Consider the following 47711-nt stretch of genomic DNA (forward strand, 5'->3'; position numbering starts at 1 on the left):
TCGATTGTGGCCTTGATCGGCTCGAAATCCACCAACCAGGCTTTAAAAATGGCCTGGGCGATTTGCTCCAAAGTCTGGTTGATCTGGCGGTTGAGTTCGATTTTGTCATCAATGGAACACAATATATCGACTATCGTGTCTTGTTCTTTTCTATTGGGAAGCAAGACCTTTACATTGGAAAAATGTCCTTTATTTAATATTGGCGTCGCTGATCCACTGGCTATACCTTTTAACTCATCCTGTCGTGTTGAAAGATTGTAATAAACAAATTCTGCATTAAATTTTTCTTCATCAACAATTATGGTATTTATTTGCTGATTGGTAACACTCGGCTTTGCAACCATGACGACCTTACCCATATCTGATCCTATACACGAAACCGCAACACCGCGAGGGGGAACAAGACTATTTTTAACAGCACCTAATCCGCTTTCCGACAAATATCTCTCCGTAGTATCACTCCATTTCCTGCCATCCATATCTCTTGGCGTAATAAATGGGGTATCCCCACCATAAGCGTCTTTTATTTTTCCTGGCGGGGTCTTGCCGGTCTTTATCTCGCCTAAAGCACTTAAACAGTACTCCATCCAATCAGATGCCATACCCTAACCCCGCCAAGTTCTGCTTGATCTGTTCTTCCAGCTTGTCACTATCGGCAAACTGTTCCTTGAGCTGGGCTGTCAATCGGGCCATCTTTTCGGCAAAAGGTTCGCCGTCGTCCTCTTCCTCCGGTGCTCCCACATATCGACCAGGAGTGAGCACATAATCGTGTTGTTTTATTTCGTCTATATTTACAGACTTCCATAGCCCGGCCAGATCAGCATATCCTTCGCCTCTTTGCCAGTTATGATAAGTAATGGCGAATTCCTTGATCTCATCAGCGGTAAAGTCACGCAAAACCCGGTCTTTCATATATCCCATGCTGCGGACATCCATGAAAAGGACTTCACTGGTCCGGTCGCGGAGACCATTTCTCTTTTTTTTGTTTCTGGTTAGAAACCAGATGCAGGCTGGAATCTGGGTATTGGTGAAAAGCTGACCGGGCAGGGCCACCATGCACTCCACCAGGTCATTTTCAATCAGGGCCTTTCGTATCTGTCCTTCATTGTTGGTATTGGAACTCATGGAACCATTGGCCAGCAGCAGGGCCATGGAACCGTTGGGTGCCAGGTGGTAGAGCATGTGCTGCAGCCAGGCAAAGTTGGCATTGTTGGTCGGCGGTTTGCCATATTGCCAGCGCGGGTCGTCGTCGCTGACCCCGGTATCCCATTCCTTCATATTAAAGGGAGGATTGGCCATGATGAAGTTGGCCCTGAGATCCGGGTGCTGGTCATTGGTAAAAGTGTTGGCCGGTTCCTTGCCGAAGTTGAACTCGATACCGCGAATCACCATGTTCATGGCAGCGAGCTGCCAGGTGGTGTGGTTGTATTCCTGGCCGTAGATGGAGACATCGCCCAGCCTGCCGCCATGGCCCTTGATGAATTTTTCGCTCTGCACAAAAAAGCCGCCCGAGCCCATGGCCGGATCGTATACCCTGCCCTTGAAAGGCTGGAGCATCTCGACAATCAAGGTGACGATCGACTTGGGCGTATAGAACTGGCCGCCTTTCTTGCCTTCAGCCAGGGCGAACTGGCCAAGAAAATATTCATACACATGGCCGAGGATGTCCTTGGCATGCAGTGATTTATGTTCAAAGGGGATAGTGGCGATCTGATCGATCAACTCGCCGAGCTTGGCCTGGTCGATCTGCAAACGGCCATACTGTTTGTTGAGGATCCCTTTGAGTTTGGGATTGTCCTTTTCAATGGCATCCAAGGCGTCGTCGATCAACCGACCCACACTGCGAAAAATGTATGTGCGTTTTTTGCCGTTGGTAATCTCGATCTCAGTTCCCGGCGCCAACTTCGAATTATCCTGCAGGGTCTGCCAGCGGGCCAGTTCAGGCACCCAGAAGACATTCTTCTCGGTGTAGTAGTCGCGAATTTCCAGTTCATCGTTGATCTCGTCCTGGTATTCCTCCGGCGAGTCGTAGTCGTCCGGATCGAGAAAATATTCATGGCCCGGGTCCTCGAACTGCTCGAACAACTCCTGCCGGCGCATCTCAAAGGCATCTGACACATACTTGATAAACAACAGGCCCAACACCGCATGCTTGTATTGGGCCGCATCCAGGGTGGAGCGCAGTTTGTCCGCCGCGGTCCACAACTTCTTTTCAAGATCGTTTAGAAATTTCTGCTCTTCTTGCTGTGTCATTAATTTCAACCTTACTAAATGAAAACCGGATTTCCGCGTCATCCGGATATAGAACTCTCGTTCCTGCGGGTCTTTGCAGCGCTGAAGGATGGTTAGGTTGTGGGTCCAGCCGATTTGCGCAACCAGTGGTTGCACTTTTGGCAGGTCGCAATACGCGAGGTATAATTCCCGCATGTAGAAGACATTCCTGCGGGAATAACCGCTCACGCCGGGAAATTCGCGGCGAAGGTCCGCTGCCAATTGCCTTATCTTTCTTGACCGTCACGCCGCCTTTACGAAAAAAAGCCTCTATTCGAGTTTTGTTTTGTATGGATCAGCACCTGCTTTCGGCATTCCATTCCCTTGTTTTCTTTTCTTCCTCACCGTTCCATCAAATCCCGGGCAACCGGTGTTTTCCGCGTGTTCCCTTGACAGGGGATAATTCCTGCAATGTTCGGGTTTCATGTCCTGGATGCGGCAGATATATTTATTTTTTCCAGGCAACTTACGCAGCCAGGGACACCTGGCAACATCATCACCGGTCGTTGGACTGACCCAGATGTCATATACTTGATGGCCTTCACCGATAGATATGACGTCAACCCATGCCAGAATATCAGCGCGATCATTCTCTTCCCAGCGCCGAATATCCTCTTCGGTGGCGCATACATCAATCGCTCCCGAGAGATTCAGGCAACAATGGCCGCATTGTTTGCAGTTAAAGTCTGCCAAGGGCATATTGTTTTACCATGTTTAACGAGATATTCTAACCCGGCGGAGTTGGATAAGACCCTTTACGGCCCAGAGATCATCAGAGGGTTGGTTGCCCTTGTCGCAAGATACACGCTTTTTCGTAGATCTTTAGGACAAAGGGTCTAATGAATTGTCCCCTCACTCATATCCCATACCAATCCCTGCCAGCCGTCGATAAGGCCCTCGTCCCCGCATTCAGGGCAGAACCAGTGAATCCGGTCGTCCATCTCAAGCTGGATTTTCAATCTGCCCTTGCACGGTTTTCTTTTCGGCCGCCGCCAGCATTTCGGCGCCTCTCCCACCGACAGACCGCGGTCGCGTGACGTTATCCAGGTTATGATCTCCGCCAGCTTTTTCACCTTCAACCTCAGCTGCGGGAGAGCCGGGCCGTCCTGCTGTTCGTTCAACCAGTGTCTTATGTCAATCACCCACATACGCAATCCCCAACCCAAAACCAGTACCTGTTTCGCTCAGCCGATATCTCTGCTGGAGTAAATTATCCAACTACCTTCCAAGATAGCGCTCTGGTAGCGCTCTGGGGTCTGGCTTGACTTGTTGACATTTGATGCTTCGGACCCCGGCACGGAACGTATTTTGGCGCCGTGCATATTCTTTACGGTTCCTTCAAGTATTTCGTGATATGATTATCATGTTAGTACCACGTTTATTGCCATATTAATGTGGTCATTACCTTAATTCCCCGGCAATTCGACGCCAGCGGGCGTCCCGGCCACGTCCCAAAATCTCCAGCTTGCCTTGCTTGCGCCAACTGTTCATCACCCTGCGGATCATTTCGCGACTTACATTAGGACAGAGCTGTTCAATCTCGGCGATTCCAAACGGCCTTGTCATGCTGCGCAGGGCATACTCCACAATCTCGGTCTTGGCGCCACGCGGACTTTTGGTCCGGCCCACTCTTTCCTCAAACTCCTTATAGACCACCTTAAGAATCGACAACAGATAATTCACGTAGGGCCAGGGATCATGGCGGCCTTCGCGCCAGTGGATGGAACTTTGCGCCAGGGTTTCATAGTACCTCTCCTTATTCTGCTCGATGATCCGTTCGATGCTGATAAAACGACCCGCCTCGAAGCCGAGATGATAGCACTGCAACAGCAGGAGCAGCCTGGAAACCCGGCCGTTGCCGTCCCGGAAAGGATGAATGCAGAGAAAATCGAGATTAAAGGCAGCCATGGCCACCAGCGGATGCACCCAGCGTTCCTCCAAGCACCGGTCCCAAAGATCGAGCAACTCGCGCATGGCGGCCGGCGTGTCCGCCGCCGCGACCGTCTTGAAGCGGACTCTTGATCTGCCGTCGGCAAACCTCTCAATGATATCGCTTTCCTTTTCCTTATATTTGCCGGCATCCCAGATATCGCCGCGGGTCAACCGGTGCAGTTCGCATATGGTCTCCTCGGAAAGAGGCAGGGAGTCACCCTGTTCGTGAATGAGATTCAGGGCGTTGCGGTATCCCCGGACTTCCTCTTCGTCCCGGTCCTGGAGCGGAGCCTGACCGAGAACAATCGATTGAACCCGGGCCTGTTCAACCTGAACGCCCTCAATCCGGTTGGAGGAAACCGCGCTTTCGATCAAGGCGTGTTCGCGCAACGCTTTCAGTTTCTGTGGGGCCTGACGGAAAAAAAGCTCCTGCCGGCCCCGGGCTTCCGACAGATCACCGATGTACCATGCGCTAGCCGCGGGTATGGTCCGTGGTTTTGCAGCGAATTTTCTAAGGGTCATCATCATAGAAACTCCGTTATTGACTACGTTGACAAACGAACGGAAAACCGGGACAGAACTTTTTTCTCTGGCCGACGACGGAAAATTGGTCGGGCGTCGGTACTCTTGAATATTGAGGAAAAACCCAACAAATAAAATTAGGTGACTACCCTTGCCCCTCTCGCCATTACCGCAAGGCAATTGCCCCGTGCGGGCAGTGGTTGCGGCAGAGGCCGCAGCCGTAGCATTTATCCGGATCGACCACGGCGACCGTGTTGACGCCTTCTGTACGGCCGGCAATGGCAACGAACCGGCAGCTCTCGGCACAGAGGCCGCAGCCGTCGCAAAGAGTTGGGTCCACCCGGGCCTTGTATTCGCCCGGGGCCAGGGTCTCAACCTGCATCGCGATGGTGCGCAGGCCCAGGCATGCATGGCTGGTGCAGTTGCAGATCGCCCCGATAAAGGGGGTGATCATGGTCCAGATGGTGTGTATCGCCCCCTCTTCCTCCAGGGCCTCCATCTGGGCCATGGCCTTGGCCGGACTCACCGTTTCGAAGCCCTTGTCCAACGCCTTGCCGAAATAGCTCATGTCCAGATCCCGGTGCCAGGTCTCCGGCGAATAGCTCACCGAATAGCAGCAACGTTTTTCCGTCCGGTCAACGGCCCAGCGGCAGGCGCAGGGCATCCGCACCACGGTGGCGGCCTGGCCGACGATGGCCTTGACATCCTCCAGGGGCACCACCTGGCCGAAATGCTCCTCCCGGGCCTTTTCCTCCATGGCCCGGACCAGGCGGGCCGGCAGTTTTTTTTTCTTGCGATAAATGGTCTCCAGCCGGCCGAGGCTGACAATTCCCTCGCCGATGGTCGACTGGAGAAAGCTTGAGATATATTGGCGGCGCCTGAGATCGGCAATCAGGTCGCGGGCGTAATTCCTGGCGTTCTTGTACCAGATCGCCCCGTCGCCGTGTTTTGTACAGAATTCACACATGTTTTTTCCTGATTCTTTTGCTGTTTTTGCGGCACCGTTCCAATTCCGGAGAGATTACGAGGTCAGGCGGAAGCCCTGCTCCAGCATCTCCAGCATGGTCAGGGTGATGATCCTGAACTCGGTGCAGCCAACGGGTATAAACCAGGAGCCGGCAAGGCTGGACAGATAGGTCCGCCGCTCCAGGGCCGTATGTCGAGCCGGGAAGGGGGCTGGGGGAGATTCCTCAGTCAGAATTTGCCGGCACCATGGCGTAGTTACAGGTATTCGATGCGGTTGGATTCAGTCATTCCCCGGCCCTTTTTCGTCATCCCACAAATCTCGATACCCGGTATCAGGTCGGCAGTCCCTTTTGCCGGACAGCCTTCCAGAGGTTGCGCCGCCTTTTGTGCTCCGTCTTCCAGTTGGACAGAATGCGGTTGAAAAAATCCCTGTCAATATCATGAACCGCGGCCAGCCACAGGGCGTGGACATCATAATTGGATTTTTCAGCCGATTCCGGAGCAGGGATGAATTTATCAATGTCATGTTGCCAGGCGCTAAGAATATCGTCCAGTAATTCTTCCGCCTTGAATTTTCTAAGCCAGGCATGGCGGATTTTCTTGTTTTTGCCACCGCCATAAACCAGGCTGTTGACTGCCTGGCGCAGATTTGCATAACGGCCGGCAGCACCGGCTATTTGCAAAATATCGTCTGTCAGCAGGCAATAGCTTTTCACCTGGTAATTATCCGCTAATATTTCCCTAGGCTTCAGGCTGCTGCCAAGGCTGTGCAACCAGTTCCCGACCCGGTCGTGGAAATATTCGCGGTTTTCTTGGTTTATACCGGTTTTCAGCAAAAAGAAGAGCCAGTCAGGGGTGGTATTGCTCAGGCGGCCGAAACCGAGGCCCAGGGTAACGGTTACCGTGTACTCCATCCACTGTCGGCACAGTCCCCGGATCACCTGCTCAGCGGGAGAGGCGGAAAAATCACGGACCAGAGCGGCGATCCGGTCCCAGGCATGCGGATCATGGTAAACGGCCAGTTGAAACGCCAGGGCGGCCTTCAGAACATGCTTTTCTTCTTTCCCGGCAATATCCAGCCAATGATCGAATACTGAGCAGAGTTCCGTATCTGCATTACCGTATCCGTAACAAAGCCTGTTGATGAGAAGAACTTTTTCCGGGTCCCAACTTTTCTGCCCTCTCCTGCCGAGATAACTCTTGAAAACTTGTTTGATGATTTCCTCAGCCCCGGCCCGGTCTCCTTTCATGAGCCGGTCTTCGATAACCGGCAGACCATAATGCCAGTCCCGGGCAAGAAGCTTCCCGCAATCCTTGAGATAAGTATCCTGGTTGAAACACTTTGCCAGGGCATGATACACGTGATGCCAGCCGGACCATGGCGAGGCCAATCGTTCTTGCCAGAAAGAACGGCCGCGATTTTCAGTTATGAATTCATAGATCTCCTGCTTTTGCTCCGAAGAAAAGTCATCCAGGAAATCGATAAAGGCCTTTGTATCCAGCAGGCAGCGCCATCCCGCCTCAAGGTCGGCCAACCTGTCGGCAAAAGAAGCGGCTGAATCGGCGTGCAGCTTTTCCCAGGTCAGCAGGCAGCGGGTGAATACAGGCCCCACATAGATCTCTTCATGGTCAAAATCACACATCCATTCCGGGTAACTCTTGATATTGTCTTCTATTTCATCTATCGCCCCCGCGAAAATCTCCAGGTCTTCCTCGCCGGTGTTGTGGATTGTATCAAGCAACGGCAGCATTTTTTCCGCAACCTCATCAAGGTCATCGGCCAGGGAGCCGCAATCGAAACAAGGCGGTTCCCAATGGACATCCTGATAAGCATAGCGGCCTTCCTCGTCACCAACTTCAATGACCAGGTTATGCCATTGATTCCAGAGCTGATGCCAGATTTCCAGATACTTGGCGGTTGACGGCCGTCCCTCTTTTTTCTTCTTTTTCTTGTCGCCTTTTTTAAGGTAACCGTTCACCGGGGGTACGGATTTATGGTAATCTCATGCCCGTAAGCGTTCACCAGTGGCTTAGATTCGTTCATTTGGGACTGCGAAGCATACTGGTGCTATTCGAGCAGGCCAAAATGGGCGAAGATGAGGTGCTGGTGAACGCTTACTTTTTAAGTATGTTGCGCACGGTCGTTGCAATATCGGCTTGCAGGCCGCCCAAGACATCTTGCCGCTGAGATTCGGACAGAGTTGATATACAGGCCGAAAGCAGGCGGGCGGTCTGCTCGTCAGTCAGGAAATTCATTATTTTCTTGCCAATTTCTTGCTTGCTCATATCAATCCCTGCGTAAACATTCAGTAAACCCCCTCCTATCGGGTTTTTGATTGCTGACGGTCCAGACAAAAAAAGGACCGTAACCCTTTTCAGGATTACAGCCCCTTTTATGAAAATGGTGCCGAAGGCCGGACTCGAACCGGCACGGGCGTGGCCCACTACCCCCTCAAGATAGCGTGTCTACCAGTTCCACCACTTCGGCACACAACTTGAAACTACTCAGCTGTTTTCCCTCCGGAGTCGCTCGGTATCTCCGCCGGCGGCAGGGCAGGCTGTGCCGGGGCCTGGGTGGACATGGGCACGGCGGTGGGGGCAAAACCGCTCATCACCGATCCGGTGCTCCGGTTGGCCGAAAGATAGGCCAGGGAAATGGAGGTCATCATGAAGATAACCGCGGCAGCGGTGGTGATCTTGTTCATCAACGGCACCGGTCCCTCGGAACCGAAAAGGGACTCGCCGCCGCCACCGCCGAAGGTGGCGCCCACATCGGCGCCCTTGCCTTGCTGGAGGAGGACAATTGCCACCAGAAAAACACAGACAGCAACATGAATGATAATCAGGATGGTTTCCATTTATTATTTATACCGTAGAAAAGGAGATGATCCGGATAAAGGAATCAGCGTCAAGGGCCGCACCGCCCACCAGGACCCCGTCTATATCCTCCTGACTCATCAGGCTATCGATATTATCCGGTTTAACCGAGCCACCATACAATATTCTCATTTGACCGGCAATAGTTTTCTCGTAGAGTTCGCCCACCACCTGCCGGATAAAAACATGGACCGTTTGCGCCTGCTCTTTGGTTGCGGTCTTGCCGGTACCAATGGCCCAGACCGGTTCATAGGCGATCACCAGTTCCGTGGCCCCGGACGGGTCCACCCCGGCCAGCCCGGCCCGCAACTGGCCTTCCAGGACCGCCGTGGTGCTGCCGGCCTCCCGCTGGGCAAGGGTCTCGCCAATGCATAATACCGGGGTAATCCCTGCGGCCAGGGCCCCGAGAATCCGTTTGTTGATCATCGCGTTGTTTTCGCCAAAGAGGTGACGCCGCTCGGAATGACCGATGATGGCGGCGGAGCCGCCCACGTCCCTGAGCATTGCCGGTGAGATCTCACCGGTAAAGGCGCCTGACTCCTGCCAGTGAATGTTCTGCGCGGCCAGCATCACCCCGGAGCCGGCCAGGACCTCGGCCACGGCGACCAGGGCCGTGCAGGGCGGCGCCACCATCACATCCCGGTCGCCGACCTTCCGGCTTGCCTCGGCCACGGCCGCGGCCAGTTCCCTGGCCCCGGCAATTGTTTTATGCATCTTCCAGTTGCCGGCGATCAGCGGTCTTCGCATCATTTTTACCCCACTTCAACGGTTGTTGTTTCGTACAAGTTCACCAGCACCTCATCTTTGCCTGTTCTGGCCTCCTCACATCTGCCAAGGATCGGTTCGGATTTCATCCGGACGGCCCATATTTTATTGTTTGGCCTTCAGGGCGGCCACCCCGGGCAGCTCCTTGCCCTCCATCAGCATCAGAAAGGCGCCGCCGCCGGTTGAAATATAGGAGATATTGTTGGACTCTCCGGCCCGGTGTACGGCCACATCGGTATCCCCGCCCCCGACGATGGTCAGGGCGTGGGAGGCGGCCACCTTGCGGACCATGGCCATGGTGCCCCGGGAAAAGGCATCAATCTCAAAGGCCCCCATGGGTCCGTTCCAGATAATGGTCCGCGCATTGTCCAGGGCCTCGCCAAAGAGCAGGGTGGAGGCCGGGCCGATGTCGAGAACCATCCAGTTCTCAGGCACCTCCTGGATGGTGGTGGTCTTGATTTCGGCCTTGGCATCGAATTGCTCGGCCACAATACAGTCCACCGGCAGATAGAGCTTCACTCCATGTTCCCGGGCCTTGTCGAGCAGTTCCCGGGCCGTGTCAAGGAGGTCTTCTTCAATTCTGGACCGGCCCACCTCATAGCCCATGCTTTTGATAAAGGTATTGGCCATGGCCCCGCCGATGATCATCTTGTCGACCCGGTCAAGCAGGTTGCGCAACGCCCCCAGTTTGCTGGAGACCTTGGCCCCGCCGATGATCGCCACCAGCGGCCGGCGGGGGTCGCTCACCGACCGGTGAAAATAATCCATCTCCTTCTGGAGCAGGAAACCGGCCCCGCACTTGTCCATCTGCTCGACCACCCCCACGGTGGAGGCATGGGTCCGGTGGGCAACGGCAAAGGCGTCGTTTATGAATATATCGGCCAGCCCGGCAAGCTGGCGGGCAAACTCCGGATCATTGTCCTGCTCCTCCTTATGAAAACGGAGGTTCTCCAGGAGAAGTACATCGCCGGGCCGCATCCGGGCCACCATCTCCCGGACCTCGGGGCCGATACAGTCAGGGGCCATCCGCACCTCCTTGTCGATCAACCTGGAGAGCCGCTTGGCCACCGGCGCCAGGCTGTATCTCTCCGACCGCTGCCCCTTGGGTCGGCCGAGGTGAGAACAGATAATGATCTTTGCCTGCTCGTCCAAGGCGTAATTGATGGTCGGCAGCACCCCGCGAATCCGGATATCGTCGGTGATGTTTCCCTGCTCATCCATGGGCACATTGAAATCCACCCGAATAAGCACCCTCTTTTCCCGGATATCCAGGTCCCTGATGTTTTTCATTGCTGCCCCTGTTCTGTTTGATGTAATAAAAGTGTCGGCTGGCCGCGTTTGTCCCGGATGGGCCTAATGGCGATATCCAAAAGATATGGCGCCGGGTTACACCATCCTGTCCGCCACCGAGACGACCAGATCGCCGAGCATATTGGCGTAGCTGCCCAGTTCGTTATCGTACCAGCCGTAGATCACCGCCTGGGTTACCGGCACGTCGATCACCTGGCCTCCTTCGCAGCCGACCACCTTGGCCTTGTCCAGGTTGACCCGGATATTGGCGGTGCGGGTATGGGTCTCGGTTGCCTCGATCACCGTGGCGGCCTTGGGCGTGCCGATGATGTCCGAAGAGACGTTCTGTTCCTCGCTGTAGCCCAGGTACTGGTTCTGATTCGCATACTCCCTGTACACCGAGTTGATCAACCTTCGCTTGATCGGACTGGCGAGATCATCCTGCAGGTTCAGCACCAGGATGATCAACGAACCGGTGGAGGTGGGGATCCGCACCGACTCGGCGATAAAGCCGATATTCTTCATCTCCGGGATCACCAGGCCCAGGGCCCGGGCCGCACCGGTGGTGGTAAGAATGATATTGTTGAAGATCGACCGGTTCTTGCGCAGATCGTGGCTGCCGGCGCCCGGCAGCCGGTCCAGGACCTGCTGGCTGCCGGTGGCCGCATGCACGGTCATCACCGAGGCGCTCAAGAAATTGTCCGCCCCGAAGTGGTCCATCAGCGGCTTGATCATGTAGGACAGGCAGGTGGTGGTACAGGAGGCAGCGGAAATCAAATGGTGCCGGCTCGGATCATAATCGTCGTCATTGATCCCCATCACCGTGGTCACCGCATCCTTCGGCATCTCCATTCCCTGGGCCTTGATCTTGAACGGTGCCGACAGCATCACCTTTTCCGCCCCGGCGGCGAGATGACCGCGCAAAGCGCCCCGGGCCGCATCCGCCTCGGCAGTGGGATCGTTAAACACGCCGGTGGTATCCACCACCAGGCGCACGTCGTTGTCCCGCCACCTGATATCCATGGGGTTGCGCGCCTCCCGCAGGATCGTAACCGGGACCCCGTTAATGGTCATGGTGCCCTGGTCCTCGTTCAAGTTCTCAATGACCCGGGGGCTGTTATGTCCATGAAGATAGTTGCTCAACCGGCCATAACTGCTGTCCCGCTCAATGGCGGCGGCCAGGTCTTCAAGACTTCTGCCCACCGCGCGGCCGATATTGCAAACCAGTCCGGAAAAATGCTTCCGGGAAACATGATGCCAAAGCGATAACTTGCCGATCCGGCCCAGTCCGTTCACTCCAAGTTTCATCGAAACGAATCTCCTTATTCAGTTCTGGCTCTACCGGCGCTGATCTCTTGAAGAAAGACCCTGCCGACGTTGATATTAACGTAACCGTTCACCGGGGGTACGGATTTACGGTAAACTCATGCCCGTAAGCGTTTACCAGTGGCTTAGATTCGTTCATTCGGGACTGCGAAGCATACTGGTGCTATTCGAGCAGGCCAGAATGGGCGAAGATGAGGTGCTGGTGAACGCTTACATATTAACAAAGCGAGCCGGCCAGCAACGGCCGTAACTCCAACATGCTGTTACTTCACGAAAAGTCAAGAAAGAAACAGGAACCTGGCCCACCAGGGCCGGATAAGACCCTCTACGGTCCGAACCGGGGTGATAGCCTCTTCGACCGGTTCGTCACCTATACACTTTTACATAGATGTTTAGGCCAGAGGGTCTAGCCCGGCGATGCCGGATAAGACCCTCTACGGTCCGAACCGGGGTGATAGCCTCTTCGACCGGTTCGTCACCTATACACTTTTACATAGATGTTTAGGCCAGAGGGTCTAAAATTATATGCCAAGGGCTGGCTGACATGCAAGAAAAACTTTCCGCCCGGCGCGTTCTTTCCCGGGAATTTTCACGCATTTTGTCTTGACAGAAACCATGTTACCAGCCATATTTATGTGTTTTTCGTTCCGATTCAGTCCTTAATCCAGATGGGTGGTCACCACGTCAAGTGCCCACCCATAATATATTGACTAGCCAGAGTTTCAGGAGAAAAACCATGCCCAATTACCTGTTTACTTCAGAGTCTGTTTCCGAAGGCCATCCCGACAAGGTGGCCGACCAGATATCAGACGCCATTCTTGATGCGATCATGACCCAGGATACCGGCTGCCGGGTGGCCTGCGAGACCATGGTCACCACCGGCATGGCCTTGGTCGCCGGCGAGATCACCACCAGCGCCTGGGTGGACATGCCCCAGATTGTCCGCGACACGATCAAGGAGATCGGCTACAATTCCTCGGAGATGGGATTCGACTCCCAGTCCTGTGCCGTGCTCACCAGCATTGACAAACAGTCCCCGGATATCGCTCAGGGGGTCAACGAGGGGACCGGGCTTGACCTTGACCAGGGGGCCGGCGATCAGGGATTGATGTTCGGCTACGCCACTTCCGAGACCAAGGTGCTGATGCCGATGCCGATCACCTATGCCCACCGGCTGATGAAACGCCAGGCCGAGGTGCGCAAGACCGGCCATCTCCCCTGGTTGCGGCCGGACGCCAAGAGCCAGGTCACCATTGAATATAATGATCACGGGCCCAAGCGGGTCGAGGCGATCGTTATCTCCACCCAGCACGACCCGGTGATCGATTACGGTGACCTCAAGGAAGCGGTGATAGAGGAGATCGTCAAGCCGGTTATTCCCGAACGCATGGTGGACGAAAACACCAAGTACTTCATCAACCCTACCGGCCGTTTCGTTATCGGCGGACCGGCGGCCGACTGCGGGGTGACCGGCCGCAAGATCATCGTTGATACTTACGGCGGCATGGGCTCCCACGGCGGCGGCGCCTTTTCCGGCAAGGATCCCTCCAAGGTCGACCGTTCCTCCTCCTACATGGGGCGCTATGTGGCCAAGAATATTGTCGCCGCCGGACTGGCAAAAGAGCTTGAGGTGCAGATCGCCTATGCCATCGGCATCGCCCAGCCGGTCTCCATCAATGTTGTTTCCTTCGGCACCGGCAAGGTCAGCGACCAGAGGATCAGACAGCTTATTACCGAACATTTCGATCTCAGGCCCAAGGCGATTATCCAGCAGCTGGATCTGCTGCGGCCGATTTACAAAAAGACCGCGGCCTACGGCCATTTCGGCAGGGAGCGGGATGAGTTCACCTGGGAAAAAACCGACAAGGCGGAAATTCTCCGCGATGCAGCCGGCTTAAAATAGCAAGGAGTTAGAATTCCATGTCCGATACAGTTGAATTTACCGATTATAAGGTCGCAGATATCACCCTGGCCGACTGGGGCCGTAAAGAGATCTCCATTGCCGAAACCGAGATGCCCGGCCTGATGGCGCTCCGCCGGGAGTACGCCGGCAAAAACCCCTTGGCCGGTGCCCGGATTACCGGCTCACTGCATATGACCATCCAGACGGCGGTGTTGATCGAAACCCTGATCGATCTCGGCGCCCGGGTCCGCTGGGCCTCCTGCAACATCTTCTCCACCCAGGACCACGCCGCCGCGGCCATCGCCGCGGACAACATCCCGGTCTATGCCTGGAAGGGCGAAACCATTGAGGAGTACTGGTGGTGCACCGAGCAGGCCATCAACTGGCCCGACGGCCAGGGTCCCAATATGATCCTGGACGATGGCGGTGACGCCACCCTGCTGCTCCACAAGGGGGTCGAATTTGAAAAGGCCGGCGCGGTTCCCGAGCCCGTTGCCGACGACAACCAGGAGTGGACTGCGGTCCTGGGCCTGCTGAAACGAACCTTTGCCTCGGACAACCGTACCTGGACCAGGATGGCGGCCAATATCCGCGGGGTGACCGAGGAGACCACCACTGGTGTCCACCGCCTCTATCACATGGAGAACGAAGGCACCCTGCTCTTTCCGGCGATGAACGTCAACGACTCGGTTACCAAATCCAAGTTCGACAATCTCTACGGCTGCCGCGAGTCGCTGCTCGACGGCATCAAGCGGGCCACCGATGTGATGATTGCCGGCAAGATCGCCTTGGTTCTGGGCTATGGCGATGTGGGCAAGGGCTGTGCCCAGGCATTCCGCGGCATGGGGGCCACGGTCTGGATCACTGAAATTGATCCCATCTGCGCCCTGCAGGCGGCCATGGAGGGCTACCGGGTGGTGACCATGGAAGAGGCTGCCCCGCAGGCCGACATATTCGTCACTGCCACCGGCAACCTCAACGTGATCAATCACGACCATATGGCGGCCATGAAGGACCAGGCCATTGTCTGCAACATCGGCCATTTCGATTCCGAGATCGATATTGCCTCCCTGCGCAAGTACCAGTGGGAGAATATCAAACCCCAGGTAGACCATGTCATCTTCCCGGACAACAAACGGATCATCGTCCTGGCCGAGGGGCGTCTGGTTAACCTGGGCTGCGCCACCGGCCATCCGAGCTTCGTGATGTCCGCCTCCTTTACCAACCAGGTGCTGGCCCAGATCGAATTATTCTCCAATCGCGACAGCTACGAGAACAAGGTCTACGTGCTGCCCAAGGTCCTGGACGAGAAGGTGGCGTGGCTCCACCTGCAAAAGATCGGCGCCAAGATCACCACCATGACCCATGAACAGGCCGAGTATATAGGGGTTCCCCGGCAAGGGCCGTTCAAACCGGAACACTATCGCTATTAGACGACCTACAGCATGCTGCCGGGGCGGGAACAAAGGCCATGCAAATAAAATATTTTTTTTCCGCACCGGGCCAGGATATCCCGGTCACCGATTCGGCCCGGGACCAGCCCTTTCTCGTGGCCCCGGACACCCCTCATCCCTTTCTGAGCCTGGGCGACTACCTTGACGCGATAGCCGGTTTTCTCCTTGATAATGACGGCAGGATGCTGGCGGCCGGCCTGCGGTCCCGGCCCGGGCCCGCCGCGCCGCAGGATATCCGGGAGCTGATCATCCGCACCGAGAAACACGGGGCCCTCTACCATATCGCCAGCGCGGAATGCCGGTTTGCCCGGGGGAGGGTCAAGCTTGCACTCACCACCGCCGTTACCAGGGCAAACCGCAGCCGGCTTACCCGTGAATTCGCTTTACTCAGAGATTTATATCCAAAGAGCCCGGATGCACTGCCAACGGTTTACTCCCTTGGCGATCAATCCGGTCCAGCCATGAACAACGGGCGGGCCGTTTTCACCATCATGCTCGGCCAGTGGCTGGATGATTTCCACGAATGGCACCTGGCCCGGGCGGAAGATCACATAATCCGGATCCGGCTCTGGGATTATGAGCGGGGTTATTGTTTTCTCGATTCCGGTGAGGAGGCCGTGCTGATCAGCCGGGCCGCCGCCATCCTGACCCGTCATTACGACCTTGAATCCGGGTGCCAGATCTATCCCTGGCACCATGCGGCCGGTGATTTCGTGGTCTCAAGACGCAAGCAGGGGATCCGGGTCCGGTTGGTCACCGTGCGTGACTACGCGCCGATCTTGAGTTTTCCGGCCGATGCCGGTCTGTTGCCCGGCCTGATCACCTTTTTTCTGCACCTTACCCTGCGGCTGCGGCTGGACCGGCTGGACGGGGTCGGTGCGCCGGCCTGGCTGGCCGGCCATGTCGTTCCCGCGATCATAGCTGGCTTTTTTTCCGGCCTTGAGGCCGGCCAGGGGGGGCTGTCCCCGGCGCAACTGCTTGATATTTTAAAAATATTTTCGCTTGATGATCTACAGCAAGGGTGCGGGCCGCTGCTGGCCCTCTATCAGGAGGAAGACCCCGGGGAGGCGGCCCTGATCCGGTCCCGGCTGGCTGATCACTGTTGCCGGGTCAGGGCCGGGCTTAAGGGGTTTTTCCTGAAGAAGGACAATCGAACAACCGAATGACGAATAAAAAAATCCTCACTCGCGGTTCGTGATTCGATTATTCAAATTCCCTGTATCCATGGCAAGATCACCGGATAGTACTTCATGGCTGATCCCGGCCTGGTCGCGGATATGATAGTGGCCGTGGTCGTCGATGCCCAGGGCCTTGCCGGTAATCCGCTGACCGGAAATGGTTACCCAGGTCAGGGTGTTGCCGATCAACCCGTCCCGGGCCTGCCACTGATCAAACACCTCCTTCTTCTTGCCCCCTTCCAGCGCATCCATTACCGTTTGTAGCGCCTTGACAATGGCATCCAGCAGATCGTGCCGTGAATAGCGATTTCCGGTGGCAATGGCAAGAGAGATCGCCTGTTCTCTCAATTCGGACGGCAACTGCGCAGCCCGGGTGGTCACATTGATGCCGATGCCGATAATGGTTGCCGGCTGGTCCGCCCCGGTGAGAGATTCGCTTTCGATGAGGATTCCGCCCAGCTTGCGGCCATCGAACAGGAGATCATTGGGCCACTTGATGGCCGGAGAGACGCCACACACGCTCTCAACCCCCCTGCATACCGCCACTGCGGCGGCCAAGGTGACCAGGGGCAGCTCCTGTAGCTCAAGCCGTGGCCGGAGAACCACTGAAAAATAGAGCCCCACCCCAGGCGGCGAGACCCAGGTCCGTTTGAGCCGGCCCCGGCCCCCGGTCTGGGTGTCGGCCGCAACAACTGTCCAGGCAGGGGCAGCGTTGCGGGCCTTTTGCAGGGCCAGGGAATTGGTGGATTCTGTCGACGCGAACCACTCGAGGATATAGAACCCAGCTTCCCCGTCCACCATAAATCATCAACTCCAAAAAACAAAAAAGTCGTCACCTGCCCGTTATGCGGGATTACAGGAAACGACTTTTTCGAAAAGTATTGAAGCAAGGGCGGAATACACCGCCCTTGCTTCTCAGACAGCATCTCCGCGAGGAATCTAAACTCCCCGCTTGTCCTCGTCTTTTACCCTGTCAGGCAGTGCATACATGGTGCTGCTGCCGCTGGACCAGAACATCAGCTTGCTCTCTCTGACCATCTCGTTGGCAACATTTTTGATCAACCGGGGTTTCACCGAGGGATCATCCTTGAACCATTTATGCATGTCCTTGAGATACAAGGCCGGTTTCTTGGCCTTGGTCAACTTCTCAATGATTACTGCCTTGATTTCATCTTTGTCAGCCATTCACTCACTCCTTGGTAAAAAGAGTTTTATTTAATATGGTTCGTGAACTTGAACTGGGTAGTGGTTCTCCAGGTGTCATATGCCAGGCGGTAATCGTCGATGGTCTTATCCGAGAACGGAATGTCGCATTTTTCAAAGAACTTCTCCCAGCCGATCCGTTCGGCCCATTCGCCGAGCCGCTCGTACTTATTGGCGTCCGCGGCATAGACCTCAAGGATATTCTTCACCGCGGCAACGGTTTCCGGCCAGCGCGGCGGAGTGTTGGGCAGGAAGGGGATAACCATTTTGGAGAATTTCGGCATTGACCGGGAGTTGGAGATCTTGCCGCCCACCAGGATGGCAATCCCGTCGCCCTCAGGATCAGCAAGCGGCATGGAAGGGCACATGGTGTAACAGTTGCCGCAGAACATGCAGCGCTCGTTTTTTACCGTGACGCTCTTAACCTCTTCCCCGGCGCTGTTGATACCCTTGGCAGGTTTGATCGCGCCCAGCGGACAGGCGGCAATGGCCAGGGGCAGCTCACAGACCGCGGTGATGGTATCGTGATCGACCAGCGGCGGCTTGCGATGCACACCGAGGATGGCGATATCGGAGCAGTGAACCGCACCGCACATGTTGAGGCAGCAGGCCAGGGCCACGCGCACCTTGGCCGGCAGGGTCATGCTGGTGAAGTAATCGAACAGCTCATCCATGACCGCCTTGACCACGCCCGAGGCATCGGTTGCCGGGGTATGACAGTGGACCCAGCCCTGGGTATGAACCGGGTTGGACACACCGGCGCCGGTGCCGCCGACCGGCAACATGCCATGGGCGTTACAGGCATCAACCAGGGGCTGGACCTTGTCAGCGGAGTCGACCATGAACTCAACGTTGTTCCGGGTGGTGAAACGGAGAACCCCGTCACAGTGGGCGTCGGCGATATCGCATATGTCAAGGATCAGCGAGGTACTGATCAGCCGGGCACTGGCTACCCGAACGGTATAACATTCGGCGCCGGTCTCGCTGACATGCAACAGTACGCCGGGCTGGATAATCTCGTGATACAGCCACTTGCCCTTGTTTTCCTTGATCACCTGCGGGTAGAACTGCGCAAAATGGGGCGGACCAATATCAGTGATTCTATCTTTCATTGGATTTTCAGGATCAAAGCCCATAACAAAACCTCCTTATTTTCTCATCTGTTGTGATGATTAGGTATACGTAACATCCTTTCCAGTTTTATTCCAGGTCGCCGGATTACATCGGGTTCCGGGCGCGGAACTCGGCGAGTGAGCGCTCAAAGCCGCCGGGGACCTCTTCCGATTGCCAGAAGACATATGGGTTGGAGCGCGGCTCCTTGGTGTGCTGCGGAATCGGCTCGATTTCCATAACCTTCAGAAAGGTGGGCAGGCCGACACGCTGCATGGTCTCACCGATCCGCTCGCGGTTCTTGCCTTCCTCCATCCACCAGTCCCAGGACTTCTCGAGGATCTCCTTGTACTCCTCGAAATCGTTTTCAGCATCCATCTTGATAAACGGCACGATCATGGTGGCGATCTGGGCACCGTCGAGGATCGGGGCCTTGGCGCCGAACAGGATGGTGGCGCCTTGCTCAACACCGGGGCGCAGGGCCCTGGGCATTATGTTGATGCAATGCATGCAGTGGGTACACTCAGCGTTGTCGATCTTCAGCTCATCGCCTTCCATCCACATACAGCCGGTGGGGCATAGGTCGATAACCTCTTTCTGGATGTCGAAAGGACCCCAGTCGCGGCCGGAATGGGCGCCGCCGTTGGGCGGGAACTCACCGGCAATATAACTCTTGACCGCGGCCTGATCCATGCGGATATCATCGCGCCAGTTGCCGATAGCAGCCATGTCGGAACGCACCCCGGCCGCAACACAGTCATTGGGGCAGCCGGAGAATTTGGTCTTGAACTTGTAGGGGAAGGCCGGCCGATGCAACTCATCCTGATAAGCCATGGTGATCTCATGGCAGGCGGATGCGGTATCATAACAGGCCCACTCGCAACGGGCCTGGCCGAGACAGCAGGAGGGGGTTCGCAGGTTGCCGCCGGAACCGCCGAGGTCCACGCCGACATCATGGGTCAACTCATAAAAAATCTCTTCCAGTTCCTCGGTAAAGGTGCCGAGCAGTACCATGTCACCGGTGGAACCGTGCATATTGGTCATCCCGCTGCCGCGCCGGTCCCAGATCTCGCAGATCTGTCTTAAGAGTTTAGTGCTGTAGAATTTACTGGACGGCTGATTGACTCGAACGGTATGGAAGTGGGCCACCCCGGGAAATTTCGTGGGCTGGTCGGAGTAACGGCCGACAATACCACCGCCGTAACCGAAGACACCAACGATGCCGCCATGTTTCCAGTGGGTGATCTTATCTATATAAGATAACTCCAGTTGGCCCAGAATATCCCAGCATGCGGGGTTTTTCTCGGCCTGCCTCTTAAGGTCCTTGACAAAACTCGGCCACGGGCCACTTTCCAGTTGGTCCAACAACGGCGTGTCATGCTTTGGCATCTTAAACTCCTCCTTAACGGTCTATTGTTTACAACCTAACTTTGTCAGGTTACGGACGAACCTACCCTCTACACGTTTTTCCCCTGCCGCGGCAACCGGGCCTGCCGTACCGCGAAAAACAGGGAAAAATAATTGAATACTCATTCAGTATTCTCGGGACAATATCTCCCTGTCCATTCTTTGTCAACAAAAAATGACAACAACGACGTAGTTATCACCGCCTTTTTTTGCCGGGCCATTCTCTTTATTCCCGGTTCGCCGCCTTGCAACGGCACCTATCCCGTCGGCGGCCGGGGCCCGGCTCTGTTTCGCGGCTCCGTTGATATTTTCCGCCACGGATCAGGTAACCCTGAAAACCGCTCCATCGGCCGCCACGGCTGAAAAAGCTCCTTGACATCAATAGGTTTGCCTGCTATGTGACAACAATCGTTCAGAATTATCCTTGAAGGCGCAGAACGTGTCGGCTTAACAGGCAACGGCTGCATGCAGCCCCGGCAAGCCGGGTGTCAGCACAATAAATTCAGTATGTTGCACTGTACCCATTCAAGGTCTGTTGGTAAGGTTTCGGTAAACTCCGTACGTTTAACATTGGACCGGGAAAGGGGTTTTCTTATACCGAACGGTGTAGCGGACCCTGAGCCGCAGCCGTGACGGCAAAAGCGGAAATTGAAACAACTTCAGCATAATATGCTTATGGCTTCCGAATCGCCGTTGCGGCGAAGCGAGTTCCTGCTTGATAGCCTGTTTATGAACAGCCGGCCCTTCTCAATGGAGCGGCCGTTGGTAGAAGAAAACCCCTTTCCCGACAGGAGGGGGTTTACTGAATGTTTACGTCTGTTGTGCAGAATGGCGGCCCCTGCTCGCTCCGTCCTCCTGCCCTTGAGACCGACACGAGAAAGGCAAACATAATGAAACGGTTCCCTGTAGTCTCATCCCTTTCGGTCCTTCCGTCCCTGGCAAGGGCCCCTCGGCCCTTTATCCGCTCCCTGTACCTGCTCTTCCTCTGCTGTCTTGCCGGGAGCTTGCTGGCGCCTGCTTCGGCCCGGGCCGCAACCCGGCAGAACACCATTTTTCTGCCGTTGCAGATCAACGCCTCCACGGACCGCGAACAGCTTACCGTCCAGGCCGACACCATCCTGAAGGAGGTCCTTGCAGGCTCTGACGCCTTTCGCCGGACCTTCCGGCTTGTCAACCGGGCGGAAGCGGAAAAATTAATCGACTACCAGGGGACATGGCCGCCGCCGGTCAAGGCCCTGCAGGCCATCGGCGGCACCGGCGCCGACTATGTGGTGGCCGGCAGCCTCACTCAGTTAGGCCGGCTCCGCAGCATTGATCTCAAGGTTTTTGATCTGCTGGCCCCTGCCTCACCAGCCTATTTTTTTGTCGAGGTCAAGGAAGGGGAGACCCTGGCCCAGGCCGTTGATAAGTTGGCGGCCCAGGTTCTGGCCCATGTCGGCCGGCAATTTCTCATTGCCAGGATCACTCCCCAGGGCAATGTCCGGATCGACTCCGGTGCCATTCGCCATCAGATCAAAAGCAAGGTCGGAGACATTTATGAACCGGCCCGGCTCCAGCAGGATCTCAAAAACGTCTTCAAAATGGGTTATTTTGACGATGTCCGGATCAAGGTGATCGACACGGTAAAAGGCAAGGAACTCATATTTGCGGTCAAGGAAAAACCGCTCATCGGCCAGGTGGTGATCACCGGCGCCAAGGAGTTGAAAGAGAAGACAGTGCGCGAGTCCATCTCGATCATGCCCAATACCATTGTCAATCCCCACAAAGTCAAAGAGGCTGCCGCCAATATCCGCGCCCTGTACAAGGAAGAAGGGTTCTACAACACCACGGTCAAGGCCGAGATCACCGCGCCCAAAAAAGGGCGGGTAAATGTCCGCTTTCTCATCGACGAGGGGAGCAAGGTCTACATCAAGGAGGTACGCTTTGTCGGCAACAAATCATACAAGGCGCGCAAGCTGAAGAAGGTGATCCAGACCTCGGCAAAGGGTATTTTTTCCTGGTTTACCGACTCCGGGCTGCTCAAGCAGGAGGTCCTTGACCAGGACGTGGCCCGGCTCACCGCCTATTATTACAACCTCGGGTACATTGAGGCCAGGGTGGGCCAACCAGAGGTGGTTCAAAAAGGGAACTGGCTCTACATAACCTTTAATATCTTTGAGGGGCAACGCTATCGGGTGGGCAGGATCACCATAACCGGTGATCTGATCGAGGCAGAGTCCGCCCTGCTCGCCCGGCTCAAACTCAAGGACGAAGAGTATCTGAGCCGGAAGATTCTGCGCGAGGATATCCTCAGGCTGACCGATTACTATTCGGAAAAGGGGTATGCCTATGCCGAGGTCAACCCGGCGGTATCTGAAAGCGGTACGGAAAAAAGGGTGGATGTCACCATCAATATTTCCAAGGGAGAACTGGTCCACTTCCAACGGATCACCATCTCCGGCAATACCCGGACCCGGGACCGGGTGATTCGCCGGGACCTGGACATCAAGGAAGGTGGCATCTTCAACTCCAAGGCCCTGCGTACCAGCCACCAGAAACTTTATCGACTCGACTTTTTCGAGGACATTCAAATCACTCCGGAACAGACCGACGACAAGACGAAAATGGATGTCAAGGTCGAGGTCAAGGAGAAACCCACCGGGGCTTTCAGTATCGGCGCCGGCTATAGCTCGGTGGACAACGTGATGCTCATGGCCGAGATCAGCCAGAATAATTTCCTGGGCAAGGGCCAGCGGCTGGCCTTTGACGTCAATCTCAGCAGCACGACCAACCGCTACAACATCAGTTTCACCGAACCCCGGGTAAACGATTCCAAATTACTGGTGGCGGTCAACCTCTACAACTGGAGAAAGATTTTTTCCGACTACACCAAGGACTCCACCGGCGGCTCCCTCTGGTTATCCCACCCGATCTGGGAGAAGTGGCAGGGGGGGCTGGGCTATGGGTACGACAATGCCAACCTCACCGATGTCTCGGCCGCGGCATCGCAGATAATCATCGATTCGGCCGACATTCACGTTACCAGCTATGTTCTCCTCGGACTCACCCGGGACACCCGGGACAGCCGCCTTGATCCGGGCAAGGGTTCGATAAATTCGATCAACGTCAAATATGCCGGCGGCCCCCTGGGCGGTGACAGCGCCTTTACCAAGACCGAGGTCACCAGCAGCTGGTTCTTCCCCTTTGTCAAGGAAACCACCTTTCACATCAAGGGCTCGGCCGGGCAGTTGGTGCGCAATCCCGACGGCGAGCTGCCGGTATTCGAGAAGTTCTACCTCGGCGGGATCAACACCATCAGGGGCTTCAGCTCCAACAGGATCAGCCCCGTGGACCCGGCCACCGGGGAGCGGATCGGCGGCACCAGAATGTGGTATACCAACATCGAATGGATCTTCCCGCTGTTCGAGGACGCCGGTCTCAAGGGGGTGGTCTTTTTTGACGCCGGCAATGTCTATGAAGACGAATGGGATCTCGGCCGGATCAAAAAAAGCATTGGCGGCGGTTTCCGCTGGGCCTCGCCCATGGGACCGCTGCGGCTGGAATGGGGCTATGTCATCGGACCGGAGGCCAATGAAGAACAGAGCAACTGGGACTTCAGCATCGGTGGGAGTTTCTGATCCAGCGGTCGTACCCGCGCCGCACCATTGCTCTTCATGAATCGTTTCCTTGCCGCACTGACCCCTGGTCGGAACTGTAATCTCATCGGCCTGCGGGGCAGCGCCGCTGCCATGGTCAGCGCCCGGGCGGCGGCAGTGCCGCCGCTGCCCGGCACTGTTCTCTGCGTTGCCGCCAGTGAACATCATGCCGAGGTCCTGGAACAGGACCTCGGCTTTTTTGCCGCGCGGCCGGTGGTCCGTTACCCGGCCTACGATATCCCGCCCTACATCCCTTTGTCGCCGGACCCGGCCACGGTGGCCACCCGGCTGGCCACTCTCTATCAGCTGTTCAGCGCGGAGACGCCGCTGATCGTGGTCACCTCGGCCGAGGCCCTGCTTCGCCGGGTTCTTCCACCAGGCGTGCTTTCCAGTCTGGCCGAACTGGTCATCAGCAATGAGGAGTGCGACCAGGACGAGCTGCGGCAGCGGTTGATAAATGCGGGCTATGAATCCGTGGCCCTGGTCCGGACCGTGGGAGAGTTCAGTGTCCGGGGCGGGATCTTCGATGTGTTCCCCCCTGGTTTTACCACTCCGGTCCGGCTGGATTTTTTTGGCGACCTGGTGGAGTCGATCCGCACCTTTGACCCGGTTTCCCAACGTTCCCTGGATCAATTGCAGGAGGTGGTCCTGCTGCCGGCCGGTAATATTCTCTTCCCGGATCCAGCGGATTCAGCACGCAACGAATTCATCAACCGTTTTCGACAACCGCGGGACGCGGTAAACTGGCACGGTCCCAAACTAGACGAGTTACTCGACCGGATCAAACGTAGCCGCCGCTTTCCGGGGATCGAATTTCTTCTGCCGCTCTTTTATCCCGGCCTGTCCACGGTGCTGGATTATCTCGGCCCGGATACCACGGTGATTCTCGTTGATCCCGTGGAAATCAGCCGCAGCCAGAAACTTGCCTGGGAACGGATAACCGCCAATTTTAAAGAAGCCGAGGCCATGGGCGTCCCGGCCCTGCGGCCCGCGGCCCTGTTCCTCGGGCTGGAAGCGTTTGCCGGAAAACTGGCTCGTTTTTCAACGCTGCGGCTGTATGATCTGCCTGACCCGGAGATGGGGCCCGGACCAGGCCTGGAGATCAACGCCCGGGATCACCGGCTGCTCAAACAGGAACTGACCCTGCACCGGAAAAAACAGGGCCTGCTGGCGCCGCTGGCCGAGAAAATCAAATTCTGGCTGAACCAGGGCCATTCCGTGGCCATGGCCTGCCGCTCCCCTCGCCACGCCCGCCACCTCGCCGAACTGCTCAGCGCCCGCCATATTGATATCTCAATGGCGGAAACCCCGTTTAGGCCGGGTCCCGCCGGTCCGGAGGCCAACACCCTTATTCTTTACGACCACCCCCTGTCCCAGGGGTTTGATCTGAAAGACGAACAGCTCCATCTGCTCTCTGAAAGTGAGTTGTTCGGCGCCCAACGGCTGGGACCCCGGCGCAAGGGGAGGGCCAAGAGCGCACCCCCGGACCGGGAGGTGCGCTTCGAAGAGCTGACCCTTGGTGATGTGGTGGTCCACCGCGACCACGGCCTTGGCATATATGAAGGGTTGATCAGTCTGGAGCTGCAGGGGATAACCAATGATTTTCTCCAGATAACTTACCGGGGCGGCGACAAGCTCTACCTGCCGGTGGACCGGATCAATACCGTGGGCAAGTACCAGGGCCTGGCCGACAAGACTCCCAGGATCGATAAGCTCGGCTCCGGCTCCTGGATTCTTACCAAGAAAAAGGTCAAGGAAGCGGTCTGGGCCGTGGCCCAGGACCTGCTCAAGCTCTATGCCCAACGCGAACTCCTGCAGGGCCATGCCTTTTCTCCGCCCAGCGGACTGTTCCGGGAGATGGAGGAATCCTTCCCGTTCGAGGAGACCCCGGGCCAGGCCCGGGCCATCTCGGAGGTCCTGGCCGATCTTGCCTCGGACAAACCCATGGACCGGCTGGTGTGCGGCGATGTGGCCTACGGCAAGACCGAGGTGGCGGTCCGGGCCGCCTTCAAGGTGGTGGAAGACGGTTTTCAGGTGGCGATCCTGGTGCCGACCACGGTGCTGGCCGAACAACATGCCGCCACCTTCAACGAGCGGCTCCGGGAACTTCCGGTTACCGTGGCCAGCCTCAACCGTTTCCGGCCGCCGGCCGAGCAACGGCGGCTGATCAACCTGTTGGCCGAGGGGAGGCTGGACATTGTCATCGGCACCCACCGGCTGCTCTCCCGGGATATTAAGTTTAAGAAGCTGGGGCTGCTGATCATTGACGAGGAACATCGCTTCGGGGTCAGCCACAAGGAGAAAATAAAAAAACTGCGCCAGCATGTCGATGTCCTGACCCTTACCGCCACCCCGATCCCGCGGACATTGCAGATGTCGCTGCTCGGGGTTCGGGACCTGTCGGTGATCAATACCCCGCCGGAACACCGGCGCCGGGTTCTCACCTTTGTCGCCCGCCATGACGACCTGGTGATCAAGGAGGCGGTGATCCGCGAACTGCAGCGGGGCGGCCAGGTCTTTCTGGTTCACAACCGGGTCCGCTCCATCCATCAAATGGCGATGCGGGTGGAAAAGCTGGCGCCCTCGGCCCGGGTGGCGGTGGCCCACGGCCAGATGGCTGGCAAGGAACTTGAAAAGATCATGGTCAATTTTGTCAACCAGGAGATCGATGTCCTGGTCTGCACCACGATCATCGAGTCGGGTCTCGACATCACCAACGCCAACACCATCATCATCAGCCGGGCCGACCGGCTGGGCCTGGCCGAGATCTACCAGCTGCGCGGCCGGGTGGGCCGGGGCAGCAAACAGTCCTATGCCTACCTGCTGGTGCCCTCCATGGAACTGTTGAGCAGGGATGCCAAGGAACGGCTGCGGGCAATCATGGACTGCGGCGAGATCGGCGGCGGCTTCAAGCTTGCCTTGAGCGATCTGCAGATCCGCGGCGGCGGCAACATCCTCGGGATTTCCCAGAGCGGTCATATCGCGGCCGTGGGCTATGACCTCTACCTGGATCTCCTGCAAAAGACGGTAACCGATCTCAAACGCAAGGCCGCGCACCGGGAAGAGGCCCGGACAGAGGTTGACCCGGAGATCAACCTGCGGATCTCCGCCCATATCCCGGCTAATTATATCCCTGATCCGGACCAGCGTTTCATTGCCTATCGTAAACTGGCCGGGCTGGCCGGGCCCGAAGAACTGGACGATCTGGCCGAGGAGTTGCGGGACCGTTACGGCTCTCTGCCCATTGAGACCGCCAACCTCATGGAGATCATGACCATCAAGCTTTCCCTCAAGCGGCTGCTGATCAGCAAACTGGAGCAGGGCCGCAACAACCTGGTCTTCACCTTTCACCCTGATACGCCGGTGCAGCCGGAACAGATTCTCGGGATGCTGGAGACCGCTGACAACCCCACCCGGTTCACCCCCGACTCCCGGCTGGTGGTCCAGCTGCCGGAGGGACGTGAAGACGCGGCCACCATCCTTGCCGTGGCCCGGGAGACCCTCAGTCCCTTAAGCGAATAAAAAAAATCGTTCTTGCCTTCTCGGGTAAATTCCTTTAACCTGCGCTGCTTTCATCGATCTCGTTAAGAGTCGCCACGCCATTTATAGATGGCGGGACTTCAGTTACCAAGGTAAGCGAATAAAGGGGTTGCCGCCATCTATGCCGACTCATGCCCCGTGATCAGTTATTAAAAGAGAGAATATTTATATAATGGACCGAAACAAGATCAGAAACATTGCCATTATCGCCCACGTGGATCACGGCAAGACCACCCTGGTGGACCAGCTCTTCCAGCAAAGCGGCATGTTCCGCGACAACCAGGTGGTGACGGAGCGGCTGATGGATTCCATGGATCTCGAGCGGGAGCGGGGAATCACCATTACCTCGAAAAATGGCTCCTACCGCTACCGGGATTACCGGATCAATATCATCGACACCCCGGGCCATGCCGATTTCGGCGGCCAGGTGGAACGGGTGCTGCGGATGGCGGACGGCTGCCTGCTCCTGGTGGATGCCCAGGAAGGACCGATGCCCCAGACCTATTTTGTTCTGAAAAAGGCCCTGGCCATCTCCCTGCCGATTATCGTGGTGATCAACAAGATCGACAAACCGGCGGCCCGGCCGGACTGGGCCGTGGACCAGGTCTTTGATCTCTTTGTCAAGCTGAACGCACCGGACGAACTGCTCGATTTCCCGGTGATCTATGCCTCGGCCAAGGCCGGTGTCGCCTCAAAAGAGCTGGAAGACGGCAGTACCACCATGGAGCCGTTGTCCGCGGAGATAATCGCCCGCATCCCGGCCCCGGCCGGTGACCCCGACGCGCCGCTGCAGATGCAGGTCAATACCATTGACTACTCCCTTTATCTCGGCCGGCTGGGGATCGGCAAGGTGGTGAACGGTACGCTGAACATCAATAAAAGCGTGGTGGTGGCCAGGCGTGACGGTTCGGTGGTCCCGGTCCGGATCAGCAAGATTTTCCGGTTCGAGTGCGACCAGAAGGTTGCCGTTGAGCAGGCCGGGGTCGGCGAGATCGTGGCCGTGGCCGGCCTGGACGACATCACCGTGGGGGTCACCTTTACCGATGCCCATGATCCCCGGCCGCTGCCGCTGATCGAGATCGACCCGCCCACCATTGCCATGAACTTCATCCCCAACGACTCACCCTTTGCCGGCACAGAAGGGAAATTCGTCACCTCCCGCCATATTGAGGAGCGGCTGCGGCGGGAGACCCTGGCCGATGTGGCCCTGGTGGTGGAACCGCTCGCCGACTCGGTGGGGTATAAGGTTTCTGGTCGCGGCGAACTGCATCTCTCGATCCTGATCGAGAAAATGCGGCGAGAGGGCTATGAGTTCCAGGTGACCCGGCCCCAGGTAATCATGCGGCGGGAAAACGGGCAGTTCCTTGAGCCTTACGAAGAGTTGACCATCGATGTAGAGGACCGGTACAAGGGCGCGGTCATTGAAAAACTGGGCAACCTCAAGGGGCAGATGCTGGAGATGTATCAGGAAAACGGCATGGCCCGCATGGTCTATAAACTGCCCACCCGCGGCCTCCTCGGGTTCCGTTCCGAGTTCATGACCGACACCAAGGGGATGGGGATCATGAACTATGTCTTTGCCGAGTACGGCCCCCATGCCGGTGAAATCAAGAACCGGATCAACGGGGTGCTCATGGCCAAGGAACCCTGCACCACCGTGGCATACGCCCTGTTCAACCTCCAGGACCGGGGCCGGCTGTTTCTCGGCCCCGGGGTCAAGGTCTATCCGGGCCAGATCATCGGCGAACACTGCCGGGCCAGCGACCTGGTGGTCAACCCGGCCAAGGGCAAGAAACTCACCAATATGCGGGCCTCCGGCACCGATGAAAACGTGGTCCTCACCCCGCCGGTGGCCATGACCCTGGAGGACTGCATCGCCTATATCAATGACGATGAACTGGTGGAGGTGACCCCCAAGTCGATCCGATTGCGGAAACGGCCGAGGTGATACAGAGGACAGAAGACAGAGGACAGAGGACAGAGGGCGGGATAAGCCGAGGGAACGTTATCTTTTTTACGACGCCATCCTTTTTTTGATTGTTGACGAACCGGAGATTTTTTACTATACAACTCGCTTCAAATTGATATTCCTCCGTAGCTCAGTTGGTAGAGCAGGTGGCTGTTAACCACCCTGTCGCTGGTTCGAGTCCGGCCGGGGGAGCCAGAACTTTCAAAGCCAAGGCCACAAGCCTTGGCTTTTTATTGGCTGCTATGAATTTCTGGGTGTACGTGATTGAAAGCGAGACCACAGGGAAACGATATACCGGCCACTCGGCAGACTTGGACCGGCGTCTGCGCGAACATAATGATCCGACTGTCGGCAGGGCGAGATATACTCGCAAACAACAAGGACCGTGGCGATTAGTTTACAGCGAGCAGCTTGCCTCCCGCGCCGAGGCCATGGCCCGCGAAAAATTCTTGAAAAGCGGTCAGGGCCGGGCCTGGTTACAAGCCCGGCTCAGTTGGTAGAGTCCGCCTCTGGCGGATTAACCACCCTGTCGCTGGTTCGAGTCCGGCCGGGGGAGCCAGAATTTTCAAAGCCGCTATCCGTTAAGGAAGCGGCTTTTTTCTTGACGGGGTCCATGGCCTTGAGGTAGTGAATAGAGCTTCTTTTCACTGGGGAAAAATGATCGGGGCGTAGCGCAGCCTGGTTAGCGCGCCTGCCTTGGGAGCAGGAGGTCGGAGGTTCGAATCCTCTCGCCCCGACCAAAAAAGATAAGAAGAATCGGCAGATCAAGGGTTACCCTGATCTGCCTTTTTTATTGGTTTTTGCCCAAAAGCTGCTGATCAAATGCAGGCCTTCTTTGCAACCCGAGGGGAAACCCCCTGAAAATTCGATTAAAGGCCTTCACGTTAATCCTCTCTTCATGATGGCGAGTTACATTGTTGTCAAACGGCACGAGTACGGCATGATTGTCTTGCCGATATTGGTGCCTAAAAATCTGACAGGGAGCACTGGCCGAGATCTGGTTGAATTTTCCTATGAAACTTGTTGTTATAACTGCAACCGATTATCGTTATCTGGCTGCCCCCCGCAATATCCAAATAGAGACCAGTCTGCCCCGGCAACGCATGGTGACGGGAAATAGTGAAAAGTTGACCCGCGCATTTTCAAATATATTGGATAATGCCATCAAGTATAACGTCGACGGCGGCCGGGTAGAGGTGGTCGGCAACCAATCCGGTATCGACCTGACGATAACGGTAATCAATACTGGTCCGGGCGTTGCCGAGACTGAAATCGACAAGGTATTCGAACAATTCTATCGAGTGGAACAGTCCCGCTCGTCCCGGCATGAAAAAAGAGAAGATAAACAGTGGGCCATGGAAACAAGTTTTTCAGGGCAACGTCTTCGCCTTCGGCCTGGTCAGTTTTCTAAACGACCTTTCAACCGAGATGATCTATCCGCTCTTGCCGGTCTTTTTCAGCGGGCTTGTGCCGCCGGCTACAGTCGCTGTCTATATCGGCCTGATGGAAGGTCTGGCGGAAGCCACCGCCAGCCTGCTCAAGTTTTACGCTGGCCATCTCAGCGACCGCTTCAAACGGCGCAAACCGTTGGCCCTGGCCGGCTATGCAATTTCCAGCGCTGTTCGGCCGTTTACCGCCATTGCCGGGGTTGGCTGGCAGGTGGTGGCTCTTCGCCTGGGCGACCGAATCGGCAAGGGGATTCGCACCGCGCCCAGGGATGCCCTGCTCAGCGAATCGGTAACCAGAGATGTCCGGGGCCGGGCATTCAGCTTTCATCGATTGATGGATCATGCCGGGGCGGTAACCGGCCCCTTGGTAGCGGCGGCCTTTTTATACCTGATGCTGGGTCGCGACTTATTATGGCACCATGGCAATAATGCGGCCGGCCCCGAGGAGATGGCCGCCTTGCGTTGGTTGTTCGCCTTGGCGGCTCTTCCTGGTCTTGCGGCAACCATCTCCTTATGGAGGCTGGTTCAGGAAAAAAACCGGCCTGCCGGAACCCGAGATCTGCCCAAGGAAGGTCGGCCCCTCCGAACACCAAGACTTTCTTCCCGGTTTTTCATTTTTCTGCTTGCGGTGGTGCTCTTCACCCTTGGAAACAGTTCTGATTTATTTCTGATTTTCTACGCCCAAACCCGATTCGGCCTGGGCCTCGGCTGGGTGATCAGCCTGTGGGTCTTACTCCATCTTGCAAAGATTCTTTTCAGCCTGCCGGGCGGCTGGCTCGCGGACCGGGTCGGACGTAGAGCGGCAATCATTACCGGCTGGGTGATCTATGCGGCGGTGTACATTGCAATGCCCTTTGCGTCACATTTTGGCACAGTCTGCACCCTACTGCTTTGCTATGGCGTTTACTACGGGATGACGGAAGGGGCGGAACGCGCCCTGGTGGCTGATTTCGTTCCGGCCAAGGATCGTGGCAAGGCATATGGTTGGTATCATGGCGCTGTCGGTCTGGCCACTTTGCCGGCATCCTTGTTATTTGGGGTTTTCTGGGCCAGGCTCGGTCCGAAGGTGGCGTTTCTTGTCGGCGCTTCGTTGGCGGCCGGGGCGTTGTTAGTCTTAACCTGCTGTTTTTCCGGGAGAAAAAATGCTCCGGCCCGTCTACACGGAAATCGAACTTGATCCGTTTCCGTCTCATCGGGAACGGATGATCGGGGCGTAGCGCAGCCTGGTTAGCGCGCCGACCTTGGGAGCAGAATCCTCTCGCCCCGACCATTTCCAGCCACGAGACAGCTTGTAAGCTTTCTCGCGCAAGGTACAAGGCGCCACGCGCTCTGCTCTTTGCGTTTCCGCCATGCCCTGTGGCTTTTGCATTGTTGAGCCTGCAAGCTTGTCATCCGCCCTCAGCACTCATTGCTGCCCCCCGGCCCCTCCGTCTTCTGCCCTCTGTCCCCTGTCCCTGTCCTCTGTCTTCTGTCCATCCCGCCCTTCACGTACTGGTCATAATTTTCCAGGTAGATTTCCGCCAGGGTGAGAAAGGTGGTGACGATCAGCGGACCATAGATGATTCCCAGGACCCCGAAGACCTTGAGTCCGCCGAGGATGGCGAGAAAGACCAGCAGGGTATGCATCTTTACCCGCCGGCCGACCAGTCTGGGCTTGAACAGGTACTCAATGCCAAAGGAAAGCACGGCATAGAAGATGATCAGAAAGACGCCGACGCCGATACTGCCCTTTAAGAACATGATCAGGGCCGCCGGCAGGAGGACCAGGCCGATGCCGAAGATCGGCAGGAAGGCGAGGATGGCCATGATTCCGCCCCAGAGCAGGGGCGGGCCCAGGTCGAACAGGGCAAAGACGAGGCCGCCCAATACCCCCTGAATAATGCCGCAGATGCCGTTGCCGATCAGGACCGCGCCGGCGATCTCGACAAACTTGGTGACCAGTTGCTGTTCCTGGTCATCGGGCAGCGGGGAGAGCCGCATCATAAAATCGAGAAACCGCTGGTGCTCGCTTAAATAAAAGAAAATAACAATGATCATCAGGAAAAAGCTGATCACGAAGTTCATGATATTGGCGGCCCAGGCGCTCACCTGGCCATAGATAAACAGGCCTATGGCCGTGCTGACTTCCGCCAGGGTATTGCTCAATTTCTGCGGCTCCAGGTCAAACCCGAAGCCAGCGAATATTTCCCGGGCCTGGGTGACCATTGGCGCCTGGATCAGCTCCTTGAGCTTCAACCCCAGGTCGGTGCCCTTGATCTGCTGGTAAAAGCCGAGCATCTCCTGGGACAAGGCCCCGACAAAAAAGAGGAGCGGCACAAAGACCAGCAGCACGATCAGGATGCAGGTGGCCAGGGAAGAAAAGGTGGCGGTAAAGCGCTTCCGCAAAAGAAAGAGATAGACCGGCCGGAAGAGTCCGGCCAGCAAAAAAGAGAGAATAAGGATCGAGGCAAAGGGCCAGAGCAGACGCCCAAGGGCCAGGATGGCCCCCAGAAACAGGAGCAGGAAGTATCTCAAGACCATGGGGCTGGGCGGTTCGCCGCGGCCGGACGAGCATGTTTGCTGCGACATGAGGTATCCTGATTGGGCAGGTAAGCGAAGGTGTTAAGGCCCCGTAACGACTATTTCCGGCTGGACACTGGAGAGGAAGCTCTTGGCGAAATGATATTTTTCGCCTCTTTCCGCGCGGTTCGGTGTTGGCGAACCCTGGCAGACATGTTACATATATTCCCCCACCGGGAAAAGGAAAAAATGGTCATGTGCATCTGAAGGAGAACTTTTACCATGAATATTCGGCTGGAAAAGGCGGACAGCAGTCAGCTCAGGGAGAAACCCGATGAAAACGATCTGGGCTTTGGCCGATATTTCGCCGACCACATGTTTGTGATGACCTATGATGCCGACCGGGGCGGCTGGCATGATGCGGTGATCAAGCCATACCAGAACTTTTCCCTGGACCCGGCCGCCATGGCGCTCCATTACGGCCAGGCGATTTTCGAGGGGTTGAAGGCCTATCGCGGCCGCGACAATGGAATCTATCTGTTCCGGCCCAAGGACAACCTGCGGCGGATGAACATCACCGCGGAGCGGATGTGTATGCCCGCCATCCCGGTGGACGAGGTGTTTGAGGCGCTGAAGTCGCTGCTCCGGTTAGACGATGGCTGGATTCCCGGCGCCCCGGGCGCCACCCTCTACATCCGGCCGACCATGATCGCCATTGAGGCGGGCCTCGGGGTCCGGCCGGCCCGGCAGTACCTGTTTTTCATCATTAACAGCCCGGTGGGCGCCTATTATCCCGAGGGTTTCAACCCGGTCAAGATCTTTGTCACTGACAAATATGTGCGCGCCGTGCCCGGCGGGGTCGGCCACGTCAAAACAGCCGGCAACTACGCGGCCAGCATCATGGCGGCGGTGGAGGCCCAGAAACAGGGCTTCACCCAGGTGCTCTGGCTCGACGCCAAGGAGCGGAAATACGTGGAAGAGGTCGGCACCATGAACATCTTTTTCGTGATCAACGACGAGGTCATCACCCCGCCGCTTACCGGCAGCATCCTGCCGGGCATCACCCGGGATTCGGTGCTTTGCCTGACCCGGGACTGGGGATACACGGTGAGCGAACGGACGATCTCCATCGACGAGGTCCTGGATGCCAATGAAAACGGCACCATGCAGGAGATCTTCGGTACCGGCACCGCCGCGGTGATCTCGCCGGTGGGCGAACTCCACTATAAGGGCCGGACCACCAGGATCAATCACGGTCAAACCGGCCCCCTTTCCCAGCGGTTGTTCGACGAAATCCAGGCCATCCAGAACGGCTTTAAGCAGGATCCTTACGGCTGGGTCGTGAAGATATAAATTTGATGAACTCGTAACAACCCGAAAGGCTTCAAATGCCACAGAGTGAAATCAACAAGTTACAGCATGAAACACGTCCGTCTCGCGATTTTTGCGAGACCGACAATTTTTTTATCTCACCCCCCTTGATTTATGAAAAACCCATGCCTATAGTTTCGGCCAGCTTGGAACTACTGCCGGTTGGGCTTTGATTTTATGAAGTTTTTTACCGGCAACGCCTGCAACATCTAGGGAGCCTTGCGAGCTGCTCCCTGGCAAACAAATCCGTAATCGAACATAATGGAGGGTATACAGTTATGAAAATTCGTCCGTTGAATGACCGTATTCTGGTCAAAAGATTGGAAGAAGAGGCAAAAACCAAGGGCGGGATCATCATCCCTGATTCAGCCAAGGAAAAACCGGCCGAGGGCGAGGTGGTGGCCTGCGGGCACGGTAAACTCAATGACAAGGGCGAGCGCATAGCTCCCGAGCTGAAAGCGGGCGACCGGGTGCTGTTCAGCAAATATGGCGGCACTGATGTCAAGATCGACGGAGAAGATTATCTGATCATGCGCGAGGATGACATCCTGGCTATTGTCGAATAATCCGGCACCGGAACGAACATAACAAGACCTTGCAGCAGATCCACCGTTAGAACGCATACCTTGCCCGGCACGGTGGATTCACTTCCTGTATAACTCTGCAACGAAGCGAAAGGAGATATGAATTATGGCTGGAAAAGATATCAAATATGGTGTGAAGGCACGGGAATCGATTCTAAGAGGGGTTAATACCCTGGCCAACGCGGTCAAGGTCACCCTGGGTCCCAAGGGCCGCAACGTTATCCTGGAAAAATCATTCGGCTCCCCGACCATAACCAAGGACGGGGTGACCGTGGCCAAGGATATCGAGCTGACCGACAAGTTCGAGAACATGGGCGCCCAGATGGTCAAGGAGGTTGCCTCCAAGACCAGCGACGTGGCCGGTGACGGCACCACCACCGCCACAATACTTGCCCAGGCCATCTACCGGGAAGGCTCCCGGCTGGTGGCGGCCGGCAGCAATCCCATGGACATCAAGCGCGGTATCGACAGCAGCGTCGTGGCCGTTGTCGCCGAGTTGGAGAAGATCGCCAAACCGACCAAGGAGCAGAAGGAGATCGCCCAGGTCGGCACCATCTCCGCCAACAACGACGAGACCATCGGCAACATCATTGCCGAGGCCATGGACAAGGTGGGCAAGGAAGGGGTGATCACCGTGGAAGAGGCCAAGTCCATGGATACCTCCCTGGATGTAGTCGAGGGCATGCAGTTCGACCGCGGCTATCTCTCTCCCTATTTTGTCACTGATCCGGAAAAGATGGTGGTCAACCTGGACGAGCCGCTATTTCTGATCAATGAAAAGAAAATCAGCAACATGAAGGACCTGCTGCCGGTGCTGGAGCAGGTGGCAAAGATGGGCAAACCGCTGTGCATCATTGCCGAGGACGTGGACGGCGAGGCCCTGGCCACCCTGGTGGTCAACAAGCTGCGCGGCACCCTGAACGTGGCCGCAATCAAGGCCCCGGGCTTTGGCGACCGCCGCAAGGCGATGCTTGAGGATATCGCGGTACTCACCGGCGGCCAGGTGATCACCGAGGACCTGGGCATCAAACTGGAAAACGTGACGGTCAACGACCTGGGTACTGCCAAACGGGTGGTGATCGACAAGGACAACACCACCATTGTTGACGGTGGCGGCGACACGGCCAAGCTTGAGGCCCGGGTCAAGCAGATCCGCGCCCAGATCGATGATACCACCTCGGACTATGACCGGGAGAAGCTGCAGGAACGGTTGGCCAAGCTGATCGGCGGCGTTGCGGTGATCAATGTCGGCGCGGCAACCGAGACCGAGATGAAAGAGAAGAAGGCCCGGGTCGAAGATGCGTTGAACGCCACCCGCGCCGCGGTGGAGGAAGGCATTGTTCCCGGCGGCGGGGTGGCCTATCTCCGCTGTCTCAACGCCCTTGACGTCCTTGAGTTGAGCGGAGACCAGGGCCAGGGCAGGAAAATCATCATCCGTGCCCTTGAAGAGCCGATCCGTCAGATCGCCAACAACGCCGGCATGGAAGGCTCGGTGGTGGTGGAACACGTCAAGAAAATGGAAGGCGCCCAGGGCTTCAATGCCAACAATGAAGGATACGAAGACCTGATCAAGGCCGGGGTTATCGATCCGGCCAAGGTTACCCGCTACGCCCTGCAGAATGCGGCCAGCGTGGCCGGCCTGCTGCTGACCACCGAGTGCATGGTGGCGGAGCATCCGGAAGAGGATAAGGGCGGCGGCGGCGGCATGGGCGGCGGCATGGGCGGCGGTATGCCCGGCATGGGCGGCATGGGCGGCATGGGCGGCATGATGTAAGGTGGCCAAGATGCGGAGAGCATGGCGCCTGGCGTGAAAAGATTTCTGCCTTGCGGCCATGCGCTTAACGCCTTGCACCTTGCGCGAAAAAGCCGCCGACCAGGCTCAGCTTCAATCATTCCCAAGGCCGGGCGCCTGAAACTCAGGCGCCCGGCCTTTTTTTTCCGGTTGACAAGGACGCTGAAATCTTACATAGTGGTCCGGCAAAATTGGTGGTGCCGTAACAATCCGAAAGGCTTCAAATGCCACCGAATAATATCAAGAGGCTAAAACGTAACACACGTCCGTAGAGCGTTATTTTGCGAGACCGACAAAATTACAACCATATGGCGATGTAGCTCAGCTGGTTAGAGCACACGGCTCATATCCGTGGTGTCCGGGGTTCAAGTCCCTGCATCGCCACCAAGTCATAGTCCGGAGAAATTCGGTAAAGTCGAGAACCCCGGGTCCTGCAAAGGATTTCGGGGTTTTTCTTTTAAGGGAAACATAACCAATCACAGGGTAAGGCGCCGGCAATCCGGTAAACTCCAGGCCGGTTTACCCAGATAAGCGGATAGTCAAAAAAATGGCACCCAAACAACTTGATGCCGTAATGATGCCGGATGGCACGATCCAGCTCGAATGGGCGCCTGCCTCCGGGCGGATCAATAACCACGGCGAGTTATTGCAAAACCAGATCCATGCCCACTATTCGACCGACCCCGACAATTGGCTCTTTTTTCTTGGCTTTTGCAATAAGAAGATACCCTTGTCCCCTTCCTTGAGTTTCTGGCGCAGCTTCTCAGGCCTTTTCATCCGTAAACTTAAGCTGACCCCTGACATTGAAGCCCGGCGGGGCGGGATTCGCATCCCCCTTGCCGAGGAGGAGCTTGCGCAACTGCGGGACCAGGTGCCCTCGATGCCCGGCGGTGAGTATCTGGATGAAGAGCTGTTGTCAACATTATGGGATTGGCTGGCGGAAATATTCTCCCGAAAAATTGAGGCGTATGATGGCTCGGTCGAGGAGTTTGTCAAGGAATACAGCCCGGATCTCCACCTGGTCGGCCGGATCTATTTTCACCTGGTCGAGAACAAGACCGGCGATGCCTCTTTTGCTTTTCTGGCCACCTATTCGACCAGGCTGAACGATGAAGGGGAGTCCAGGCATCTGCCGTTGAAATATGCCTTGGAAGAATATGAAGATGACAATGAAAAACTTCTGCAACTTCTGGTTACCGTTCATGAGGCAGCGCGGCAGAGCCGGCTGGTCAACGACCTGCTCGAGTCCGGTGAGTTGTTTTATCCCTTGGCCTGGTCTGCAAAAGAGGCGTTTACATTTCTGCAGGAGATACCGATTTATGAAGAAGCCGGCATTCTCTGCCGGATTCCCAATTGGTGGAAGAGCAAGACCGCAAATATCGGATTTGATCTCAGGGTAGGGGATAAAACGCCCTCAACGGTCGGCCTGGACGCCCTGCTCGATTTCCAGCCCCGGCTCATGATCGGCGATGCCGAGATATCCGAGAGCGAGGCCCGGCGCCTGCTTGACCAGTCCGAGGGGCTGGCTTTTCTAAAAAATAAATGGGTTGCCGTTGATCCGGAAAAATTAAAACAGGTTCTGGATGCATATGAAAAGGCAAAAAAACTGAACTCCGAAAAGGGAATCAGTGTCCTGGACGCCATGCGTCTGTCACTCAACCCGCGGAAACTGCTTGACGCCGCGGAAGGAGAAACGCCTTTCAGGGTATCCAGCGGTGAATGGCTGCAAGCGGTTTTTGAAAAATTAAACCGGCCGCAGACAATTGCTACGGTTAAAACAGCCGGGACATTTAAGGCCAGGCTGCGCGGATATCAGCAGGACGGCCTGAAATGGCTCTTCTACCTGCACAAGTTGAGACTGGGCGCCTGTCTGGCCGATGACATGGGCCTGGGCAAGACGGTGCAGGTGCTCGCGTTCCTCAATGTCCTCAAAGCTGAAAAAAAGAAGGCCAAGGGGGCGGCAAGGGCCTCTTTGTTGATCATTCCGGCATCGCTGCTCTCAAACTGGCTCAATGAAATAAACGCCTTTTTCCCAAGCCTGGTCTGTTTCGCGGCCCATCCCGATCTGCATAAACCGGGGAAGGTGCCAACGCTTGATCCGGAAAAACTGGGCGCATTCGATCTTGTGATAACCACTTACGCCCTGGTCCAGAGATATGAATGGCTCCGGGCCTACTCCTGGAACTATGTTATTCTGGATGAAGCGCAGGCGATCAAGAATCCCGGCACCAAGCAGACCAGGGCGGTTAAAGGGCTTGCCGCGGACAATAGAATCATCATGACCGGTACCCCGGTTGAAAACAGGTTGTCCGATCTCTGGTCCCTTTTCGACTTTTTGAACCCGGGACTGTTGGGAAATGCAAAAGAGTTCGCTGGCTTTACCAAAACGCTTGCCAAGGACCCGCATGGTTATGCCGGGCTGCGCAAGGTGGTCAACCCCTTTATTCTGCGGCGGTTGAAGACCGACAAGTCGATCATTTCCGACCTGCCCGACAAGGTGGAGGTAAAGACCTGGGCGCCAATGAGTAAAAAACAAACCGTACTCTACCAAGAAATCATCCGGGGAATCAGGGAGGTCATTGAAAACTCGGAGGGGATGCAAAGAAAAGGTCTCATCTTGTCGGCCCTGATGAAGTTCAAGCAGCTCTGCAACCATCCATCCCAGTATCTTGGCCTGGATATGTTCGCGGAGGCCGAGAGCGGCAAGTTCGGCAGGTTGCGCGAGATCTGTGAAACCATCTACGAAAAAAGGGAAAAGGTCCTGGTCTTTACCCAGTTCAAGGAAATAACCGGGCCGCTGGCCAGGTTTATGGCAACCATATTCAAGCGGGAGGGGTTGATCCTGCACGGCAGCGTTCCGGTGGGCAAGAGAAAGGAATTAATAGAAAAATTTCAAGGCAGCGAGTATGTACCGTTCTTTGTTCTCTCTCTTAAGGCCGGCGGAGTCGGGCTGAACCTGACCGCGGCCAACCATGTGATCCATTTCGATCGCTGGTGGAACCCGGCGGTGGAGAATCAGGCAACGGACCGGGCCTTTCGTATCGGTCAGAAAAAAAATGTCATGGTCCATAAATTTCTGACCAAGGGCACCATAGAGGAAAAAATCGATGCAATGCTCACCCGGAAGTCGAAACTATCCGATGAGGTGGTTGTCGCATCCGGTGAAAACTGGATAACCGAGATGAGTAATGACGAACTGTTTGATCTGTTCAGCTTGAAACCATAACGCAGCTTCGCTGTGTACCATCCAGGGGAAATTATTATGAGTTACCGGGGATATCCGCGCTATGTTTCCGTTGCCGAAAAAAAGGCCAGGGCAGCGAAAAAATTGAAACAGCTTAAGAAAAAAATGCCGGAGATCAGACCGGTCGTAATCAAGGGCAGTGGTCTGGCCCGCACCTGGTGGGGAAAGTCGTGGAACAAAAACCTTGAACGATACGCAGACTATACCAATCGTATCGGCAGGGGCAGAAGTTATGTGCGCCACGGAGCGGTTCTTGACCTTGCGATAGATTCCGGAAAAGTGACGGCCCTGGTCCAGGGGACCCGGGCCAAACCCTATGAGGTGACGATAGAGATAAAGGCGATCAGCAAGACCAATTGGCGGGCCATCAAAAAACAATGCCAGGGGCAGTTGAAATCACTGCAGGACCTGCTTGCCGGCAAATTCCCCAAGGCCCTGGGCGAGATTTTTTTCACCAAGGGCAAGGGGTTGTTCCCCGGCCCGCAGTCAATCAGTTTCAATTGCAGCTGCCCGGACTGGGCCTTGATGTGCAAGCATGTCGCTGCCACCCTTTACGGCATCGGTGCCAGGCTGGATGAAGATCCTTCCTTGTTCTTCAAATTACGGCAGGCGGATACTGAAGATCTCGTTGCCCGGGCGGTAAAAGATAAAACAGGGGAACTGCTGGCCAGGACCAGCAAGAAAAGCGCCCGGGTCATTGATAATGGTGACCTCTCCGCTATTTTTGGCATTGACATGGAGGGTAAACCGGATTTTGCCGTCAACAAAAGAAAACCGGTGGTGAAGAAAGCGGTCGCGGCTAAAAAAACAACACCCGCCGACCGGGAAAAGAAGCGGAAGAATACGCGGAAGACCCGCAAAAAAGCCACAGACCTGGTGGCGGAGATAATCGTCGGGAACAAGTCGGGCACAACCGTGGCCATGCTGGCGGAGCGGACCGGGTTTTCACCAACAAAAATTTACGGCATAACCAGCAGACTGCGGCAACAGGGCAGGATTACATATGTATCCCAGGGAGTCTACGGCGCCCCATGAAATGTATTGCTCATGATCGTCTAATGATCCTCGGAAGCCGGGGCCGGGGATATCGCTTGCTCCTCTTCTTCGGCCTTGGTCCTCTTGACCGGCGGCAAGACGATGACGCTGATCTTCTCAATCTCCTGCTTCACACCGGGGTCGGCAAGACACTCTTCACATTCGGCAAGGTGCTGGTGCATGAAAGAAACCATCCGGGCCGGGGCCATGGTTTCGCTCTGGACCTGGAGGTACCAGTTTTTTATCTGCTTCTTCAATCTATCACAGTTCATACATTGTACTCCCGCGGACCTGGCGGTCCGCAACTCAACTTTTTTTCTTATTCCTCTGTTCGTGATCAGCGTTCACGGTTGAAAATGCCTTTCCGGATCAACGCAGCCCCTTACCCTTTTTTTACGATGGTTAAAAAACAAAATATCCGTGTCATCCCGGTAACAGGCAATGGGGTGTCATGCAAAAAAAATGTTTCCTAGATCAACAACCGATACTATACTATCGATCCCTGCGCGGAAGTGGAAAGGGCACTGGTGGCCCTCCCGGACTTCAAATCCGGTGCACCGGGTTAACAGCCCGGTGGGTGGGTTCGATTCCCATGCACTTCCGCCATTGTTTTAAATTGTAAAATGTAAAAAGTGAAAAGATCGATAGTCATGGGGGAGAGTACGAGGTCAACCTGGCGCCATCCACACTTTCCCCTTTCCTTTAACTATTCACCGTTTACATTTCACTGTTCACTCTCCCTATTCACTTACCTTTCAGTAACGGATATCCCATCTCCTGCCGCTGTTCGGTGTACCTGACCGCCACCTTGCGGGCGATATTACGGATCCGGCCGATGTACCTGGTCCGCTCGGCCACGGAAATCGCCTTGCGCGCATCGAGCAGGTTAAAGGTGTGTGAGCATTTCAAGCAGTAGTCATAGGCCGGCAGAATGAGTCCCTTGTCAACCAGCTTGAGCGCCTCCTGCTCATAGCTGTCGAAAAACAAGACCAGCTTGTCAACATTGGCCTCCTCGAAGTTGAAGGCGGAGAACTCCTTTTCAGCCTGGTGATAGATCTGGCCGTAGGTCACCTCCCGGTTCCAGGCAATGTCGTAGACACTGTCCACCCCTTGGAGATACATGGCAATCCGCTCCAGGCCGTAGGTGATCTCCACGGTGATCGGATCCAGGTCCAGGCTGCCGGCCTGCTGAAAATAGGTGAACTGGGTGATCTCCATGCCGTCCAGCCAGACCTCCCAGCCCAACCCCCAGGCGCCCAGGGTCGGGGACTCCCAGTCATCCTCCACAAAACGGATATCATGTTCGAGCAGGTTGAGGCCGAACCGTTTGAGACTCTCCAGGTACAGCTCCTGCACCTCAAGCGGCGACGGTTTGAGCACCACCTGGTATTGATAATAATGCTGGAGCCGGTTGGGATTCTCGCCATAGCGGCCGTCGGTGGGCCGGCGGGAGGGCTGCACATATGCGGCCTTCCAGGGCTCCGGCCCCAGGGACCGGAGCAGGGTTGCCGGATGAAAGGTCCCGGCACCCACCTCCATATCGTAGGGTTGCAGGAGCACACACCCTTTTTCCGCCCAATAGCGGTTCAGCTCCAGAATGATGTCCTGAAAGTACATTGTTTTTTTGTTTATCCTTTTCGTGCGGGCACGTCTTACGGTGTAAGTGAATAGCGGGATTACTGATCTTGACGATCGTTCATGCCCTTATGATCAGTTACCTTGCGGTTGTCTGCTTAAAAAAAATCCTGTACTCTTACCGGATCTCATTTCAGAACTCCTTTATGTACCACAAGGCCCGGTCCGGACAAAATCATTTTTTTATCCTATGGACAAGTTTTCTTGTACAAAAAAACCGTGGTCCACGAAATAGATTTCAAACTCTCACCCCGCGCCTGGAAGGAATACCATGAACCATTCAGACAAACTCCGCCGATATACCAGGGAACTCACCGCCCTGGAACGGATCATGGCCCTGTTGCAATGGGACCAGGAGGTGACCATGCCGGCCCGGGCCGCCAATGACCGGGCCGAACAATTCGCAATCCTAAGCGGAATCATCCATCAAAAGATCATTGCCCCGGAACTGGGCGAACTGCTTGACCGGGCGGCAGAGGCCCCGGACCAGGCCGAGATCGACCGGGCCTTGATTCGCAACGTCGGCCGGGAGCGGGACCGTTCCGGCAAACTCCCTGAATCCTTTGTCCGGGAATTTGCCTCGCTTACCGGCCGGGCACTGCCCGCCTGGGCCGAGTCGCGGAAAGGCGCTGACTTTTCCCTGTTTGCCCCCTTTCTCGAAAAGATAGTGGCCATGTGCCGGCAAAAGGCCGATTATCTGGGCTATGAGACCGAGCCATATGACGCCCTCCTGGACCTGCACGAAGAAGGGCTTAACACGGCAACGGTTAGCAGGCTCTTTGCCGTACTCGTACCCCGGCTCACCGCCCTGCTCAAAAACCGGGCCGGCCGGGACCAGGTTCGGCCGGTTAACCCGCCCATGTCGCAAAACGACCAGATCGCCTTTGCCGAAAGGGTGCTGACCATTATCGGCTATGATTTCACCAGGGGCCGCCAGGACCTGTCCGCCCATCCCTTTTCCACTGCCATCAGCCACAACGACCGGCGGCTCACCAACCGCTATGCCCCGGATTCCCTGGAGTTTATCTTCAGCGCCATGCATGAAGGAGGTCATGCCATGTACGAACAGGGGGTGGCCCCGGAGCTGGCCAACACCCCCCTGGACGACGGCGTCTCCCTGGGGATCCACGAATCCCAGTCCCGGCTCTGGGAGAACATCATCGGCCGCAGCCGGCCGTTCTGGGAGTTTTTATATCCGGAATTACAAAAAACCTTTGCCCCCCAATTTGCCGGCCTGGACCTGAACGATTTTTTTAGAAATATCAATGTGGTACATCCGGGCCCTATCCGGGTCGAGGCCGACGAGGTCAGCTACAACCTGCATGTCCTGATCCGTTTTGAACTGGAAAAGGGGCTGATGGCCGGCGAGATCGCGGTCCGCGACCTGCCCGGACTCTGGAATGAAAAATATGAAACATACCTGGGGGTGAAGGTGGCCTCGGACAGCGACGGCCTGCTCCAGGACATCCACTGGGCCCACGGCAGCATCGGTTATTTTCCCACCTATACCGTCGGCAACCTGGCCGCGGCCCAATTCTGGCACGCCTATTGCCGGTTCGACCCTGATTATCGCCAGACCCTGGCCTCCGGTAGACTGGAGCGGGTGCGGGAGTGGTTGACCACGGCCATCTATAGCCACGGTTCGGTCTATCCACCGGAGGAGTTGCTCCTGAGGGTAACCGGCGAAAAACTGAACAGCCGCTATTTTCTCGACTATCTCGAAAAAAAATATGGCTGAATTAAAAACTCAGCACTCAGCACTATCTTTATCATACCGCTCCTGCTCGCTGTAGATGCAGCCGCAGTAGGCCTGGCGGTAGAGGCCCATCTCAAGGGAGAGATCAATCCCCTGCTGCCAGCCCTCCCGGAAATCCTGATAATAAAAGGGGACCCCATATTCCTCTGCCACGGCCTCGCCGGTCTTGCGGATCAACCCATGCTTCTGATACCGGCTGTAGAGCAGGGTGGTGGTAAAGGCCTCGGCGCCCACCAGCCTGGCCTGTTCGGCCGCGGCCGTGAGCCGCATGGCGTAGCAGAGAGCGCACCGCCCGGTTTCGTGAAACACCACCTGGCGCAGGAACCCGGTGAGTCCGTATTGACGCTGGTAATCCACACGAAGCCCGCTGGCCGCGACGAACTGCTCCACCGCGGCGAGACGCCTCTTGAATTCACGAAAGGGATGGATGTTGGGGTTATAAAAAAAACCGCGCAGGGTCATCCCTTGGGCCTGCAGGAGGGTTACCGGATAGGCGGCGCAGGGACCGCAACAGATGTGCAGGAGAAGAGACATGGTTATTTGATAACCGTGAAAAGTGAACAGTAAAATGTGAAATGATGACAATCTACTGATACAATAAACAATCAACCATAAACTTTTTACTTTTCACGGTTCACATTTCACTGTTTTTCTCATTATTGACAGCAGGGGCCTGAAATGGTACATACCCTTGTGCCTCGCGCCGGAGGGATGGCCGAGTGGTTTAAGGCGGCGGTCTTGAAAACCGTTGAACGAAAGTTCCGTGGGTTCGAATCCTACTCCCTCCGCCATGAACGGAACATTTTTTTTATTAGATTTTGTCGGTTTCGCAAAAAGCGCTCTACGGACGTGTGTTACGTTTTAGCCTATTGTTATTATTCGGTGGCATTTGAAGCGTTTGTTTTTTTTGCGAGTTGATCAATTTTGTCGGTCTCGCAACAACCCGCTCGACGGACGTGATTCGTCTTGTAACTTGTTGATTTTATTGGGTGGCATTTGAAACCTTTCGGGTTGTTACGAGTTCATCAATTTTCAAGTCGGAGAGATGACCGAGCTGGCCGATGGTGCTCGCCTGCTAAGCGAGTGTGGGGGTTAAACTCCACCGAGGGTTCGAATCCCTCTCTCTCCGCCATTTTTTTACACATTACCTCCCCCGCCTACCCCTTCCCATACAGCCGCCGGCGCAGCCAGATCCGCATCAGGTGCTTGATGTTGAAAGACAGAACAACCATCCCGGCAAAATAGAACATGAAGCTGGCAAACAGGTAATGATCCGGCACGCTGTTCATGGTTCCGGCAATGGCCAGCCCCGAGAACAGCACGGAGATGGCCAGGATGACGCCGACCGACTTCTTTTTCGACAGCCCGAACCGGGTGAGGATATGGTGCAGGTGGTAGCGGTCGGCCCGGAACGGATTCTTGCCCTGCAACAGCCTTTTGGACATGATAATCAGGGTGTCGACGATGGGCACGGTCAGGACCAGAAGTGCGGCCGCCGGCCGGACCACACTGCCCTGGCTCTGGGTCAGGGAAATGGCCATAAAGGCCAGAGCAAAGCCCAGGGAGAGGCTGCCGGCATCGCCCATGAACAATCGCGCCGGCGGCCAATTGTAGCGGAGAAATCCGATCAACACTCCGATCAGGGCCACATTGAGAAAAAACAGCTCCTGGTAGTTTTCCAGCCCGGCAAGCCCGGCAAAGGCGGCAAAAGCAACCAGTGAAACGCCGCCGGCCAGGCCGTCCAGGCCGTCTATCATGTTGATGGAGTTGATCACGCCCATTGCACAGAATACGGTGAGCGGCGCGCTCAGCCAGATACTGCCCAGATTAATGGGCCCGAGAGATACCAGATCACCAAAGGTCACCAGAAAAATCCGGCTGAAAAACATCATCACCCCTATTGCCAGGATCTGGGCCAGGAATTTGACCTTTGGCCCCAGTTCCCGGTAGTCGTCAAGAAAACCGACGGTGACCATGATCACCACCCCGCTGAAAAAACCGCGTAAGTTGGTGAAAGGCGCCCACAAAAGGCAGGTGAATGCCAGGGCCATGACCATGCCCAGACCGCCGACCAGGGGCTTGGCCGTGCGGTGCATCTTGCGCCGGTTACCGGGCAGGTCGACCAGGCCCATTTTCAGGGCGATCTGGGCCAGGCGCGGCAGTACCGCCGCGCTTGCGGCACTGCCGGTCAGAAGAATCAGCGCTGTCTTGATTTCAACAGGTATTATCACCATGACTCCTGTAAATTAGCCCATCACCTTATCAGTCAAAATCAGTCAAAGACCTCGGCGTCCCGCAACGCCATACCGGACTGGTCTTTGGCCGAGAGGAGCGGCGCTCCTGCCAGGGGCCACTGGATGTTGATCTCCGGATCATTCCAGGCGATGGTCCGCTCATGTTCCGGGGCAAAATAATCAGTTGTCTTGTACACAAAATCGGCGCTTGGGGAAAGCACCAGGAAGCCGTGCGCAAATCCTTCAGGAATCCACATCTGCCGGTTGTTTTCCGCTGAAAGGCGCTCCCCCACCCACTGGCCGAAAAAGGGGGAACCGCGGCGCAGATCAACGGCCACGTCGAAAACCTCGCCTTGGGTCACCCGGACAAGCTTACCCTGGCAACATTTAATCTGGTAGTGCAGACCGCGGAGAGTAGAGCGGCAGGACCTGCTATGATTGTCCTGAACAAAATCCCCGTCGATTCCGTGGGCCGAAAATAGATCCCGGCGCCAGATCTCCATGAAAAAACCGCGCTGATCGCCGAACAGGTCCGGCTCAACCAGAACAACATCGGGAATGGATAGCGGAATGAATTTCATGGGAGTAGGGGACAGGTTATTGGGTGAAGATATGGTTAATGGTTATTTGTTATCAGTGTAAACATTCAGTAACCCCCCTCCTGTCGGGAAAGGGGTCTTCTTCTACCAACGGCCGCTCCATTGAGAAGGGCCGGCTGTTCATAAACAGGCTATCAAGCAGGAACTCGCTTCGCCGCGGCGGCGA

37 protein-coding genes, 8 tRNA genes and 1 pseudogene are annotated in these 47711 nt (G+C 56.2%); 22 read left to right on the forward strand and 24 right to left on the reverse strand.

The annotated features are described in order from the left end of the window. From L3J03_03445 to L3J03_03510, 14 genes and pseudogenes are all read right to left on the reverse strand, one after another. The coding region (locus L3J03_03445) for a restriction endonuclease subunit S (protein ID MCF6290041.1) at positions 1-602 on the reverse strand (602 nt) is incomplete at its 3' end. Then, a complete protein-coding gene (locus L3J03_03450) occupies positions 592-2253 on the reverse strand; it encodes a type I restriction-modification system subunit M (protein MCF6290042.1) in 1662 nt (553 codons plus the stop codon). The genes L3J03_03445 and L3J03_03450, both read right to left, overlap by 11 nt. A 54-nt stretch (positions 2254-2307) precedes the next feature. After that, positions 2308-2460, reverse strand: a pseudogene (locus L3J03_03455) (DUF1016 N-terminal domain-containing protein). An 81-nt stretch (positions 2461-2541) separates the two neighbouring features. After that, entirely contained in the window at positions 2542-2970 is a 429-nt protein-coding gene (locus tag L3J03_03460; protein ID MCF6290043.1) for a YkgJ family cysteine cluster protein, read from the reverse strand. A 137-nt stretch (positions 2971-3107) separates the two neighbouring features. After that, a complete protein-coding gene (locus L3J03_03465) occupies positions 3108-3419 on the reverse strand; it encodes a hypothetical protein (GenBank protein MCF6290044.1) in 312 nt (103 codons plus the stop codon). A 253-nt stretch (positions 3420-3672) separates the two neighbouring features. Next, the gene (locus L3J03_03470) at positions 3673-4731 is read right to left on the reverse strand and encodes a Fic family protein (protein ID MCF6290045.1); all 1059 of its coding nucleotides are present in this window, start codon (positions 4729-4731) and stop codon (positions 3673-3675) included. Positions 4732-4891: 160 nt separating this feature from the next. Beyond that, complete coding sequence (locus L3J03_03475) at positions 4892-5692, reverse strand: 4Fe-4S binding protein (protein MCF6290046.1); 801 nt, start codon at positions 5690-5692, stop codon at positions 4892-4894. Between the two features lie 331 nt (positions 5693-6023). Continuing rightward, positions 6024-7670 (reverse strand): hypothetical protein, encoded by a 1647-nt coding sequence (locus L3J03_03480; protein ID MCF6290047.1) that lies wholly within the window; start codon positions 7668-7670, stop codon positions 6024-6026. Between the two features lie 136 nt (positions 7671-7806). Beyond that, positions 7807-7977 carry a hypothetical protein gene (locus L3J03_03485; protein ID MCF6290048.1) on the reverse strand — a complete coding sequence of 57 codons (171 nt, stop codon included), beginning with the start codon at positions 7975-7977 and terminating at the stop codon, positions 7807-7809. 116 nt (positions 7978-8093) lie between these two features. Then, positions 8094-8179: transfer RNA gene (locus L3J03_03490), tRNA-Leu, on the reverse strand. Positions 8180-8192: 13 nt separating this feature from the next. After that, a complete protein-coding gene (gene secG, locus L3J03_03495) occupies positions 8193-8549 on the reverse strand; it encodes a preprotein translocase subunit SecG (GenBank protein MCF6290049.1) in 357 nt (118 codons plus the stop codon). Between the two features lie 7 nt (positions 8550-8556). Continuing rightward, positions 8557-9318, reverse strand: a complete 762-nt coding sequence (gene tpiA, locus L3J03_03500; GenBank protein ID MCF6290050.1) for a triose-phosphate isomerase — start codon at positions 9316-9318, stop codon at positions 8557-8559. A 120-nt stretch (positions 9319-9438) separates the two neighbouring features. Continuing rightward, on the reverse strand, positions 9439-10623 hold the full coding sequence (locus L3J03_03505) for a phosphoglycerate kinase (protein MCF6290051.1): 1185 nt from the start codon (positions 10621-10623) through the stop codon (positions 9439-9441). 96 nt (positions 10624-10719) lie between these two features. Continuing rightward, a complete protein-coding gene (locus L3J03_03510; GenBank protein MCF6290052.1) occupies positions 10720-11931 on the reverse strand; it encodes a glyceraldehyde-3-phosphate dehydrogenase in 1212 nt (403 codons plus the stop codon). 118 nt (positions 11932-12049) lie between these two features. Between L3J03_03510 and L3J03_03515 the strand changes: the two genes are divergently transcribed. From L3J03_03515 to L3J03_03530, 4 genes are all read left to right on the forward strand, one after another. Further along, the gene (locus tag L3J03_03515) at positions 12050-12199 is read left to right on the forward strand and encodes a hypothetical protein (GenBank protein ID MCF6290053.1); all 150 of its coding nucleotides are present in this window, start codon (positions 12050-12052) and stop codon (positions 12197-12199) included. A gap of 486 nt (positions 12200-12685) precedes the next feature. Continuing rightward, positions 12686-13852, forward strand: a complete 1167-nt coding sequence (gene metK, locus L3J03_03520) for a methionine adenosyltransferase (protein ID MCF6290054.1) — start codon at positions 12686-12688, stop codon at positions 13850-13852. 17 nt (positions 13853-13869) lie between these two features. Beyond that, positions 13870-15285, forward strand: coding sequence for an adenosylhomocysteinase (gene ahcY, locus L3J03_03525; protein MCF6290055.1), 1416 nt, complete (start codon positions 13870-13872; stop codon positions 15283-15285). A gap of 38 nt (positions 15286-15323) precedes the next feature. Next, entirely contained in the window at positions 15324-16472 is a 1149-nt protein-coding gene (locus tag L3J03_03530; GenBank protein ID MCF6290056.1) for a hypothetical protein, read from the forward strand. Positions 16473-16487: 15 nt separating this feature from the next. On the opposite strand, the gene L3J03_03535 is transcribed toward L3J03_03530, so the two are convergent. The 4 genes from L3J03_03535 to dsrA form a co-directional block, all read right to left on the reverse strand. Further along, entirely contained in the window at positions 16488-17285 is a 798-nt protein-coding gene (locus L3J03_03535; protein ID MCF6290057.1) for a biotin--[acetyl-CoA-carboxylase] ligase, read from the reverse strand. 138 nt (positions 17286-17423) lie between these two features. Then, the gene (locus L3J03_03540; protein ID MCF6290058.1) at positions 17424-17669 is read right to left on the reverse strand and encodes a dissimilatory sulfite reductase D family protein; all 246 of its coding nucleotides are present in this window, start codon (positions 17667-17669) and stop codon (positions 17424-17426) included. A 26-nt stretch (positions 17670-17695) separates the two neighbouring features. Then, entirely contained in the window at positions 17696-18823 is a 1128-nt protein-coding gene (gene dsrB / locus L3J03_03545; protein ID MCF6290059.1) for a dissimilatory-type sulfite reductase subunit beta, read from the reverse strand. Positions 18824-18905: 82 nt separating this feature from the next. Then, complete coding sequence (gene dsrA, locus L3J03_03550; GenBank protein MCF6290060.1) at positions 18906-20186, reverse strand: dissimilatory-type sulfite reductase subunit alpha; 1281 nt, start codon at positions 20184-20186, stop codon at positions 18906-18908. Positions 20187-20879: 693 nt separating this feature from the next. Between dsrA and L3J03_03555 the strand changes: the two genes are divergently transcribed. From L3J03_03555 to L3J03_03590, 8 genes are all read left to right on the forward strand, one after another. Continuing rightward, entirely contained in the window at positions 20880-21095 is a 216-nt protein-coding gene (locus tag L3J03_03555; protein MCF6290061.1) for a hypothetical protein, read from the forward strand. Beyond that, positions 21095-23821, forward strand: coding sequence for an outer membrane protein assembly factor BamA (gene bamA, locus L3J03_03560; GenBank protein MCF6290062.1), 2727 nt, complete (start codon positions 21095-21097; stop codon positions 23819-23821). The genes L3J03_03555 and bamA overlap by 1 nt, the downstream gene beginning before the upstream one ends. A gap of 36 nt (positions 23822-23857) precedes the next feature. After that, positions 23858-27361, forward strand: coding sequence for a transcription-repair coupling factor (gene mfd, locus L3J03_03565; protein ID MCF6290063.1), 3504 nt, complete (start codon positions 23858-23860; stop codon positions 27359-27361). Between the two features lie 190 nt (positions 27362-27551). Continuing rightward, positions 27552-29327, forward strand: a complete 1776-nt coding sequence (typA, locus tag L3J03_03570) for a translational GTPase TypA (GenBank protein MCF6290064.1) — start codon at positions 27552-27554, stop codon at positions 29325-29327. A 140-nt stretch (positions 29328-29467) separates the two neighbouring features. Further along, positions 29468-29543, forward strand: a tRNA-Asn gene (locus L3J03_03575). Between the two features lie 467 nt (positions 29544-30010). Next, positions 30011-30088: transfer RNA gene (locus L3J03_03580), tRNA-Pro, on the forward strand. A 586-nt stretch (positions 30089-30674) separates the two neighbouring features. After that, entirely contained in the window at positions 30675-31973 is a 1299-nt protein-coding gene (locus L3J03_03585) for an MFS transporter (GenBank protein MCF6290065.1), read from the forward strand. A gap of 30 nt (positions 31974-32003) precedes the next feature. Then, positions 32004-32066 (forward strand) — tRNA-OTHER (locus L3J03_03590). 128 nt (positions 32067-32194) lie between these two features. Here the strand turns inward: L3J03_03590 and L3J03_03595 are convergent. After that, positions 32195-33364: an AI-2E family transporter gene (locus L3J03_03595; protein ID MCF6290066.1), complete on the reverse strand. Its 1170-nt coding sequence runs from the start codon at positions 33362-33364 to the stop codon at positions 32195-32197. Between the two features lie 213 nt (positions 33365-33577). Between L3J03_03595 and L3J03_03600 the strand changes: the two genes are divergently transcribed. The 6 genes from L3J03_03600 (at position 33578) to L3J03_03625 (ending at position 41321) form a co-directional block, all read left to right on the forward strand. Then, positions 33578-34648, forward strand: a complete 1071-nt coding sequence (locus L3J03_03600) for a branched-chain amino acid aminotransferase (protein ID MCF6290067.1) — start codon at positions 33578-33580, stop codon at positions 34646-34648. A gap of 296 nt (positions 34649-34944) precedes the next feature. Continuing rightward, entirely contained in the window at positions 34945-35232 is a 288-nt protein-coding gene (gene groES / locus L3J03_03605; protein ID MCF6290068.1) for a co-chaperone GroES, read from the forward strand. 124 nt (positions 35233-35356) lie between these two features. Further along, positions 35357-37024: a chaperonin GroEL gene (groL, locus tag L3J03_03610; GenBank protein MCF6290069.1), complete on the forward strand. Its 1668-nt coding sequence runs from the start codon at positions 35357-35359 to the stop codon at positions 37022-37024. Between the two features lie 328 nt (positions 37025-37352). After that, positions 37353-37429 (forward strand) — tRNA-Met (locus tag L3J03_03615). Positions 37430-37589: 160 nt separating this feature from the next. Then, entirely contained in the window at positions 37590-40268 is a 2679-nt protein-coding gene (locus tag L3J03_03620) for a DEAD/DEAH box helicase (GenBank protein MCF6290070.1), read from the forward strand. A gap of 36 nt (positions 40269-40304) precedes the next feature. Further along, complete coding sequence (locus L3J03_03625; GenBank protein ID MCF6290071.1) at positions 40305-41321, forward strand: hypothetical protein; 1017 nt, start codon at positions 40305-40307, stop codon at positions 41319-41321. Between the two features lie 20 nt (positions 41322-41341). On the opposite strand, the gene L3J03_03630 is transcribed toward L3J03_03625, so the two are convergent. After that, positions 41342-41593, reverse strand: coding sequence for a hypothetical protein (locus L3J03_03630; GenBank protein MCF6290072.1), 252 nt, complete (start codon positions 41591-41593; stop codon positions 41342-41344). Positions 41594-41829: 236 nt separating this feature from the next. Here L3J03_03630 and L3J03_03635 point away from each other — a divergent pair. Beyond that, a tRNA-Sec gene (locus L3J03_03635) sits at positions 41830-41927 on the forward strand. 138 nt (positions 41928-42065) lie between these two features. Here the strand turns inward: L3J03_03635 and glyQ are convergent. After that, entirely contained in the window at positions 42066-42938 is an 873-nt protein-coding gene (glyQ, locus tag L3J03_03640) for a glycine--tRNA ligase subunit alpha (protein MCF6290073.1), read from the reverse strand. A gap of 289 nt (positions 42939-43227) precedes the next feature. On the opposite strand from glyQ, the gene L3J03_03645 reads away from it, so the two are divergent. Further along, positions 43228-44694 (forward strand): carboxypeptidase M32, encoded by a 1467-nt coding sequence (locus L3J03_03645; protein ID MCF6290074.1) that lies wholly within the window; start codon positions 43228-43230, stop codon positions 44692-44694. 9 nt (positions 44695-44703) lie between these two features. Here the strand turns inward: L3J03_03645 and L3J03_03650 are convergent, their stop codons facing one another. Next, positions 44704-45246, reverse strand: a complete 543-nt coding sequence (locus tag L3J03_03650; protein ID MCF6290075.1) for an epoxyqueuosine reductase QueH — start codon at positions 45244-45246, stop codon at positions 44704-44706. Between the two features lie 171 nt (positions 45247-45417). On the opposite strand from L3J03_03650, the gene L3J03_03655 reads away from it, so the two are divergent. Together L3J03_03655 and L3J03_03660 are read left to right on the forward strand one after the other, a co-directional pair. Continuing rightward, positions 45418-45503: transfer RNA gene (locus L3J03_03655), tRNA-Ser, on the forward strand. Between the two features lie 248 nt (positions 45504-45751). Beyond that, positions 45752-45844: transfer RNA gene (locus tag L3J03_03660), tRNA-Ser, on the forward strand. Between the two features lie 25 nt (positions 45845-45869). Here the strand turns inward: L3J03_03660 and L3J03_03665 are convergent. Together L3J03_03665 and rfbC are read right to left on the reverse strand one after the other, a co-directional pair. Then, positions 45870-46946: an undecaprenyl/decaprenyl-phosphate alpha-N-acetylglucosaminyl 1-phosphate transferase gene (locus L3J03_03665; protein MCF6290076.1), complete on the reverse strand. Its 1077-nt coding sequence runs from the start codon at positions 46944-46946 to the stop codon at positions 45870-45872. A gap of 38 nt (positions 46947-46984) precedes the next feature. Continuing rightward, on the reverse strand, positions 46985-47527 hold the full coding sequence (gene rfbC, locus L3J03_03670) for a dTDP-4-dehydrorhamnose 3,5-epimerase (protein MCF6290077.1): 543 nt from the start codon (positions 47525-47527) through the stop codon (positions 46985-46987). Between the last annotated feature and the right edge of the window lie 184 nt (positions 47528-47711).

The sequence above is a fragment of the Desulfobacterales bacterium genome, assembly GCA_021647905.1.
Taxonomy (GTDB): domain Bacteria; phylum Desulfobacterota; class Desulfobulbia; order Desulfobulbales; family BM004; genus JAKITW01.

What these genes read in the sequence shown, in the direction of transcription:
- L3J03_03530 (MCF6290056.1), top strand. Translation starts at nt 15,324, where the DNA reads ATGCAAATAAAATATTTTTTTTCCGCACCGGGCCAGGATATCCCGGTC.
- glyQ (MCF6290073.1), bottom strand. Translation starts at nt 42,938, where the DNA reads ATGTACTTTCAGGACATCATTCTGGAGCTGAACCGCTATTGGGCGGAA.
- dsrB (MCF6290059.1), bottom strand. Translation starts at nt 18,823, where the DNA reads ATGGGCTTTGATCCTGAAAATCCAATGAAAGATAGAATCACTGATATT.
- metK (MCF6290054.1), top strand. Translation starts at nt 12,686, where the DNA reads ATGCCCAATTACCTGTTTACTTCAGAGTCTGTTTCCGAAGGCCATCCC.
- bamA (MCF6290062.1), top strand. Translation starts at nt 21,095, where the DNA reads ATGAAACGGTTCCCTGTAGTCTCATCCCTTTCGGTCCTTCCGTCCCTG.
- L3J03_03505 (MCF6290051.1), bottom strand. Translation starts at nt 10,623, where the DNA reads ATGAAAAACATCAGGGACCTGGATATCCGGGAAAAGAGGGTGCTTATT.
- L3J03_03630 (MCF6290072.1), bottom strand. Translation starts at nt 41,593, where the DNA reads ATGAACTGTGATAGATTGAAGAAGCAGATAAAAAACTGGTACCTCCAG.
- L3J03_03625 (MCF6290071.1), top strand. Translation starts at nt 40,305, where the DNA reads ATGAGTTACCGGGGATATCCGCGCTATGTTTCCGTTGCCGAAAAAAAG.
- groL (MCF6290069.1), top strand. Translation starts at nt 35,357, where the DNA reads ATGGCTGGAAAAGATATCAAATATGGTGTGAAGGCACGGGAATCGATT.
- L3J03_03535 (MCF6290057.1), bottom strand. Translation starts at nt 17,285, where the DNA reads ATGGTGGACGGGGAAGCTGGGTTCTATATCCTCGAGTGGTTCGCGTCG.
- L3J03_03485 (MCF6290048.1), bottom strand. Translation starts at nt 7,977, where the DNA reads ATGAGCAAGCAAGAAATTGGCAAGAAAATAATGAATTTCCTGACTGAC.
- dsrA (MCF6290060.1), bottom strand. Translation starts at nt 20,186, where the DNA reads ATGCCAAAGCATGACACGCCGTTGTTGGACCAACTGGAAAGTGGCCCG.
- L3J03_03595 (MCF6290066.1), bottom strand. Translation starts at nt 33,364, where the DNA reads ATGTCGCAGCAAACATGCTCGTCCGGCCGCGGCGAACCGCCCAGCCCC.
- L3J03_03620 (MCF6290070.1), top strand. Translation starts at nt 37,590, where the DNA reads ATGGCACCCAAACAACTTGATGCCGTAATGATGCCGGATGGCACGATC.
- groES (MCF6290068.1), top strand. Translation starts at nt 34,945, where the DNA reads ATGAAAATTCGTCCGTTGAATGACCGTATTCTGGTCAAAAGATTGGAA.
- ahcY (MCF6290055.1), top strand. Translation starts at nt 13,870, where the DNA reads ATGTCCGATACAGTTGAATTTACCGATTATAAGGTCGCAGATATCACC.
- L3J03_03515 (MCF6290053.1), top strand. Translation starts at nt 12,050, where the DNA reads ATGCCCGTAAGCGTTTACCAGTGGCTTAGATTCGTTCATTCGGGACTG.
- L3J03_03475 (MCF6290046.1), bottom strand. Translation starts at nt 5,692, where the DNA reads ATGTGTGAATTCTGTACAAAACACGGCGACGGGGCGATCTGGTACAAG.
- typA (MCF6290064.1), top strand. Translation starts at nt 27,552, where the DNA reads ATGGACCGAAACAAGATCAGAAACATTGCCATTATCGCCCACGTGGAT.
- L3J03_03555 (MCF6290061.1), top strand. Translation starts at nt 20,880, where the DNA reads ATGGCTTCCGAATCGCCGTTGCGGCGAAGCGAGTTCCTGCTTGATAGC.
- L3J03_03450 (MCF6290042.1), bottom strand. Translation starts at nt 2,253, where the DNA reads ATGACACAGCAAGAAGAGCAGAAATTTCTAAACGATCTTGAAAAGAAG.
- L3J03_03510 (MCF6290052.1), bottom strand. Translation starts at nt 11,931, where the DNA reads ATGAAACTTGGAGTGAACGGACTGGGCCGGATCGGCAAGTTATCGCTT.
- L3J03_03650 (MCF6290075.1), bottom strand. Translation starts at nt 45,246, where the DNA reads ATGTCTCTTCTCCTGCACATCTGTTGCGGTCCCTGCGCCGCCTATCCG.
- L3J03_03585 (MCF6290065.1), top strand. Translation starts at nt 30,675, where the DNA reads ATGAAAAAAGAGAAGATAAACAGTGGGCCATGGAAACAAGTTTTTCAG.
- rfbC (MCF6290077.1), bottom strand. Translation starts at nt 47,527, where the DNA reads ATGAAATTCATTCCGCTATCCATTCCCGATGTTGTTCTGGTTGAGCCG.
- L3J03_03465 (MCF6290044.1), bottom strand. Translation starts at nt 3,419, where the DNA reads ATGTGGGTGATTGACATAAGACACTGGTTGAACGAACAGCAGGACGGC.
- L3J03_03645 (MCF6290074.1), top strand. Translation starts at nt 43,228, where the DNA reads ATGAACCATTCAGACAAACTCCGCCGATATACCAGGGAACTCACCGCC.
- L3J03_03600 (MCF6290067.1), top strand. Translation starts at nt 33,578, where the DNA reads ATGAATATTCGGCTGGAAAAGGCGGACAGCAGTCAGCTCAGGGAGAAA.
- L3J03_03460 (MCF6290043.1), bottom strand. Translation starts at nt 2,970, where the DNA reads ATGCCCTTGGCAGACTTTAACTGCAAACAATGCGGCCATTGTTGCCTG.
- tpiA (MCF6290050.1), bottom strand. Translation starts at nt 9,318, where the DNA reads ATGATGCGAAGACCGCTGATCGCCGGCAACTGGAAGATGCATAAAACA.
- L3J03_03665 (MCF6290076.1), bottom strand. Translation starts at nt 46,946, where the DNA reads ATGGTGATAATACCTGTTGAAATCAAGACAGCGCTGATTCTTCTGACC.
- L3J03_03470 (MCF6290045.1), bottom strand. Translation starts at nt 4,731, where the DNA reads ATGATGATGACCCTTAGAAAATTCGCTGCAAAACCACGGACCATACCC.
- L3J03_03540 (MCF6290058.1), bottom strand. Translation starts at nt 17,669, where the DNA reads ATGGCTGACAAAGATGAAATCAAGGCAGTAATCATTGAGAAGTTGACC.
- secG (MCF6290049.1), bottom strand. Translation starts at nt 8,549, where the DNA reads ATGGAAACCATCCTGATTATCATTCATGTTGCTGTCTGTGTTTTTCTG.
- mfd (MCF6290063.1), top strand. Translation starts at nt 23,858, where the DNA reads ATGAATCGTTTCCTTGCCGCACTGACCCCTGGTCGGAACTGTAATCTC.